Raw genomic sequence first — 56682 nt, 5'->3', positions numbered from 1 at the left:
CGGTCGCCGAAGGCGCGTTCGGCGACCTGCTGCAGCTCGATGTCCAGGGTCAGTTCCAGGTCGTTGCCCGGCAGCGCCGCCTGGCGGTCGAGCAGGCGCACCGCGCGCCCGCCGGCGTTGACCTCGACCTGCTCGAAGCCGGTGGTGCCGTGCAGTTCGGCCTCGTAGGACAGCTCCAGGCCGGACTTGCCGATGTGGTCGGTGCCGCGGTAGTTGGCGGTCTCGCCGCGCTCCTCGATACGCTGCAGGTCGCGGTCGTTGATGCGGCCGATGTAGCCAATCATGTGCGAAGCCACCGCGCCGAGCGGATAGTCGCGGAACAGGCGGGCCTGAACCTCCACGCCGGGGAAGCGGTAGCGCTCGGCGACGAAGCGCGCCACTTCCTCGTCGGTGAGCCGGGTGCGGATCGGCACGCTCTCGAAGTTGCGGCTTTCCTCGAGGATCTTGCGGAAACGGGTCCGGTCGCGCGGCTGGATGTCGATGATCGCCGACAGGGCGTCGATGGTCTCGTCCAGCCTGCGTACCTGCGAGGGATTGATCTCCAGCGTGTAGGCCGCGTAGTTGCGCGCCAGCAGCTTGCCGTTGCGGTCGGCGATGGTTCCACGGTTGGGCACCACCGGCAGCAGGGCAATGCGGTTGTCCTCCGCGCGGGTATGGAAGTACTCGTGGCGCACCACCTGCAGGTAGTAGAAACGCCCGGCGAGCACGGCGAAGCAGCTCAGGATGAACAGCAGCGCCACCACCACCCGACGGCGGAAGCGCTGCATCTCCTGGTCGGGGGAGCGGAACTCGGTCATCGGGCGAGGCGCTCAGATCGGCCGGTTGTCATCGCGGTCGACCGGCTGGTACTGCGGCAGCAGCAACAGGAAGGTGAGCGGCAGCCACAGCAGCGCACCGCTGAAGCTGGAGAGGAAGTACCACCAGCCGGGAAACTCCGCGCCGGCCAGCAGGCGCACCAGCACCATCAGTACCTGCGCGAGCAGCAGCCCCGGCAGCACGTGCAGGGCCTGCTCGAGCGGCGAGAACCACAGCACCCGGCGCGACAGCGCGGTGGCGAAGTAGGCGAGCACCACATAGGCCAGCGCGTGCTGGCCCATCGCCGCACCCAGGCCGATATCCACCAGCAGGCCGAGCACGAAGGCGGTGCCCATGCCCACCTTGAGCGGCTCGCGAATGCACCAGAAGGCCAGCACCAGGGCCACCCAGTCGGGCACGCCGGGCAGGCGCCCGGTCGGGATGTAGCGCAGGCCGAGGGCGACGATCAGGCTGAACCACACGAACCACAGACGGGCCGGCAGCAGGATGCGGCTGGAACGGTTGGTCGGCTGCATGCCTCAGGTCCTCCCCGGCTGGGCGGCGGCGTCCTGCTCGCTGGGCGGCGGCGGCGGCAGTTCGGCGCGCCCCACCACCAGCACCTGGATACTGCTCTCCACACCCGCCGACGGTTCGCAGGCGATGCTGACGAAGGCCTGGCCCGGGGTCTCGCGGTCCACGCGCGACACCGTGGCCACCGGCAAGCCCGCGGGAAACACGCCATCCAGGCCCGAGGTCACCAGTTCGTCGCCCGGCATCACGTCGGCGCCCGCCAGCACATGGCGCATCTCCAACCGCCCCTGGCCGGTACCGAACAGCACCCCGCGCAGGCCGTTGCGCACCACCTCCACGGCGATCGCCTGGTTCTTGTCGGTGAGCAGGGTGACTTCGGCCTGCACCGGGTAGACCCGGGTGACCTGGCCGATCACCCCGCGCGCGTCGACCACCGGCAGGCCGGCTTCCACGCCGTGCTGGGCGCCGCGGTCGAGGATGACCTTGCGCGCGAAGGGATCGGGGGCGTTGTAGAGGATTTCCGCGCTGACGCTGGTTAGCGGCACCCGCCGGGCCATCTCCACCAGACCGCGCAACTGCTCGTTCTCGCGCTGCAGGTGCTCGAAGCGCAACAGCAGCTGGGCCGAATCGAGCACCTCGCGGCGCAGCTCGGCGTTCTCCATCTGCACCTCGACCAGGGTGGCGAAGTAGCGCGAGGCGTTACGCACGAAGTCCGCCGGTGCCGCGGCAGCCATCTGCAGGGGGTAGGTGACCACCGAGATGCCCTGGCGCAGCACGTCGAGGTAGCGGTACTTGATGTCCGCCACCAGCATGGCCAGGCAGATCGAGACGAGCAGGATCAGGCGGACCAGCGGGGCGGGACCACGCCGGAAGATCGGGGGCGCCTGATGACCTACCAGGGACATGTCTTGCGTCTAGCTTGCGGCAGCGGAGGCAGGGCTCTCCGCCGCGCGGTGGTCTTGGGTATTACTCGGAGGCGAAGATGGACGCCAGCTTGTCCATCTTCTCCAGCGCCAGGCCGCAGCCGCGCGCCACGCAGGTCAGCGGCTCGTCGGCGACGATGACCGGCAGGCCGGTCTCTTCCATCAGCAGGCGGTCGAGGTCGCGCAGCAGCGCGCCGCCGCCGGTCAGCACCATGCCGCGGTCGGCGATGTCCGCGCCCAGTTCCGGCGGGGTCTGTTCCAGGGCGATCTTGACCGCGGAGACGATCTGGTTGAGCGGCTCGTTGAGCGCTTCGAGGATCTCGTTGGAGGAGATGGTGAAGGAGCGCGGAATGCCCTCGGCCAGGTTGCGGCCCTTGACCTCCATCTCGCGCACTTCCGAACCCGGGAAGGCGGAGCCGATTTCCTTCTTGATGTTCTCGGCGGTGGTGTCGCCGATCAGCATGCCGTAGTTGCGGCGGATGTAGTTGACGATGGAATCGTCGAACTTGTCGCCGCCCACCCGTACCGAGCCGGCATACACCATGCCGCCCAGCGAGATCACGCCCACTTCGGTGGTGCCGCCGCCGATGTCGACCACCATCGAGCCGGTGGCGTCGGAGACCGGCAGGCCGGCGCCGATCGCAGCGGCCATCGGCTCCTCGATCAGGAACACCTGGCTGGCGCCGGCCGCCAGGGCGGCGTCGCGGATCGCGCGGCGCTCGACCTGGGTGGAGCCGCAGGGCACGCAGATGATGATGCGCGGGGAGGGGGAAAACAGCCGCGAGTCGTGCACCTTCTTGATGAACTGCTTGATCATCTGTTCGGTGACCACGAAGTCGGCGATCACGCCGTCCTTCATCGGGCGGATTGCGGTGATGTTGCCCGGGGTCTTGCCGAGCATCTGCTTGGCCGCATGGCCGACCGCCTGGATGGTGCGCTTGGCATTGGGACCGCCTTCGGTGCGGATCGCCACCACCGAGGGTTCGTCCAGCACGATGCCCTTGCCGCGCACGTAGATCAGCGTGTTCGCGGTACCCAGGTCAATGGCCAGGTCGTTGGAAAAATAGGAACGCAGAAAACCGAACATGGAATGAAGTCCGAAACCGGTAGGGTGGCGTTGGGTGGCGTGAGCGGCTACGGTACAGAAAACCGATCGTGCGACGCGATAGCAAAACGGGCCGGGGGCCGCTGCACCCCGGTGCGCGGGGAGCGGGCGGCCGAGCGGGCCCAAAGGCGGTTATGATAACCTACAAACCTTTGTGGCTTAAGCAGGTTTTGTTACCTCATGTCGCTTTCCCTCGAACAGGTCCGGCAGGTCGCGCGGCTCGCCCGGATCGAACTCACCGACGCCGACGCCGAGGCCACCCAGGCCAAGCTCAACGGCATTTTCGGCCTCATCGAACAGATGCAGGCGGTCGATACCACCGGCGTCGAGCCGATGAGCCATCCGCAGGACGTCGCCACCCGGCTGCGCGACGACGCGGTCAGCGAAACCGACCGCCGCGAAGCCTTCCAGCGCGTCGCCCCGCAGACCGAGAACGGCCTCTACCTGGTGCCCAAGGTCATCGAGTAAGCCGCCCCGCGCGCCCGCCCGTTCCGAACCGCCTCCAATAATGATCAACGCCCCGCTCTCCGAACTGCGCCGTGCGCTCGACGCGCGCGAAATCTCCGCCGTCGAACTGGCCACCCTGTTCCTCGACCGCATCGACGCCGCCAATCCGACGCTCAATGCCTTCATCACCGTGGACCGCGACGGCGCGCTGGCCGCCGCCCGCGAGGCCGATGCGCGCATCGCCGCCGGCACGGCCGGTCCGCTCACCGGCATCCCGCTGGCCCACAAGGACGTGTTCTGCACCGAAGGCGTGCTCACCTCCTGCGGCTCGAAGATGCTCGCCAACTTCGTCAGCCCCTACGACGCCCACGTGGTCGCCCTGCTCAAGGCCGCCGGCGCGGTCATGCTGGGCAAGACCAACATGGACGAGTTCGCCATGGGGTCGAGCAACGAGAACTCGCACTACGGCCCGGCCCGCAACCCCTGGAATACCGACCGCATTCCCGGCGGCTCCTCGGGCGGTTCGGCGGTGGCGGTAGCCGCGCGCCTGGCGCCGATCGCCACCGGCACCGACACCGGCGGCTCGGTGCGCCAGCCCGCCGCACTCACCGGCGTCACCGGCATCAAGCCCACCTACGGCGTGTGCTCGCGCTACGGCATGGTGGCCTACGCCTCCTCGCTCGACCAGGCCGGCGCCTTCGGGGCGACTGCGGCCGACTGCGCCGCCCTGCTCACCGCAATGGCCGGCTTCGACCCGCGCGACTCCACCAGCCTGGAGCGCCCGGCCGAGGACTACACGCGTGAGCTCGACCGCCCACTGGACGGCCTGCGCATCGGCCTGCCCAAGGAATTTTTCGGCCCTGGCATGGCCGACGACGTGCGCGCCGCGGTGGATGCCGCGCTGGCCGAGTACCGCAAGCTCGGCGCCACCACCGTGGAAGTGAGCCTGCCCAACGCCCAGCTGGCCATTCCCGCCTACTACGTGATCGCCCCGGCGGAAGCCTCCAGCAACCTGTCGCGCTTCGACGGCGTGCGCTACGGCCACCGCGCCGCCGAATACGGCGACCTGGCCGACATGTACGAAAAGAGCCGTGCGCAGGGCTTTGGTGCCGAAGTGAAGCGACGCATCCTGGTAGGCACCTACGTGCTCTCGCATGGCTACTACGACGCCTACTACCTCAAGGCGCAGAAGCTGCGCCGCCTGATCGCCGAGGACTTCCGCGCCGCCTTCACCCAATGCGACGTGATCGCCGGCCCCACCAGCCCGACCACCGCCTGGGCGATCGGCGAGAAGAGCGACGATCCGGTGCAGATGTACCTGTCGGACATCTACACCATCGCGGTGAACCTCGCCGGCCTGCCCGGTCTGTCGCACCCGGCCGGCTTCGGCGCGGACGGCCTGCCGGTGGGCCTGCAACTGATCGGCGACTACTTCGCCGAGAACCGCCTGCTGAACGCGGCACACCGCTATCAGCAGGCCACCGACTGGCACGCCCGCCGGCCGGGCTGAGCGATGCGCCTCAACGGCTTCGGCCTCCGGCCCGCTCCCGCCGTTGCGCTCGCCGCGCTGCTGCTCGGCGCCTGCGCCACGCCGCGGCCAACGCCGGCACCCGCGCCGGACAGCGGCATCGTGGTGCCGGCGGAGCCCTCTGCCGCCCGCGGCCGTCTGCGGCCGATGCCGGTGCGCCCGCTCAACGTGCGGGCCGACTGCCGCTTCACCGACGAGGCCGGCTACGCCGCCAGCACGCGGCTCGACGTCGTGCAGGCCGAGGTGCGCGACTTTGCCGCCACCGTGGATGTGCCGCGCCGCGGCAGCTGCCGCTTCGACCTGAATGGTTTCCGCCAGGTACGCCATGAACCGCACGTCGAACTGCGCGCCGCCGACGGCTGCACGGTGCGCATGTGGGAACAGGGCGCGCAGGTCACCGTGGCCTTCGCCGAATGCGCCAGCCGCTGCAGCAGCGGCACCTTCGATTATGTCTGGCCGATCCTGGTGGATCGGTCTAGCGGTCGCTGCCACTGACCGCACGCAACAACGGAAACGACCATGAGCAGAACCGATTGGGAAGTCGTCATCGGGCTGGAAGTCCACGCCCAGCTCAATACCGCCAGCAAGATCTTCTCCGGCGCCAGCACCGCCTTCGGCGCGGAGGCCAACCGCCAGGCCAGCGCGGTGGATATCGCCCTGCCCGGCGTGCTGCCGGTGCTGAACCGCGGCGCGGTCGAGCGTGCCATCCGCTTCGGCCTGGCGATCGGCGCCACGGTGGCGCCCAAGAGCATCTTCGCGCGCAAGAACTACTTCTACCCGGATCTTCCCAAGGGCTACCAGATCAGCCAGTTCGAGCTGCCGGTGGTGCAGGGCGGCACGATCACCATCCGCGTCGGCGAGGGTGACAAGGCCTACGAGAAGACGGTGAATCTCACCCGCGCACACCTGGAAGAGGACGCCGGCAAGAGCCTGCACGAAGACTTCCACGGCATGAGCGGCATCGACCTCAACCGTGCCGGCACCCCGCTGCTGGAGATCGTCTCCGAGCCCGACATGCGCTCCTCGGCCGAAGCCGTGGCCTACGCGCGCGCGCTGCACGCGCTGGTGCGCTGGATAGCCATCTGCGACGGCAACATGCAGGAAGGCTCCTTCCGCTGCGACGCCAACGTCTCGGTGCGTCGCCCCGGCGGCCCGCTGGGCACGCGGCGCGAGATCAAGAACCTGAACTCCTTCCGCTTCCTGCAGCAGGCCATCGACTACGAAGTGCAGTGGCAGATCGACACCCTGGAAGATGGCGGCAAGATCCAGCAGGCCACCGTGCTGTTCGACCCGGACACCGGCGAGACCCGCATGATGCGCAGCAAGGAAGACGCGCACGACTACCGCTACTTCCCCGACCCCGACCTGCTGCCGCTGGTGATCTCGCCCGAGTGGATCGCCCGGGTGCAGGGCGAGATGCCCGAGCTGCCCGGCGCCATGAAGGCGCGCTTCGTCGATGAACTGGGCCTGTCCGCCTACGACGCCACCACGCTGACCGCCAGCAAGGAGATGGCCGAGTACTTCCAGGCCACGGTGGACGCGGCCGGCACAGCGCTCGCCAAGCCCTGCGCCAACTGGGTCATGGGCGACCTCGCCGCGCGCCTCAACAAGGCCGAGCTCGACCTCGCCGATTCGCCGGTGTCTCCCGCCCAGCTGGCCGGCCTGGTGCGCCGCATCGCCGACAACACCATCTCCAACAACATCGGCAAGAAGGTGTTCGAGGCGCTGTGGAACGGCGACGGCGGCACCGGGGCCGATGCCGCCGACCGCATCATCGACGCCCAGGGCCTCAAGCAGGTCACCGACAGCGGCGCCATCGAAGCCATCGTGGACGAGGTGCTGGCTGCCAATCCGAAGTCGGTGGAGGAATTCCGCGCCGGCAAGGAAAAGGCCTTCAACGCCCTGGTCGGCCAGGTCATGAAGGCCAGCCGCGGCAAGGCCAACCCGGCGCAGGTCAACGAGATCCTGCGCGCCAAGCTCGGCGGCTGACCCCGATTGTAGGAGCGGCCTTGGCCGCGATGCGGCGCTTGGTCTTCCCCAGGCCGCATCGCGGCCAAGGCCGCTCCTACCGCCCCCCTCCACTCCTCCGCCCTTGAGCGGCATCAATACCTTGTCGCACGTCCTGTCGCATTCTTATATTCTTGAATGCTGATCCTGTTCGCCCCGGCGAACGGATGTGGCGCAGGAGGCGGATGCGGTGGACCTGATAGCACTGATCGAATCGCTCGGCGAGGATCGCGCGCTCGCGCTCGGCGGGCTCGCCATCGGCGCGCTGTTCGGTTTCTTCGCCCAGCGCTCGCGCTTCTGCCTGCGCGCGGCGGTCATCGAGGTGGCGCGCGGCCAGCTCGGCCCCAAGCTGGCGATCTGGCTGTTCGCCTTCTCCGCCGCGGTCGTGCTCACCCAGATCCTGGTGCTCGGCGAGCAGTTCTCCACCGGCAACGTGCGCCAGCTCGCCAGCCGGGGCAGCCTGTCGGGCGCGCTGATCGGCGGCCTGCTGTTCGGCGCCGGCATGATCCTCGCCCGCGGCTGTTCCAGCCGCCTGCTGGTGCTGGCCGCCAACGGCAACCTGCGCGCCCTGCTCTCCGGGCTGATCTTCGCGGTGGCCGCGCAGGCCTCGATGGGCGGCATGCTCTCCCCGCTGCGCGAGGCGCTCGGCAATCTGTGGACCATAGACGGCGGCACCGCGCGCGACCTGCTCGCCCTGGCCGGCATCGGCAACAGCGGCGGGCTGCTCTTCGGCCTGCTGTGGCTGGCCGCCGGCGCCTTCTTCGCCGTGCGCCACCGCATCGGCGCCTGGGGCTGGGTCGGCGGCCTGGGCACCGGCGTCATGGTGGCGCTGGCCTGGTGGTTCACCTGGCGCATGGCCGGCCTCACCTTCGACCCCACCCCGGTCAAGAGCCTGTCCTTCACCGGCCCCTCGGCCGACATGCTGATGCTGGTGCTCTCCCCGCCCGGCCAGCTGCTCAACTTCGACCTCGGCATGGTGCCGGGCGTGTTCCTCGGCTCCTTCCTCGCCGCGCTGCTCTTCCGCGAGCTCAAGCTGGAAGGCTTCCAGGGCGGCCACGCGATGCGCCGCTACATCGTCGGCGCGGTGCTGATGGGCTTCGGCGGCATGCTCGCCGGCGGCTGTGCGGTGGGCGCGGGGGTGTCGGGCGCCGCGGTGTTCGCGGTCACCGCCTGGGTGACGCTGTTCGGCATGTGGGGCGGGGCGGCATTCACCGACTGGCTGGCCGACCGCTACTGGGCGACGCAGGCCGCCACCACACCGGTCTGACGACCGGGCTCAGAAGCTCAGGGTTCGCCAGCCCTCGTCCAGCGTGCGGCCGATGAAAGCGGCGGCCCCGGCCTGGCCCTGCACTTCCTCGCGCAGCGCGTCGGCCGATACACCGTGGGCCTGCATCGCGGTCGGGCAGGCATAGAGGCGGGTGCCAAAGCCGTGCGCCTCACGGAGGAAATCGGCCACCGAGCGGCGCCCGGGCGCATCCGGGGCGCCGTCGGCGTAGAGTCCTTCGGCCACGCCGCGCTCGAGCAGTTGCACCGAGCGCGCGGTGAAGTACATCTCGACTTCGGCGTCCATCGCCGCCGCCGCCGCGGCGAAATAGAAGGGCGTGGCGCACAGGTGGGGTACGGACGGGTCCGCCGCCCACACCAGGATGGCGAGGCGCTCGGCCATCACAGCCCCTTGGCGCCTTCGCCGACGAGCGGCGCCTGGAAGGCCGCCAGGTCGTCGAAGCGCCACAGATCCATCTGCGCCTCGATGCCGGCACGCGCATCCGCCCACGGCAGCAGCGCGGCGGCGGCGGCCGGGTCGAGCTGCAGCTTCACCAGCCAGGCAGCGTAGGCATCCGCGTTCATCGCCCGCGCCGAGACGGCAAGTGCCGGGTTGGCGTCGACGATCTCGGCCGCCACCGGGCTTTTCACCGGAAACACCGTCTTGCCGGCCTCCAGCAGGCCGAAGGCCCGCCCCGGCTCCAGCTTCAGGCCGGTGCGCTTGGGCGTGAACAGCAGGATCTCGCCGGCGATCGCCACCCCGAAGGGGGTGACGCCGACGCGGTACACGCCCTCGCCCTCGGCGGCGAACCACAGGTGGGTGTCGGGGTGGTAGAGCAGATCGTCGGGGAAGGGGCAGCCGCGCAGTTCGGCCATGGTGTCGGCAAGATGCAGTGGCGGGGCGGTGGCGGAAGAGAATGGGAGTCGAACCCACCTGGGGCCGGCTGACGGCCCCACCCGGTTTTGAAGACCGGTCGCCCCACCGGGGAACGCCTCTCTTCCGTGACACCTGCGCCGGATTGTAACCGCTTCCCCATGTGTAGGAGCGGCCTTGGCCGCGATTGCGGCGGTGGTTTCCCGGAGGCTGCATCGCGGCCAAGGCCGCTCCTACGAGGGGTCGTTGCGGGCTCTATTGCCCCAGGTTCAGATTCACCCCGTTCTGGCCCTTGGCCACGAACTCGCCGGGCTTGAGGTTCTTGCAGGGCGCCAGCCGGCGGGCCTCCACCTGCAGCACGCGGTCGCCCTGCGCACCGACGGCACGCACATGCAGCTCGCCCTGGTAGTTGTAATGGAAGTCGCCACCGAAACGGCCGCTGCGCATCGTTTCACCGCCAGCGCCCTTGCAGCTCTGCGCCACGTGCCGGTAGTGGCCCTCGCGCCGCCAGGTGGCCGGGCCGCAGTCGCCGGCAGCCGGGTCGACCTGGGCGAACACCTGGTCGTCCGCGCCGACGCAGATATGGAAGCTGCGCGCCGACACGCCGGCTTCGGCAACGCTGACCTCCCACAGCCCGTGCATACGCTGCGGCGCATCGGCGAGCGCCGGCAGCGGCAGTTGAAGGAGGGTCAGCAGGGCAAGGGCGGAGACGGGGCGCATGATCGGCGATCCAGTTGGTGAAATGGGGCGATTCGAGCACGCTGCGCGCCCGGGCGGTATGCTCTGGATCAATTCAGCCGCCGGGAGCCTGCCGCCATGATCGAAGCCCTGCTGCTCACCACCGTGCCGGTCGGCACCTATGCCGGCGAGCAGCCGCTGACCAACGCCAGCGGCTTTTTCTTCGAGCGCGACGGGCGCCTCTTCCTGGTCACCAGCCGGCATGTGCTGCACGACGAGGCCACCGCGCACCACCCCGACCGCGTGGTCATCGACCTGCACGACGACGCCGGCAACATCGCCAGCGCCACCGGCTTCTCGCTGCCGCTCTATCGCGACGGCACGCCGCTGTGGCGCCAGGGCGTGGATGCCGCCGGCGAGATCGACGTGGCGGTGCTGGAAGTGGAGCGCGCCGCCCTGCCGCCGACCACGCTCTATCGCGCCTTCAGCCCGCAGCACCTGCTCGGCCGCCTGGACCAGGTCGAGGTCGGCAGTTCGCTGCTGGTGGTCGGTTTTCCGCTCGGCTTTCGCGACACCCTGCACCACCTGCCGGTGGTACGCCAGGCGGTGATCGCATCGTCCTTCGGCCTGCGCTTCCAGGGCCAGGGCTACTTCCTCACCGATGCCCGCACCCATCGCGGCACCAGCGGCGCGCCGGTGGTGATGCGCAGGGCGGGGCCGGACGCGGACGGCGGCGACCTGCCCTGGCTGCTGCTCGGCGTGCATTCGGCCCGGCTGGACGTGGGCGGGCGCGACCTGGTTGCCGACGAGGCGCTGGGGCTGAACTGCGCCTGGTACGCCGACATCCTGCTCACGCTGACCGGGGCCTGAGCACCTGTTCCGCGCTGGCGGCGACCGCCCACAGGTGGGCGGCCACCAGCGCGCGCCAGGGCGAGAAGGGTTCCAGCCACTGGCGCGCCGCATTCGCGCCGAGCGCCTCCGCGCTGCCCAGCAGGCGCTGCAGGCCGCGGCGCACCGCCACGTCGCCGTGCAGCGAGCCGTCCAGGTGGCCGAAGCCGCGCAGCAGCGCGTAGTCGATGGTCCACGGGCCGATGCCGCGCACTTCCAGCAGGCGGGCACGGATCTCATCGGCCGGCGCGGGGCCGGCCAGCCACTCGTCCAGCGGCAGCGCCCCCGCCTCCACCGCATGCGCCAGGGCCAGCAAGGTCTCGGCCTTGCCGCGCGACAAACCGGCGGCGCGCAGCGCGTCCGCATCCATCGTCGCCAGCCGGTGGGCGTCCGGGTAGCAGAACAGCCCGCTGCTGTGCTGCACGCCGGCCGCGCGGATCAGCCGCCCGCGCACCGCCACCGCCGCACGCACGCTGATCTGCTGCCCGGTCACCGCCCAGCTCAGCGCCTCGAAGGGCGTGGCCGTCTGCGGCACCCGCAGGCCCGGCTGCGCGGCGATCAGCGCGCCCAGTTGCGCATGGTGGCGATGGCGGCGCTCGAAGTCCTCCACCAGCTGGTCCAGGCCGAGCATGCGGCGCGCCATGGCCGCGAGCGCTGCCGGGTCGTCGGCCTCGGCGGTGCCGTCCAGCGCCAGTTCGGCCACCGCATGGCCGGTATGGAAATGGATCGCCAGGCAGGCGGGCCGTCCACGCCAGGCGATGCCCTTGCGCAGCCCGGCGCCTTCGACACATTCCGCGGTCTGCAACGGGTCGCGGCCATGCAGGGCGAGCACGTCGGCGCGGCGGAAACCCGCCGGCAGCGCAAGACGGCAGGCCAGCGCGGGGCCGTCCGCGGTGCTCACCCGGCGCCCTCGCGTTCCAGCAAGGCACGCTTGCGCGCCACCCCCCAGCGGTAGCCGGCCAGGCCGCCGTCGCTGCGCACCACACGATGGCAGGGGATGGCCACCGCCAGGGTATTGGCCGCACAGGCGCCGGCCACCGCGCGCACCGCGGCCGGGGCGCCGATGCGTCGCGCCAGTTCCGCGTAGCTCACCGTCTGCCCGGCGGGAATCTCGCGCAGCGCCTGCCAGACGCGCTGCTGGAAGGCGGTGCCGCGCAGATCCAGCGGCAGCTCCGCGCCAGTGCCCGGCGCCTCCACCAGCCCGACCACCTGCGCCACCAGCACTTCAAAGTCCGCGTCGCCGCCGATCAGCGTGGCCGCGGGAAAACGGTCCTGCAGCTCGCGCAGCAACGCCTCCGGGTCGTCGCCCAGCGAGATCGCACACACCCCGCGCGCGCTCTGCGCCACCAGGATGCTGCCCAGCGAGCATTCGCCCAAGGCGAAGCGGATCTCGGCCTGCGCGCCGCCAGCGCGGTAGGCGCCGGGGGTCATGCCGAGGCGCTGGTCGGCATCGGCGTAAAAACGCCCCCCGGAGTTGTAGCCGGCCTCATAGATCGCCTCGCTCACGCTGGGCGTCCCTCGCAAGGCAGCACGCATCCGCTCGGCGCGTCGGGCGGCGGCCCAGGCTCGCGGGGTAAGGCCGGTCGCGGCCTTGAACACGCGGTGCAGGTGCCATGGACTCAGACCCGCACGCGCGGCCAGTTCGTCCAGCGTGGGGGGCGTTTCGGCCGCATCGATGTAGCGGCACAGCTCGGCCACCAGCGCCGCCTGCTGCGCGGCCGCCGACGGCTGGCGCGGGCGGCAGCGCCGGCAGGCGCGGAAACCCGCGCGCTCGGCCTCGTCGGCGGAATCGAAGAAACGCACGTGCTCGGGCCGCGCGCGGCGCGAGGGGCAGCTCGGCCGGCAATACACGCCGGTGGTGCTCACCGCGTAGAAGAACCGCCCGTCGGCCGCCGGGTCGCGCGCCAGCACCGCGGCCCAGCGCGGGTCGGTTGCTTGGTCGGCAAGGGTCGGGGAAATCTGTTGGGTCATGGCCGTCTCGGGAGGGCTTGGCGTTGACCGAACTCTAGCCCGCCAGTGCCGCGCCGGCACCCCGGCGCTTGCGGTCGAATTCAGGACCCCGCCCGGCATGCGCTCCGGCACCCGGGTAGGAGCGGCCTTGGCCGCGATACCGCCTACAAGAAACCGGAAGCCGCATCGCGGCCAAGGCCGCTCCTACAGCGCCGCGGCTTCAAGGAGCACCGGCGCCTCGCCGCGGATCAGGTGAGCGCGGCGGGCGCCCTCGCCCACCCGGCGGGTGTAGCCCACTCGGTCGAAGAACTCGAGGATCTGGATCGCGCGCTTGCGCCCGCCGCCGATGCGGTCGCGGAAGGCCGCGGCGCGGATGCGCCCCCCCTCGTCCTGCGCCGCCAATTCGCCGGCGATGCCCGCCAGCTCGGCCACCACGGCGGCCGGATAGAACAGGTCGCGCACCACCTGGAAGGCTTCGCCGCGCGCGGCGAGCTGGCGCAGCAGGCGGCGCACATCGGCGTCGGCAAAGCCGGTGGCGGTGGCCAGGTCGCGCACCCAGGGCGGATCGAAGCGCCCGTCGGCCAGCAGGGCAAGCAGGCGGTCGGCGCGCTCGCGCTCGGCGGGCGAGAGTTCCACGGTGTGCCCGGGCAGGTGCCAGGCAGAGCCGGCACGCGCCAACCGGCCCTCGGCCAGCAGGGCTTCGAGCAGGGCAAGGAAGGCCGGCGAGGCGAGCTGTGGCAGCGCCATGCGGCGCAGGCGCTCGCGCTCCACGCCGGGCTCGTCGGCAAACTGCTCGTGGTGGGCGACGAGGCGCATCAGCACACGCTCGCACAGACCGGCCCACACCGCCGGGTCGAAGAGCTGCGCGCCGCGCGCGGTGTCCACCCGCAACGCCGCACCGGCGGGCAGGGCGGCGAGCCAGGCATCGGCGTCCAGGTTGTGCGCCGCGGCCAGCTCCGCCGCATCCAGCCCGTAGGGTGCGGCGGCCAGCAGCGCGGCCAGGCGGGCGGCCGGGTCGGCGTGTTCCAGGGCGCCGAGCAGGGCCAGGCGTGCCGGACGGCGGCGATGGCGCGCGGGCGGGAAGGGGTCCAGCACACGCCCGCCGCCCAGGGTCAGGCGGCCAGCAGCGTCGCGGATCACCACGCGGTCGCCCCAGCAGGCGAGGATGGGGCGGTCCAGCACCGCCTGCACCAGGGCGCTGCCGCCCGGCGCGAGGCCACCGGCTTCCAGCGCGTCGTCCAGCAGCGCGAGGCGCGCCTGCGCCTGGCCTGCCGCGTGGTGCAAAGTGACGGCGCTCCACTGCCCCAGCGTGCGCGGGGCATCCGCCAGCAGGCTGAGGCGCAGGTCCAGGCGGTCAGTGGGGCGGGCCAGCGCCGGCACGCACAACCAGTCGCCGCGCTCGACCTCGCGGTGCTCGACACCGACCAGATTCACCGCGCAACGCTGGCCCGCGCGGCCCTCGTCCGCGGCGCGGTTGTTCACATGCAGGCCGCGCACCCGCACTTCGCGCAGAAAACCATCGCCGCGCGCCAGCAGCACCCGGTCGCCCACCCGCAGCCGGCCGGCGTAGGCGGTGCCGGTCACCACCGTGCCCGCGCCGGCCACCGCGAAGTGGCGGTCCACCGCCAGGCGGAAACCCGCGCCGGGTGGCAGCTGCGCCGGCTCGGCACGCGCCGCGGCGACCAGATGGTCGCGCAGCGCATCGAGCTGGAAGCGCTCGGCGCCGGCCGCAGCCACCGGAAAGACCGGCACCCCGGCCAGCGGGGTGCGCGCCAGCAGCGCGCGCACCTCGGCTTCCACCGCCGCAATGCGCGCCGCATCGACCCGGTCGCACTTGGTGATCGCCACCGCCCCGCGCGCCACCCCGAGAATCTGCAGGATGGCCAGATGCTCGCGGGTCTGCGGCATCACCCCGTCGTCGGCCGCCACCACCAGCAGCGCAAAGTCGACGCCCGCCGCGCCGGTGAGCATGGTGGGCACGAACTTCTCATGCCCCGGCACATCGATGAAGGCCAGCCCCCCCGCCGGCTCACCCGCCGCCGCCGGCAGCGGCGCATAGGCATAGCCCAGCTCGATGGTGATCCCGCGCTTCTTCTCCTCCGGCAGGCGGTCGGTATCGACGCCGGTGAGCGCGCGTACCAGGGTGGTCTTGCCGTGGTCGATGTGGCCGGCGGTGCCGATAAGCATGGAGGAGTCCTGGGAACGCGGTCGGAGCAGTTTACCCCGTGCTCAATCTGATCGGACCGGAGGGATGGCAGCCGACTGGTCGTCAGCCTACTCCGCCAATCCGCCGCTCGCCCAATCCCCCGCCGCAAACTCCAACACCTCGTCCTCCCGCCGGCACACCACCGCATCCCGCTGCACCGCGATCCACCAGGTCTGGCGCCTCGGTTCCGGACGCGGGGCGGCGAAGCCGGTGGGGGTGAGCAGGGCCACGCACCAGGCGGGGCGGGGGTCGCGTACCGAGCGGTAGACGATGGCACCGATGCCCGCCTGGCGCGCCACGGCGGCGAAGGCCTGGGTGGCGCGGTAGTCGAGCGGGTCGGTCCACGCGGCGGCGTCGCGGTCGAAGGGCGGGCGGCGCAGGTCGACCGCCTTGGTGGCGATGCGCACGCGGAAGGCGGTGTGGGCCACCGGCTCCAGGCGCTCGAGGTCGACCGCGTCGATCAGGAAGCGCCAGCGCCAGTAGGCGAGTTCGGCACAGGCGGTGCGCACGTGCTGGGCGGCGTAGAACACGCCGGGGTCGGTGGCGGCGCGGAAGCGCGAGCCGGGGCGCGGCGGGTCATAGCGGAAGGGAGTGGCGAGCAGGTAGTCCAGGCCGGCGGCTTCCGGCGGCAGCGGCGGTTTGCCTTCTTCCAGCAGGGCTTCGAGGAGGTCCTGCTCGGCCGCGTCGTCGACCAGCTTCATGGTGGAGGCGACGTGCTGGGCCTCGACGATGCGCCAGGCGGCCTGGGCCCAGGGGCGGGCCTCAGACGCGACCGCGGGAGGCGTCCAGGTAGTGGACGACACGGACCAGGCCTTCGGTATCACGGATGAGTTCGATGGGGCGGGCGTTGAGGCCGAGGTTGGTGCTGTTGAGCCAGGCGCGCGCGGCGCTCTCCTCGCCGACGATGGAGTCGAGCGAGCGGAACAGGCGTACCAGCAGCACGGCGAACTCCCATTCCTTGCGGCTGCGCTCCAGGCGGTAGCTGCCGGCGTAGAGCCGGGTGACGGTGGCCGGGCTGACGCCGAGCACGCGGGCGAGCAGGGCGCGCGACAGGCCGAGGCGTTCGGCGGCGCGGGCCACGGCCTTGCTGAGCACCGCGGCGGCAGTGGCGGGATCGGCGGTGGGGTGGGTGATGGCGGACATGGACGCTCCTGCTGTCTGAGGAAAGATTACTACTCATACCTTTCTCACGCAAACCGGACGGCAGGTGCCGAACGTGCCATCGTTTCGCGCACCACGCACTAGACTGGAAGCGGGTGCGGCCGCGACGGCGGACGCCGGTCGAGGGGGCCGACGCCCCGGGGAGGAAACATGATCAACACACAGATCGAGCGCGTCGATGCGGAGACGGTGGCCGCCTACCGGGCGCTGCTCGCCAACGATTCGATCACCTGCCTGCTGTCGGACTGCATGGGACGCCTCAACGCGATGAGCGCCGACATGCGGCCGCTGTTCGACGGCATCCGCCTGGTGGGCAGCGCGGTCACGGTGAAGACCCTGGCCGCCGACCTGGCCGCGGCCTTCAAGGCGATCGACCTCTGCCAGCCGGGCGACGTGGTGGTGATCGACGCCCACGGCTCGGTCAATACCGCGTTCTGGGGCGAGAACATGACCCTGTCGGCGCTCAACCGTGGCGTGCTCGGCGCGGTGATCGACGGCGCCTGTCGCGACGTGGAGGAGATCCGCAAGCTGCGCTTCCCGGTACTGTGCCGCGGCATCGTGCCGAACGTCGGCGCGGTGGCCGGCTACGGCGAGGTGAACGTGCCGGTGCAGTGCGCCGGCGTGCCGGTGTCGCCCGGGGATCTGGTGGCGATCGACGGCAATGGCGTGGTCGTGGTGCCGCGCCCCGAAGCCGGCGCGGTGCTGGCACGCGCGCAGCGCTTGCTGGAGACGGAACAGGCGGTACAGGCGCGCCTCAAGGCCGGTGCCACCATCGGCGAGTTGGTCGACATCGACGCGGTGCTGCGTAGCGGCTTTTCGTACCAGGAACGGGCCGCAGGCACGCCCGACTGACCGGGCCGGCGGTGCCGATGCGCATGGGGCGGTCTTCGTAAAGGACTCGCTGGCGCTTGACGCACAGCCCGACGCTGCGAACCCGCTTTCAGGAGCCCGGCGCCACACTTCATGCGGACCCACCCAGCCCCGGCCAACATCTCGGAAACCTTTGCCCGCCTTCAGCTTCCTTTCAGCTTGCTCCTGTGTACTTGCCGTCCCGCGTCGGACCGACGCTTTCCATGAGCATAGGAGTTTCGCATGAACCGCATTCTCGCCGCCCTGAGCATCGCCATTCTCTCCACCTCCGCGTTCGCCGGCCCGAGCTGCAATGCGCCGAAGGAGAAGTGGATGGATCAGGACAAGTTCAAGGCCGGCCTCGAGACCCAGGGCTACAAGATCAAGAACTTCAAGGTCACCAAGGGCAACTGCTACGAGATCTACGGCTTCGACAAGGATGGCAAGAAGGTGGAGATCTACTTCGACCCGGAAACCGGCGCCGAGCTCGAGCGCAAGTAATGATTCGACGCCTGCTGGCGGCCACCGGCGATACGCCCGGCCGCCGGCGCCACCGGAGCCCGACCGATGTCTTCGAACCTGACGCCCCAGGCTGTCCGCGTATGGGACCCCTTCGTCCGCATCTTCCACTGGACGCTGGTGAGCTGCGTGCTCATCAACTACTTCATGCTCAACGACGGGGAAACCCTGCACCAGTGGCTGGGTTACCTCGCCGGCGCGCTGGTTGCCGCCCGCATCGTCTGGGGTTTCATCGGCAGCGAGCACGCCCGCTTCGCCAGCTTCATGCCCACCCCGTCACGGTTGTCGGCCCATCTCTCCCGCCTGCGCGCGGGCGGGCACGATCACCATCTTGGCCATAACCCGCTTGGCGCGGTCATGATGCTGGCGCTGCTGGCGCTGGTCGCAGCCGTGGGCGTGAGCGGGTTCCTGCAGACCACCGACGCCTTCTGGGGCGAGGACTGGGTGCAGGAACTGCACGAAGTGCTGGCCAGCGTGCTGATCGGCTTTGCCGCCATCCACGGCGCAGCCGCCATCGTGATGAGCCGGCTGGAGGGCGTGAACCTCGTCGGCGCGATGATCACCGGCGTCAAACGTACCCGCGCCCCGTCTCCATTGCGGGGCCGGCGATCCGCGCCCTGAAAGAACGCCCGGCGCTCTACGGTCTGCCGTCGAGCGCCGGGCGAGGTGGAGCGGAGAAGCCTCAGACGATCTCGCGCGAGGTCAGCACATAGCGGAAAGCGGCCGGGTCCAGGCTGTCCAGGCGGCCGGCGGCGCTCTCGCCCTGCGGGTACATCAGGTAGGGCACCGGGCCGTTCTGGCTGCCGGGCAGGGCGAGGTCGTGGGCGTCGTTGTAAGCCATCCAGTTCATCTCCCAGGCGCCGAACAGCTGCTTGCGGGCGGCGAGCACCTTGGGGTCGTCCAGGGCGAGCTTGCCGGGGGGCTCTTCCAGCACCACCTTGCGCACGTCAGCCGGGTCCACCGGCACCCAGCCGAAGCGCTCCAGGAAGACTTCGGCGCGGCAGTGCTGGCCCTTGCTGATGTCGCCGCTCTTGCCCAGGCTCTTGTAGCCAAAGCGCGAGTCGGCCACGCGCACACCGTACACGTCGCGTGCCGGCAGGCCGGCGGCGCGCGCCAGGCCGACGTAGAGGGCGTTGAGGTCGGCGCACTTGCCGGAGAGGTTGCCGGATTCCAGCATGGCGGCAATGTCGCCGATGCCGCAGCCGCGGGTGGCGGGGTTGCGGAAGGTGTTGTCCACGACCCATTCGTAGATCGCGCGGGCCTTATCCTCGTCGCCCTTGAGGCCGCGGGTGATGTCCTGCGCGGTGTCGCCGACGATGCCGTCGGTGGGCAGCAGCTCGGTGGCACGGGTGTAGAGCGCCTGCTGGGCGGCGGGCAGGGCCAGCGGTTGGGCGGCCGGGCGGGCGAAGTCGGTGGCGCGGTCGCGCGCGGCGAAGCGGCTCACCACTTCCAGCGCCGGGGCGGCGCTGGCGGGCGCCCATTCGGCGACCAGCATCTCGGCACCGTAGACCGGATCGCGCATCAGCTGCATGGACGCGGCGTTGCCCTGCCACAGGTTGCCCATCGGGCGGAACCATGCGGCTTCGTGCATGGAGGGCAGCGGCACCCAGGCGCGCAGCACGCCGTCGGCGGCCTGCGGCTCGATGCGGGTGGTGACTTCGAACACCCGCCAGCCGGCCTCCGGCGAGGGGGCGAAGGGCGCGGCAGCGGCGGGCGCAGCGGCGCGGGCGAGCAAGGGCGAGGCCAGGGTGGCGGCGAGCGCCGAGGTCTTGAAGAAGTTGCGACGGTTCATTGCGGGTTTCCTTTCGATTCGTTTGGCAGCAGGGCACGCACCCGCGCGCGCAGCGCGGGGTCGTGCCAGTCGGCCTCGCCGACCAGGCGCAGTTGCGGCCGGTGGCGGGCGTCGAGCACATAGGTGGTGGGCAGCATGCGGGCGCGCCAGGCGCGGGCGATGGACTGGTCCGGGTCGGCGACCACGGTAAGGCCATCGAGCAGGTGATCCTCGACGAAGCGCCGGATGTCGGCCGCGCGGTCGGCGACCGCGACGGTGACCAGGGCGATGCCCGGTTCGGCTTCGTCGAAGGCGACCAGGCCGGGCATCTCCACCCGGCAGGGTTCGCACCAGCTGGCCCAGAAGTTCACCACCACCACCTGGCCGGGCAGGCCGTCGAGCACGCGCTGCAGCGCCGACGGCGCGGCGGGCAGGCTGTCGACCGGCTGCGGCCGGGCATCGGCGGCGAACACTGCGGCCGGCATGGCGGCCCAGCAGGCGAGCGCCAGGACGGCGCGGCGCAGCCTCAGCACCGTGGTCGCGTGGGCGGAATCGTTGGCAGACGCGAAAGGATGGTGAAGCGAGTCATGGTGTGTCTCCCGATGGGTGAGCCACCCCGGTGCGGAAGCCGCCGGGGTTTAAGTGTGGCCCGCTCGCGCGGGCCGTCTGGGTGGCGGCCGCAAGGCCGCCGGCCGGGCAGCCGATACGCGGATCGGCCGGATGTGCCCGGTGTGCCCGCCTGCCACAAGGGCAGCCGGGCGCATGCTGTGCTCTGCGCCGCACGCCGCGGATGCGGCGATGCGAGGGCAGGGAGCGAATGGTAACGCCGCCGGGCGCGCGCGGCACGGGCCGCAGCCCCTTGCCGCTGCGGGACAATCCGGGCTATATGGACCGGACCATGACACAAGGGCAGGCGATGAAATACTGGGCGCAATACTGGTTCGGCGTTCTGCGGACGGCCGTGCAGCGCTGGCTGGGCGCGCAGGTGTTCATCCACGCGGCGGCGCTGGCCTTCTTCACGGTGTTTTCGGTGGCGCCGGTAGTGATCATCGCGGTGAGCATCGTCGGCCTGGTGCTGGGCGAAAGTGCCGCCCACGGCGAGATCGTTCGCCAGCTGGAGTCGGCCATCGGGCCGGAAGCGGCGGCGGCGGTGCAAACCGCGGTGGCCGGCAGCCGCCTGAACGACGGCGGCCTGCTGCCCACGCTGATGGGCATCGGCGCGATGCTGTTCGGCGCCACCACGGTGTTCGCGCAGATGCAGAACTCGCTCAACGCGATCTGGAGCGTGGCGCCGCGCCCCACCCGCAGCAGCCTGCTGATCTACCTGAAGGGGCGGCTGCTGTCGCTCACCGTGGTGCTGGCCATCGGCTTCGTGCTGCTGGTGTCGCTGCTGCTCAACGTGGTGCTGCGCGCGGTGGTGGTGTTCGCCCAGGACTGGCTCCCCCTGCCGGGCGTGGTGCTGCTGGCGCTGGACGGGGTGGTGTCCCTGGTGATGGTCACCCTGTTGTTCGCCACCATCTTCCGCGTGCTGCCGGACGTGGTGCTGGCCTGGCGCGACGTGTGGCTGGGCGCCTTCGTCACCGCGCTGCTGTTCGTCGGCGGGCGCTCGCTGATTGCGCTCTACCTGTCGACCACCGGCGCGGCCTCGGCCTACGGCGCGGCGGCCTCGCTGGTGCTGCTCTTGCTGTGGGTGAATTATTCGGCGCTGATCCTGCTGTTCGGCGCCGCCTTCACCCGCGCCAACGTGGAAGCGCGCGGGCTGCGCATACAGCCGCGCGCCACCGCGGTGTGCGTGCATCGCGAACTGGTCGAGGAGACGCCGCCGCAGGACTGAGGCGGCGCCCCCGCGCGCGTTCAGCCGAACATGTCTTCGTAGATGCCGCGCGCCCATTCGAAGTCTTCGCCCACGGTCTCGGGCTTGCGTTCGTTGAAGTCGGTCTGGGTCTGCTCGATGATGCCCATCGCGTTGACCCGGTATTCGAACTTGACCGAGATCGCCTCCTGCGGCGCGTTGTTCACCATCATGAAGCACAGGTTGTCCGGCAGACGGTAGGACGGTTCGCGCCCGGCCTCGCGTTCGCCGATGTACCAGGCCACGCTGCGCGCATGGCGGTTGGCCACGTGCCCGGCCTTCGGGTAGAAGGAGAACTGCGGCGAGACGTAGCCCACCGCGTCGCCGATGACGTAGACGTCCTTGTCGTTCTCGGCGTGCAAGAAGAGCGGATCGACCGCCGCCCAGCCGTCCGGCCCACCCTGGAAGGCCTGGCCGACCACGCCGGCCTTCCATGCCAGGTCACCGGCCTGGTGCGGCGCCATCAGGATGGCGTGGTCGAAGTCGAAGTCGCCGGCGGCGGTCTTGATGCGCTTGTTGAAGGGGTCGACCTCCTTCACATGGGCGTTGGGCACGTAGGTGATGATGTCCTTGTACAGCTCCTCGAAGGCCGCGCGGAAACCGGGGCCGATCGGGCGCACGCCGTCCTTGTGGTCGAGGATGATGATCCGCGCCTTGAGCTTCTTGGCCTTGAACAGCGCGGCGATCAGGCAGGCGCGCTCGTAGGGGCTGGGCGGGCAGCGCTGCGGCGGGGGCGGCAGCGTCATCACCAGGTCGCCGCCCTTGAAGTCGTGGATGGCCTGCTTGAGATGGAAATGTTCCGCGCTGGGGATGTAGGCCGCCGGGAAGCGCGCCCGCGTGGCATCGGCCGCGCGGCGGTCGTTGCCGAACCAGGCTTCGTAGTTGTAGCGGATGCCGGGCGAGAGGATGAGGTAGTCGTAGTCGATGGCGCCGGACGAGGTGATGACGCGCTTGCGGTCGCGCTCGATCTCGAGGATCTCGGTCTGGATGAAGCGGTAGCCGCGCGCCTCCGAGACCTTGAGGTAGTCCTTGGTGAGGAACTGGGTGTCCACCACGTCCACCAGCCACTTGTTGCTCATCGGGCAGGAGAAGAACACCGGGTTGCGCTCCAGCATCACCACTTCGAGCTCGGGGGCAAACTGGCGCAGGTGATGCGCGGCGCTGACACCGCCCCAGCCACCGCCGCAGATCACCGCGCGGCGCTTGGCCCCGCGCGGCAACAGGACGTCGGTGGCGCGCCCGATCAGCGGCGGCAGCGGGCGGTCGGGGCCGGCGCGATGCGGTGCCTGGGCCAGGCCGGGCAGGGAAAGACTGGCGGCCGCAAGGCCGCCTCCCGCGGCCAGGAAGCGCCGGCGGGCGGAATTGTGTTGCTCGGTCATCTGTAACTTCTCCCGATGAGTACATCAGCCACCCCGGTGCGGAAGCCGCCGGGGTTTAAATCGACCCGCCAGGGCGGGTCGCGCAGGGTGGCGGCACGCGGGCCGCCGTCCGGGCAGCCGATACGCAGATCGGCCGGATATGCCCGGCGCCCCGGCCGCCGCAAGGGCGACCGGACGCATTCAGGGGTATTACTTTGCGCAGCGGGCGAGCACGGCACACTGGGCGGCGAAGTCCGCCTCGTCCGCGGCGCGCAGGCAGCGCAGGTCCAGCCACAGGGCGTTGTCGGCAATGCGGCCGATAACCGGCACCGGCAAGGCACGCAGCGCCTTCTCCAGACGGTTGAGGGTACCGCCCTTCTTGAGCGGGCGGCACACCAGGCCGGCCGAAGGCAGGCGGTCCACCGGCAGGCTGCCGGAGCCGATCTGCGAGCGCATCGGCTCCACGGTCAGGATCAGCGGCCAGCCGGCGAGCGCCTGAGTGATGGCCGGCTGCAGGCGCTCGGCCTGGGCGAGGATCTCGGCCTGCGGGCGGGTGAGCAGGCGCAGGGTTTCCAGGCGCTCGGGCAGGCGCTCCGGGTCGCGGTACAGGCGCAGCACCGCTTCCAGCCCGGCCAGGGTGATCTTGCCCACGCGCAGCGCGCGCTTGAGCGGGTTCTTCTTGATCTTGGCAATCAGCTCGCGACGGCCGACCAGGATGCCGGCCTGCGGGCCGCCGAGCAGCTTGTCGCCGGAGAAGGTGACGATGTCGGCGCCGGCGGCGATGGCCTCGCGCGGGGTGGGCTCGTGCGGCAGGCCCCAGGCGTCCAGGTCGGTGAGGGTGCCGGAGCCGAGGTCCTCGACGAAGGGCAGGCCGCGGGCGTGGGCGATGGCGGCCAGTTCCGCCTGCGGCACCGCCTTGGTGAAGCCGTGCACCGCGTAGTTGCTGGTATGCACCTTCATCAGCATGGCGGTGCGCGCGGTGATGGCTTCTTCGAAGTCGCGCGCGTGGCTGCGGTTGGTGCAGCCGACTTCCACCAGCTTGGCGCCGGCGCGCTTCATGATGTCCGGCACGCGGAAGGCGCCGCCGATCTCCACCAGCTCGCCGCGCGAGACGATGACCTCCTTGCGCTGGGCCAGGGTGTTGAGCAGCAGGAAGACCGCGGCGGCGTTGTTGTTCACCACGGTGGCGGCCTCGCCGCCGGTGAGCTCGGCGAGCAGTTCACTGACCAGGTCGTCGCGGTCGCCGCGCCCGCCGGAGTCGATGTCGTACTCCAGCGCGCAGGGATGGCGCGCGGCCTCGACCATGGCGGAGATGGCCTCTTCCGGCAGGGTGGCACGGCCGAGGTTGGTGTGCAGCACGGTGCCGGTGAGGTTGAACACGCGGCGCAGCCTGGCGCGGGTGTCGGCGGCGATGCGGCCTTCGATGGCGGCCAGCAGGGCCGGTACGTCCGGCAGCGCCGCGCCGGCCAGCATGGCCTCGCGGGCGGCGGCGAGTTCGGCGCGCACGCAGTCGGTGACCAGGCGGCGGCCGTGGGTGGCCGCCTGCACGGCGAGCGGGGGCTCGGCGAGCAGGCGGTCCACGGCGGGGAGGGAGGCGAGGGAGGGTGTCGTCATGGCCTACGCCCGGACCGGGCAGCAAGGTCGATCGGAAGGAGGGCCGCGCTAGTCGCCGGCGCCTCCCGGAACGAACAGCGGATTGGGGCCGGCACGCAGGTAGCCGGCTTCGTCCACCAGGATGTCGAGCGCCAGCGTGGCGAGGTCGTCGGCCACCGGGTCGGCGGTGGCTTCCTTGTCGCGATGCACGATCTTCAGGTAGCTGTGGCAGTCGTCGCAGACTTCGGCGCGCACCAGGTCCTGCTGGCCGGCCTCGCCTTCCAGCACCCGGTAGGAGACCTTGTCGCCCTCGCCGCAGGTACTGCACTTGACCCGCACCAGATTCCATTCGGTGTTGCACAACGAGCAATGCAGGTACCGCGCGCCGGTGTATTGCCCGGTCTGCACCACGCTGGCTACCGGCAGGCTGCCGCAGCACGGGCACAGGCCGGGCACGTCCAGCCGTTCGAGGCCGGTCAGCGCCGGCTGGGCGGCCATCCAGGTCCAGTACACCTGCAGCGCGGCGGCGACGAAGGGCAGGCGCGCGGCGTCCGCCGGGTCGTACTCGGCGCGCAACACGCTGTCGGCAAGGCGGTCCAGCTCGCCCGCCTCGGCCGAGGCCAGCGCGATCAGGGTGGGCTGCAGCACCGCCGGCACATCCGGCATCAGGCGGTCGGCGAGGATGGCGAGATGGCGTTGCCAAGCGGGATCGCGCCGCCAGCCGTTGGCGGGCAGCGGCGGCATGGCGTGGCGGCGGGCCTGTTCGAGCGCCGCCGCATCGGGCAGCGCCACCGCGGGGTGACGCTGCAGGAGTTCATGCTGCACCCGGGTGAGGCGGGCGAGGAAGGCAAGCCAGTCGCCCGAGGGGTGACCGGCGGCCAGGCGTTCGAAGCGAGCCGCGCGGTCGGCGAAGACGCTGGCGGGTTGCGGGCCAATCACCGCCGGCGGTTCGAGGCCGGGGTTGAGGGTGCTGGCGGGGCTGGATGGAGTGGTGATGTTCATGCGGTCTCTGCGGTGGTGCTGGTAAAAACCACTCCCTCCCCTTCAAGGGGAGGGATGGGGTGGGGATGGGTTTCAGTGAGGCGGTAGAACGTCTGTTGCTGCCCGATGGAAACCCATCCCCCCTCCCGGCCTCCCCCCTTGAAGGGGGGAGGAGTAGTCGGCTTCCCCTTGCGGGGAAGGCCACACGGTGGCGTCAGTTCTTGCCGGTCATCTGGCGGTACCAGCCGCGGTGGTGCTGCTTTGCCCATGCGCGGGTGACCGTGCCATAGAGCATGGCGCGGATGGTGCCGCGGGTCCAGATGGCGGCGTACACATGCACGAAGATCAGGCCGATCATGAAGGCTGCGGCGGCGGCATGGACGACCACGGCGAGGCGTACCAGGCCGACCGGGAAGTCGAACCAGCTGCGCCACATGACCACGCCGGAGGCGATGATCAGCACCATGCACAGGGTGAGCGCCCAGAACATCAGCTTCTGCCCGCCGTTGTACTTGCCCTGCTCCGGCATGTCGTGGTCGTTGCCGTCCACCATCTTGCCGACCTTGGACAGCCAGTCCCAGTCCGCTCCCCCCATCAGGTTCTTGCCGGCGAAGCGGAAGAACATGATGAGGAAGAACAGCGCCATGACCACGCCGATCCACGGATGCAGGATGCGGGCCCAGACGCCGCCGCCGAACAGGTTCACCAGCGGGAAGAAGGCCGGATGGAAGAAGGCCAGGCCGGACAGACCCAGCAGGATGAAGCAGATGCCCACCACCCAGTGGTTGGCCCGCTCGGACGCCGTATAGCGTTGCAGGTCGCGCGGATTGCGGATCATTTGGCGTCCTCCTTCTCCATTTCCTCTTCGAGCTCCTTGGAGACCTCGTTCGGACCCTTCATCACGTAGTGGAACAGGCCGCCGAGTGCGGTGGCGCCGAGAGCGACCATGGCCAGCGGCTTGGCGATGCCCTTCCACAGCGACACCATCGGGCTGATCTGCGGATCGGCCGGCAGGTCAGCGTACAGCGACGGCCTGTCGGCGTGCTGCAGCACGTACATGACGTGCGTGCCGCCCACCCCCTGCGGGTCGTACAGGCCGGCGTTCTGGTAGCCGCGTTCCTTGAGGTCGGTGATCCGTCCCTCGGCGTAATGCACCATGTCCTCCTTGGCGCCGAACTTGATGGCGCCGGTGGGACAGGCCTTGGCGCAGGCGGGGGCCTGGCCCACCGCCACCCGGTCGGAGCACAGCGAGCACTTGTAGGCCTTGCTGTCCGCCTTGGAGATGCGCGGCACGTTGAACGGACAGCCGGTCACGCAGTAGCCGCAGCCGATGCAGTTCTCCTGGTGGAAATCCACGATGCCGTTGCTGTACTGGATGATGGCGCCGGGCGCGGGGCAGGCCTTCAGGCAGCCGGGGTCGGCGCAGTGCATGCAGCCGTCCTTGCGGATGAGCCATTCGAGCTTGCCGTTTTCCTCCACCTCGGTGAAGCGCATCAGCGTCCAGGTCTTGTCGTCCAGGTCCTGGGGGTTGTCGTAGATGCCGACGTTGCTGCCCAGTTCGGGCCGGATGTCGTTCCACTCCATGCACGCCGCCTGGCAGGCCTTGCAGCCGATGCAGGCGGACACGTCGATGAGCTTCGCGACCGGTGTGGTGTCACGCGCCTGTGGCGTCTCGGTGGTGGTCGCCGAGCGCCGCGCGATGTCGAGCGATTGCAGTGCCATGCGAGCCTCCCCTTATGCCTTCTCGATGTCGACCAGGAACGCCTTGTATTCCGGCGTCTGGCTGTTGGCGTCGCCCACGAACGGCGTCAAGGTATTGGTGATGTAACCGGGTTTGGTCTCACCCTTGAAGCCGTAGTGCAGCGGGATGCCCACGGTGTGGACCTTGCGGCCGTCCACGTTCAGCACCGGGATGCGCTTGGTGACCACCGCCACGGCCTTGATCTGCCCGCGGTTGGAGCTCACCTTCACCATGTCGCCCTTGCGGATGCCCTTCTCCGCGGCCAGTTCCTCGGAGATCTCGACGAAGTGCTCCGGCTGGAGGATCGCGTTGATCTTCGAAGTCTTGGTCCAGAAGTGGAAGTGCTCCGCGAGGCGGTAGGTGGTCGCCACGTAGGGGAACTCGTCGGCCTTGCCGAACAGCTCCATGTCGCCCTTGTACACCCGCGCCACCGGGTTGCTGGTGACTTCCGGCCTGTCCGGGTGCATCGGGTTCTTGCCCAGCGGGCTCTCGAAGGGCTCGTAGTGCTCGGGGAAGGGGCCTTCGGCCATGGCCGGGGCGAACAGGCGGGCGACGCCTTCGCCGGTCATGATGAAGGCGCCCACGCCCTCTTCCGGCGCGGCGTTGGGCCGCATGTCGGGCACGTCGTTGCCGCCCCACACCTTGCCGTTCCAGCTGACCACGTTGCGGCTCGGATCCCAGGGCTTGCCGCTCGGATCACAGGATGCGCGGTTGTACAGGATGCGCCGGTTGGCCGGCCACGCGTAGCCCCAGTTGAGCGTCTGGCCGAGGCCGGACGGGTCGGAGTTGTCGCGCCGCGCGGTGAGGTTGCCGGCCTGCGACCACATGCCGGAATACAGCCAGTTGCCACAGGCGGTGGAGCCGTCGTTGCGCAGCACACCGAAGCCCGCCACCTGCTCGCCGGCCTTGACCGTGACGTTGCCGCTGGCATCGGCCAGGTCGCTGACCGCGTAGCCGCTGATCTCGCGCGCCAGTTCCTGGGCGGACGGGTGCGTGGGAATGCGGTAGGGCCAGTGCAGGTTGAGGATGGGGGCCGGGTTGGCGCCGCCGTCCTTGGCGTACATCGCGCGCAGGCGGGTGAACAGCTGGCCGAGGATCTCGGTGTCCTCGCGCGTCTCGCCCGGACCGTCGGCCGCCTTCCAGTGCCACATGATGACGCGGCCGGAGTTGGTGAAAGTGCCTTCGTGCTCGGCGAACAGCGCCGCGGGCAGGCGGAACACCTCGGTCTGGATCTGCTTCGGATCGACGTTGTTGAACTCGCCGTAGTTCTTCCAGAACTCCGAGGTGTCGGTGGCCAGCGGGTCGATGATCACCAGGTACTTGAGCTTGGCCAGCGCGGCGGACACCTTGTCCTTGTGCGCCACCGAGGCCAGCGGGTTGAAACCCTGGCAGACGAAGCCGTTCATGCGCCCCTGGTGCATGCGCTCGAACATCGCCAGGGTGTCGTAGGCGGTGTCCTGCTTGGGCAGCCAGTCGTAGCCGAAGTCGTTGGCCGCGGTGGCGTTGGGGCCGTAGAAGGCCTTCATCAGGCTGACGAAGAACTTGGAGTAGTTGCCCCAGTAGTTCATCGACCCGGGGCGCAGCGGCTTGGGCGTGCGCTTTTCGATGAAGGTGGCCAGATCCGGCTCGGCGTCGGTGGGCTCGTGCATGTAGCCCGGCAGGCTGGCGCCGAACAGGCACATGTCGGTGATGCCCTGCACGTTGGCGTGTCCGCGCAGCGCGTTGATGCCGCCGCCGGCCATGCCCATGTTGCCGAGCAGGAGCTGGATCATCGCCATGGTGCGGATGTTCTGCGACCCCACCGAGTGCTGCGTCCAGCCCAGCGCGTACATGATGGTCATGGTGCGATTGGGCACCGAGCACTCGCCCACCATCTCGCACACCTTCAGGAAGGCATCCTTGGGCGTGCCGGTGATGCGGCTCACGGTATCGGCGTCGTAGCGCGCGAAGTGCTTCTTCATCAGCTGGAAGACGCAGTTCGGGTCCTGCAGGGTCGGATCGACCTTGGCGTAGCCGTCCTCGCCCATCTGGTAGCGCCAGGAGGACTTGTCGTAGTTGCGCTTTTCCGGGTTGTAGCCGGTGAATACGCCGTTCTCGAAGCCGAATTCCGGATCGATCAGGAAGGGCGCGTTGGTGTGCGCCTTGACGTACTCGTGCTGGATCTTGTCGTTCTCCAGCAGGTAATTGATGATGCCCGACAGGAAGGCGATGTCCGAACCGGCGCGGATCGGCGCGTAGTAGTCGGAGACGGCGGCCGAGCGCGTGAAGCGCGGGTCGACGACCACCAGCCTGGCCTTGCGGCCCTGCTTGGCCTCCTGCACCCACTTGAAGCCGCAAATGTGCGCCTCGGCGGCATTGCCGCCCATGATCAGCACGAGATCAGCGTTCTTGATGTCCACCCAGTGGTTGGTCATCGCGCCACGCCCAAAGGTCGGAGCCAGACTGGCTACCGTGGGGGCGTGTCAGATGCGGGCCTGGGTGTCGAACGCAACCGCACCAAGGCCGCGCAGGACCTTGTGGGTGAGATATCCCGGTTCGTTGGAAGCGGCGGAACTGGCGAGGAAGCCGAAGGTGTTCCAGCGGTTCACCGTCAGGCCGGCGTCGTTCTTCTCGATGAAGTTGGCGTCGCGGTCGGCCTTCATGTGCTTGGCGATGCGCTCGAAGGCCTCGTCCCAGGAGATGCGCTTCCACTCGTTGGAGCCGGGCTCGCGCACTTCCGGGTGGGTCAGGCGCTGCGGGCTCTGGACCATGTCCAGCAGACCGGCGCCCTTGGGACAGAGGCTGCCGCGGTTGACCGGATTGTCCGGGTCGCCCTCGATGTGGAAGATCCGCGCCTTGGCGTTCTTGGACTTGTCGCCCATCGAGTAGATCAGCGTGCCGCAGCTCACCGAGCAGTACGGACAGATGCTGCGCGTTTCGGTCGCGTGCGCGAGCTTGTACTGGCGGACTTCGGCCAAGGCCGCGGTGGGCGCGAAGCCCATCGTGGCGAGGCTGGAGCCCGTCATGCCCGCGGCGCAGACCTTGAAGAATCCGCGTCTGGAGACGTGCATGGTCTCTCTCCCCCTTGTGGTTATTGGGACAAAAAATCACCCTATACCTGCAAGGGGCATACCAGCCCTGAAAACCCTGCTGCAACAGTATGTTAATGGCCATTCCCAGGCCGGAAAGCGGGACATTCTGTCTGCAGGTGAGACATTTTGTCCCACTTCTCAGGCGCTGGCGATGTCCCAGCGCCGGGCGAAGCGCGGCGCCTCCGGGGCGGCGTCGTAGAGCGGCTCGCGACGCAGGCGGACGACGAACTCCGCCCCCTCCCCCGGCCGGCTGCTCACCTCGATGCGCCCGCCGTAGCGTTCGACGATGGTGTAGCTGATCGACAGGCCCAGCCCGGTGCCGCTGCCCTTCTTGGTGGTGAAGAAGGGGTCGAAGATGTTGGAGAGGTTCTCCGGGGCGATGCCCTGGCCGGTGTCGCGCACCCGCAGCACGGCGCCCATGGGCTGGTCGTGCTCCAGCCAGTTCTCGCTGGCCAGCGTGAGGGTGCCGCCTTCGGGCATGGCCTGGATGGCGTTGACGATGAGGTTGATCAACACCTGCTGCAGTTCGCTGCGGTTGATCTCCACCGGCACGGTGGCCGCTTCGCGCAGGTCGACGTCGATGCGCCCCTTCTCCAGGTTGTGGCGGGTGAGCAGCAGGCAGTCGGCGAGCACCGCGTTGACGTCGACCTCCTCGACGTAGCCGGCAAACTCGCCCGGGCGGGCGAACTGCAGCAGCTTGGTGACGATCTGGCGGATGCGGTCGGCCTGCTGGTGGATCAGGCGGATCTCCTCGCGCACCGGTCCGGCCGCGTCGCCGAGCACGTCGCGCAGCACGTCGAGGTTGCCCTGGATCACCGCCACCGGGTTGTTGATCTCGTGCGCCACGCCGGCGGTCAGTTCGCCGATGGCGGCGAGCTTCTCGCTCATCACCAACTGCTGCTGGGCGCGGCGCAGGTGCTCGTTGGCCTCGGACAGCTCGCGGGTGCGCTCGGCCACCTTGGCGTCGAGCTCCTCGGCCCAGCGCTGCAACTCCTCGCGCTTGGCGGCCAGTGTGTCGAGCAGGTGGTCGAACTCGCCGGCCAGCCGGCCCAGCTCGTCGCGGCTGGCGACCTCGCCCACGCGCGCGCCGGCCTCGCCCTGTTCGGCGCGCTGGATCACCGCGTTCATGCGCTCGATGGGCTGGAACACGCTGCGCGCCCAGCGCAGCGAGAGCACCGTGCCCAGCCCGGAGAGCACGATGAAGAGCAGGAACAGCGCCCCCATGGCCAGGCGCATCGCGTTGCGGAAGGGCTCTTCCAGGAAGCCGACATAGAGCATGCCGACCCGCTCGCCGTGGCCGTCCACCACCGGCTCGTAGCCCGAGACGTAGTCGTCGCTGACCACGAAGGCGGTGCCCAGCCAGGTCTCGCCGCGGCCGAGCACACGCTCGCGCACCGCCGCGGACACCCGCGTGCCCAGCGCGCGCTGGCCTTCGAACAGGCGCACATTGGTGGCGATGCGCACGTCGTCCAGAAACAGCGTGGCGGTGCCGCGGCTACCCAGCGGCAGCGAACCGTCGCGATAGACGATGGCGTTGATGCGGTCGACCATCTCCAGGTTGCCGTTGAGCAGCACCCCGCCTTCCAGCGCGCCGAGCGGCCGCCCGCCCACATCCACCACCGGCGCGGCGGCGTGGATGATCAGCCCGCGGTCCTCGAAGCTGCGCGGGTCGGGCGCGGCCGCGCGGGTCGGCACCAGGTCGAGGCGTGCGCGGCGGCGCAGCGCGGGGTCGATGCCCGCCAGCTGCTCCGCGCTCAGGCGCTCCACCGTGGTGTGCGCCTGCCCGGCCAGGGCCGCGGCCACCACCGGCCAGGCGGCGCGCGCCTCGCCCGAGGAGAACTCGTTGTGCGCGCTGGCGACGATGCGCCCGTCGCGATCGAGGAAATGCAGAAAATCCAGCCCGCGCGCCACCGCCAGGTTGGCCAGCAGGGCGGAGAGTTCCATCTGCGCGCGCGGGTCGTGCGCCAGGCGCAGCGCCAGGCGGTGCGACTCCGCGGCGGCCGCCACCTCGTGGCCCACGCCGATGCGCACGCGGTCGAAGTACTCGTGCGCGGTGACCATGTCGGAGCTGATCTTGTAGGTCAGCAGGCGCTGGTAGGACTCGCTGCCCCAGGTCCACACCAGGCCAAGCAGGATGGGCACGCCCACCGCCAGCGGCGCGAGCACCAGCGCCAGCAGCTTGGCACGCACCGAGCGGCGGAAGCGCTCGGCCAGGCGCGGCAGCACGCCCGCTCCGCTCACCGGCGCGCCCCTGCGCGCCTCATTCGGCCGCCAGGCCCCACTCGACGCACTTGCGCTCGACGGTCTTGCGCGACACGCCGAGCAGCTCCGCGGCCCGGCTCTTGTTGCCGTGGCAGGCGTTGAGCACCGCGAGAATGTGGCGCTTCTCGACCTCGGCCAGGCTCACCGGCAGTTCCTCGCCGGCCGCAGGCGCGGCACTGTCCGGGCCCAGCGGCAGGTGGCCGAGGATCAGCGAACGCTCGATGAGGTTGCGCAGTTCGCGCACGTTGCCCGGCCAGGCATAGGCGGCCAGGCGGCGCAGGGCCTCGTCGCCGAGCGCCAGCGGCGGCAGGCCGAGGCGCTGGGCGAGCTGGGTGTTGAAGTGGGCGACCAGCGGCGGTACGTCCTCGGGGCGCTCGCGCAGCGGCGGGATGGTCAGGGTCATGACCTCCAGCCGGTAGTAGAGATCCTGGCGGAAGCGCCCGGCGGCCACCTCGGTGCGCAGGTCGCGGTTGGTGGCGGCCACCACGCGCACGTCCACCGGCACCTCCTTGGCCGAACCGACCGGACGGATGCGCTTTTCCTCCAGCACGCGCAGCAGCTTGGTCTGCAGCGCGAGCGGCAGTTCGCCCAGTTCGTCGAGGAACAGCGTGCCGCCGTTGGCGTAGTAGAACAGGCCGTGGCGGTTGTCGGTGGCGCCGGTGAACGCGCCCTTCACATGGCCGAAGAGTTCGCTCTCGATCAGCTCGGGGGTCACCGCGGCGCAATTGACCGGCACGAAGGGACGCTCGGCGCGCGGGCTCATCTGGTGCAGGGCGCGCGCGGCGATCTCCTTACCGACCCCGGATTCGCCCAGGATCAGCACCGTGGCCGGGGTGGGCGCCACGCGCTTGAGCAGCGCGCAGAGCTGCTGCATGGCTGGCGAGCGGCCCACCACGCCGTCCACCTCGCCGGACAGGCCGGCCAGCTCCCGGCGCAGCACGAAGTTCTCGCGCGCCAGGCGGGCACGCTCGAAGCAGCGCCGCAGGGAATTGACGATCTGGTCGACGCGGAAGGGCTTGAGGATGAAGTCCGAGGCGCCGGCGCGCAACGCGTCGATGGCGGTCTCCATGTCGGCGAAGGCGGTGATCAACACCACGTCGCCGGTGAAGCCGCTGGCGCGCAGCTCGTGCAGCCAGGCGATGCCCGGCTTGCCGGGCAGGGCGATGTCGAGGACGACGGCGTCGAAGTGCTGGCGGGCGAGCAGCGCGGCACCGGCTTCGGCCGAGTCGGCCACCGCCACGGTACAACCACGGGCCGACAGGGCGCGCTCCAGGAAGCTGCGCATGCCGGCCTCGTCATCGACCACCAGCACCGCGTAGTCGTGCCAGCGCGGCTCGCCCGGTGCGGGGAGCGGTGACGTGGCGGGACGGTCTGATTCGGACATGACGCTCCTCGCAATAGCGGATGGCTGCGGTGCATTTAACCATGTCACCGTGCACGCAAGAAGGTCGGCGGCCTCCCGCAGGAATGCCGCCGACCTTCGGTGTCGCGACGCCGGGTATCAGCGCGCCATCGCGTTCAGACGGGCGATGCGCTCCTCGGTGGACGGGTGGGTGGAGAACAGGCCACGCAGGCCGCCACCGGACAGCGGGTTCATGATCATCATCTGCGCGGTCTCCGGGTGCGCCTCGGCGGTGAGCATCGGGATGCCGCGGGCGTAGGCGTCGATCTTGGCGAGCGCGCTGGCGAGCGATTGCGGGTCGCCGGAGATCTCCGCACCGCCGCGGTCCGCGCCGAACTCGCGGGTGCGCGAGATGGCCATCTGGATGATCATCGCGGCCAGCGGGGCAAGGATCATCACCAGGATCTGGAAGGCCGGGTGCGGACGGTCCTCGCCGCGGCCGCCGAAGAACATGCCGAACTGGGCGAGCATGGAGATGGCGCCGGCCACCGTGGCCGACATGGTGGAGATCAGGATGTCGCGGTTCTTCACGTGCGCCAGCTCGTGCGCCATCACGCCGCGCAGCTCGCGCTCGGAGAGCATGCGCATGATGCCGGTGGTGGCCGCCACCGCGGCGTTCTCCGGGTTGCGCCCGGTGGCGAAGGCGTTGGGCTGGGCCTCGTCGATGATGTACACCTTGGGCATCGGCAGGTTGGCGCGGTGGGCGAGCTCGCGCACCATGTTGTACAGGTAGGGCGAGGTGGTGGCATCGACCTGGCGCGCGTTGTACATCTTCAGCACCATCTTGTCGGAGAACCAGTAGGCCCAGACATTCATCGCGCCGCCGAACAGCAGCGCGATCAGCATGCCCTGCTGCCCGCCGATCGTCGCGCCGACCGCGCCGAACAGGGCGACGATGCCCGCCATGAGGATGGAGGTCTTCATCCAGTTGCCGAACATTTGCGTGTTTCCTTCCTTTTGCGGGTTACTGTGCCGTCCGACCGATGTGGGGTCGCAACGGGTGGATTTCAATCCGCTGCGATTGCGAAGCGGTCGCCCACAGAGACCGGAAATCCGGCCAGAAATTCCCGCGCCGCCATGCGTTTCGCACCGGGACGCTGCAGTTCGGCGAGCCGCAGGGCACCGCTCCCGCAGGCCACCACGATGCCCTCCGGTCCGCTGGCCAGCACCTCGCCGGGCGCGCCCCGCAGGTCGGCCGGCTGCGCGCGCCAGATCTTGACCGCAGTGCCCCCCAGGCTGCCGTGCGCGCCGGGGAAGGGATTGAAGGCACGCACCGCGCGGGCGAGTTCGACCGCCGGGCGGCGCCAGTCGAGCGCGGCTTCAACCTTGGCGATCTTGGCCGCGTAGGTGACGCCTTCGAGCGGCTGCGGGGTGGCCGGCAGGCCGTCGGGCAGGCGGCGCAGCGCCTCGACCACCAGGTCCGCGCCAAGCGCGGCGAGGCGGTCATGCAGGCTGCCGGTGGTGTCCTCGGGCAGGATGGGGATGCTGCGGGCGAGCAGCATGGGCCCGGTATCCAGGCCCTCGTCCATCTGCATGATGGTGATCCCGCTCTGCGCGTCGCCGGCCTCGATCGCCCGGTGGATGGGCGCGGCGCCCCGCCAGCGCGGCAGCAGCGAGGCGTGGATGTTGATGCAGCCCAGGCGCGGCAGGGCGAGCACCTCGGGCGGCAGCAGCAGGCCATAGGCCGCCACCACCAGCACATCGGGGGTCACCGCCGCCAGCGCGGCGCGCTGCTCGGGCGTGCGCAGGCGCTCGGGCTGGTCCACAGGAATGCCGTGCGCCAGGGCCACTTCCTTGACCGGACTGGGGGTGAGCTTCATGCCGCGCCCGGCCGGACGGTCGGGCTGGGTCAGCACCAGCGGCACGGCAAAGCCGGCGTCGATGATGGCCTTCAGGGCCTGGGCGGCGAAGTCGGGGGTGCCGGCGAAGGCGACCTTGAGTGCGGACATCGGGGTTCTCGTCGGATGGATGGCGGCATGCCGCGGCGCGCGGATCGGCAATCGCGGCCAGGGCCGCTCCCGCCGCCGCGCTCCGGTCGCTCAGGCGGTGATGCGCGCCTTCTTGGCCAGCTTGGTCTTGATGCGGTTGAGCTTGAGGGGCGAGAGGTATTCGACGAAGACCTTGCCGTCGAGGTGGTCGATCTCGTGCTGGATGCACACGGCCAGCAGGCCGTCGGCCTCGAGCTCGAAGGGTTCGCCGTCGCCGTTGAGGGCGCGCACCTTGACGTGTTCGGCACGGGTCACCTTCTCGTAGATGCCCGGCACCGACAGGCAGCCTTCCTCGCATACCTGCTCGCCATCGCGCTCGAGGATCTCGGGGTTGATGAAGGCCATCAGCGCCGAACGGTCTTCCGACACGTCGATGACCACCACCCGCTTGTGCACATTCACCTGGGTGGCGGCCAGGCCGATACCCGGGGCCTCGTACATGGTTTCGGCCATGTCGCGCACCAGCGTGCGGATCTCGTCGTCGACCGTGGTCACCGGGGCGGCCCGGGTGTGCAAGCGGGGATCGGGATAGCGAAGGATAGGTAGTAGGGCCATAAATGCTTGCCGGGTTAAGACATTACGTGCAGAATTTCAAGCGCTTTGGCATGCCCATGTGCTGGGTCGGACATGCGAGGCGGAACGGTTGTCGAATCAGCCGCTTCGACTTGCTCACGGCCTCAAGCGTTCCGGACCGGTTATCCCCGGCCCGCACCAACCGGAAGCGAGCAATGATCCGCATTATATTCCCTCTCCTTCTCAGCGCAGCGGCCCTGCTGGCCGGCAACGCGGCAGCCCAGGCGCCGGTCGAGATCGCGGACGACGCCCCAGACACCTACACCGTGGTGCGCGGCGACACCTTGTGGGACATCTCCGGGCGCTTCCTCAAGCAGCCGTGGCGCTGGCCCGAGGTCTGGCGGCTCAACCGCGAACAGATCCGCAACCCGCACCTGATCTATCCCGGCCAGGTGATCTTCCTCGACCGCAACGGCCCCTGGCTGAGCATCGGCCGCCGCCTCGGCACGCAGGACCAGAAGCTCCACCCGCAGGTCTACTCCGAACCGGCCGCGCAACCCATCCCCAGCATTCCGCTGGACGTGATCCAGCCCTTCCTCGTCGCGCCGCTGGTGGTCGATGACGAGGATATCGCCAACTCCGCGACCATCATCGCCAACGACGGCAGCCGGGTCTATGCCGGCGGCGGCGACACGGTGTTCGCCAAGGACGTGACCGCAGACCAGGACAGCTGGGAGGTCTATCGCAAGGCCGAAGCCCTGGTCGACCCGATGACCAAGGAAGTGCTCGCCTACCAGGCGGTCCATCTCGGCTCCGCGCGGGTCACCGAACACGGCCAGCCCGCCACCCTGCAGCTGGTGCGCGCCCTCGAGGAGATCGGCCAGGGCGACCGGATGCTGCCCAGCGAGGTGCCCACCGTGTTCTCCTATGCGCCGCACGCGCCGGAAACCGAGGTCAATGGCCGTATCGTCGCCATCCACCGCGGGGTCGAGGTCACCGGGATGCACCACGTCGTGGTGCTCGGCGCCGGCGAGCGCGAGGGCCTGGAAAGCGGCCACGTGGTCGCCCTGTGGCGCAACCGCGGCAGCGTCAAGTACGAGGGCGAAACCATCGCCCTGCCGGAGCAGCGCTACGGCCTGGCCTTCGTGTTCCGCGTCTTCGACCGCGTCTCCTACGCCCTGGTGATGAACACCGACGGCCAGGTCACCGTGGGCGACAGCATCCGCAAACCCTGAGTCTTGACGCCGCAGCCGGACCTTGCCGCCTGGCTGCGGCTTACCCTCACCCCCGGCGTCGGCCCTGAACGCCAGCGCCGCCTGCTCGCCGCCTTCGGCCTGCCCGATTCCATCTTTGCCGCCGGGCGCAGCGCGCTGATTGCGGTGGTCGGCCGCGATATCGCCGACGCCCTGCTGGCCCCGCCCGACCAGGCCGCCATCGACGCCACGCTGGCCTGGGCGCTGGAGCCCGGCAACCACGTCCTCACCCTGGCCGATGCGGCCTACCCCCGCAGCCTGCTGGACACCGCCGACCCACCGGTGCTGCTCTACGCCAAGGGCGAGCCGGCGCTGCTCACCCGTCCGGCCCTGGCCCTGGTCGGGGCGCGCTCGGCGACCGCACAGGGCCAGGACAATGCCCGCGCCTTTGCCCGCGCTCTGGCCGAGGCCGGCTTCGCCATCGTCAGCGGACTCGCCCTGGGCATAGACGCGGCCGCCCACCGCGGTGCGCTCGAAGCCGCGGACGGCGCAACGGTCGCGGTCATCGGCACCGGCGCCGACCGCATCTACCCGGCCCGCAACCAGGCGCTGGCGCGCGCCATTGCCGAGCGCGGCCTGATCCTCAGCGAGTTCCCGCTCGGCACCCCGCCGCTGCCGCACAATTTCCCGCGCCGCAACCGCCTGATCGCCGGCCTCGCGCGCGGCGTGCTGGTGGTCGAGGCGGCGCTGGGCAGCGGCTCGCTGATCACCGCGCGGCTGGCCGCCGAGGGCGGGCGCGAGGTGTTCGCCATTCCCGGCTCCATCCACTCGCCCCTGTCGCGCGGCTGCCACCGGCTGATCCGCGACGGCGCCAAACTGGTGGAAACCGCCGCCGACATCCTGGAAGAACTGCACTGGGGTACACCCACGAACCCAGCGCCCGGCGAACCGCCGCCGGCAGCGGAAACCCCCGCCGCTGCGGCCGACGATCCCGCTGCCGCCCTGCTGGTCCACCTGGGCCACGACCCGGTCGACCTCGACACCCTCGCCGCGCGCAGCGGCTTGACGGTGGATGCGCTGTACGCCATCCTGCTGCCCATGGAACTGGATGGTCGCATCGCCCGCCTGCCCGGCGGCCGGTTCCAGCGCCGCTGAACCTGCCGGCAGCGCGCCGCCCCGCCCGCAGCGGGGCCCGTGTCCGCAGCATCGCAACAATCATCACCCGTCGCCGCCCAGCAGGAGGTCATCTTGTTCGACATACTGGTTTACCTCTTCGAGAGCTACGTCCATGCGGGCGCCTGCCCGGCATCCGACCAGTTGGCGCGCAAGCTGTCCGCCGCCGGCTTCGAGGACGAGGAGATCAGCGAGGCGCTCGAATGGCTGTCCGGGCTGCGCGAGATGGCTCATACCGCCCGCCCGGAGATTTCTCCCGAGAGCGACTCGGTACGCATCTACGCCGAAGCCGAGATGGCCCGCCTGAATGCGGAATGCCGCGGCTTCATCGCCTTTCTGGAGAACGCCGGGGTGCTCGACGCGCTGACCCGCGAACTGATCATCGAGCGGGCCATGGCGCTGGATCGCTTCAGCGTGAATCTCCACCGGCTCAAGGTCATCGTCCTGATGGTCCTCTGGCAGCAGGAACAGCCAATGGACAGCCTGATCCTGGACGAACTGCTCAACGGCGACGACGAGGACATGCTGGCCGTACAGTGATCCCTTCCCGTGGCGCCGCTTGCAAGCGCCACGGCCGGCTGCTTATCATCCGCCGCTCCACATCCACCCGCCGGCGTCGTTCCTGACGCGTCCGGCCAACATCCCAACGGCATGAGCAAGCAACTGATCATCGCGGAGAAGCCTTCGGTCGCAGCGGACATCGCCCGCGCGCTGGGCGGCTTTACCAAGGAAAAGGACCACTACGAGTCCGACGAATACGTGCTCTCCTCGGCCGTGGGCCACCTGCTCGAGCTGGTGGTGCCGGAAGAATACGAGGTCAAGCGCGGCAAATGGACCTTCGCCCACCTGCCGGTGATCCCGCCGCGCTTCGCGCTGAAACCGGTGGAGAAAACCGACGACCGCCTCAAGCTGCTCACCCGGCTGATCAAGCGCAAGGACGTCGGCGGCCTGATCAACGCCTGCGACGCGGGGCGCGAGGGCGAGCTGATCTTCAACTACATCGTGCAGCACGCCAAGAGCGACAAGCCGGTGCGCCGGCTGTGGCTGCAGTCGATGACCGCGCAGGCCATCCGCGACGGCTTCGCCCACCTGCGCGCCGCCGAGGAGGTCGAAGGCCTGCGCTCGGCGGCCATCTGCCGCGCCGAGAGCGACTGGCTGATCGGCATCAACGGCACCCGCGCGATGACCGCCTTCAACTCCAAGACCGGCGGCTTCCACCTCACCACCGTGGGGCGGGTGCAGACGCCGACGCTGGCCATCGTGGTCGAGCGCGAGGAGCGCATCCGCAAGTTCAAGCCGCGCGACTACTGGGAGCTGGAAGCCGATTTCGCCTGCGCCGCCGGGCACTATCCGGGGCGCTGGTTCGACGAGAAGTTCAAGAAGCCCGAAGGCGACGAGCACGCCACCGCCTTCCGCCTGTGGGACAAAGCCCAGGCCGAGGCCATCCGCGCCAAGTGCGAGGGCAAGTCCGGTACGGTGAGCGAGGAGGCCAAGCCTTCCACCCAGCTGTCGCCGCTGCTCTTCGACCTCACCAGCCTGCAGCGCGAGGCCAACGGCCGCTTCGGCTTCTCGGCGCGGGTCACCCTGCAGCTGGCCCAGGCGCTGTACGAGAAGCACAAGGTGCTGACCTACCCGCGTACCGATTCGCGCGCCCTGCCGGAAGACTACCTGCCGACGGTCAAGGACGTGCTGCGCACGCTGCCGGACAACTACGCGCCCTTCGCCAACGAAATCGCCCGCCAGGGCTGGGTGCGGCCCAACAAGCGCATCTTCAACAACGCCAAGATCTCCGACCACTTCGCCATCATCCCCACCGGGACGCTGCCGAAGAGCCTGTCGGAAGCCGAGCAGAAGATCTACGACCTGGTCACCCGCCGCTTCCTGGCGGTGTTCTACCCGGCCGCCGAGTACCGCATCACCACCCGCATCACCCGGGTCGCGGGCGAAGCCTTCAAGACCGAGGGCAAGGTGCTGGTGAACCCCGGCTGGCTGGCGGTGTACGGCAAGGCCGCGGCCAGCGAGGACGACAAGGACGGCGGCCCGCAGCTGGTGCCGATCAGCGCCGGCGAGACGGTGAATGCCGACGAGGTGCTGGTCAAGGCGTTGGTCACCAAGCCGCCGGCACGCTTCAACGAAGCCACCCTTCTGTCCGCCATGGAAGGCGCCGGCAAGATGGTGGACGACGAGGAGCTGCGCGCGGCGATGGCCGAACGCGGCCTCGGCACCCCGGCCACCCGCGCACAGATCATCGAAGGCCTGATCACCGAGCAGTATTTGCACCGCGAGGGGCGCGAGCTGATCCCCAGCGCCAAGGCCTTCTCGCTGATCACCCTGCTCAAGGGCCTGGGCGTAACCGCGCTGACCTCACCGGAACTGACCGGCGGCTGGGAGTACAAGCTCTCGCGCATGGAGCGCGGCGAGCTGTCGCGCGAAGCCTTCATGAACGAGATCGCGGAGATGACCCGCGAGGTGGTCGAGCGCGCCAAACGCTTCGAGTCCGACACCGTACCGGGCGACTTTGCCACCCTGAAGACGCCCTGCCCGAAGTGCGGCGGCACGGTGAAGGAGAACTACAAGAAGTTCGCCTGCCAGGCCTGCGAGTGGAGCACCTGGAAGATCGTCGCCGGTCGGCAGTTCGAGTACGAGGAGATCGAGACCCTGCTGCGCACCGGCAAGGTCGGCCCGCTGACGGGCTTCCGCAACAAGATGGGCCGGTTGTTCAACGCCGAGATCGTGCTCAACGACGACAAGCAGCCGACCTTCGACTTCGGCCAGCCCAAGGACGACGAATCCGCCGAGCCGGTGGATTTCTCCGACCAGCAGTCACTCGGCCCCTGCCCCAAGTGCGGCGGCGGGGTGTTCGAGCACGGCATGGCCTATGTGTGCGAGAAATCGGTGGGGCCGCAGAAAAGCTGCGACTTCCGCTCCGGCAAGATCATCCTGCAGCAGCCCATCGAGCGCGAACAGATGGCCAGGCTGCTTGCCGAAGGCCGCACCGAACTGCTCAAGGGCTTCGTCTCGGCACGCACCCGCCGCAAGTTCTCGGCCTTCCTGGTGCGTGGCGCGGATGGCAAGGTCGGCTTCGAGTTCGAGACCAAGACGCCCAAGGCCGGTGCCGCCGACAAGGGCACCAAGGCGGCGGCGACGCGCAAGCGCGCCACCAAGGCGGGCTGAGCGGCCGCGCCACCTCCAAAAGCAGAACGGGCCCACACGGGCCCGTTCTGCTTCATGCCTGCCGCCGGCTCAGCTCTCGAGCAGGCTGCGCAGCATCCACGCGGTCTTCTCATGCACCTGCATGCGCTGGGTCAGCAGGTCCAGGGTCGGCTCGTCGCTCGCCTTGTCGGCAAGCGGGGCCACGCTGCGCGCGGTCTTGATCACCGCCTCCTGGCCAAGTACGAGCTGGCGGATCATCTCCTGGGCGTTCGGCACGCCGTCCGGCTCGCTCATGCTGGTGAGCTTCTGGAATTCCTTGTAGGTCCCCGGGGCCGGGAAGCCGAGCGCGCGGATGCGCTCGGCAATCTGGTCGACCGCCAGCGCGAGCTCGTTGTACTGCGCCTCGAACATCAGGTGCAGGGTATTGAACATCGGTCCGGTCACGTTCCAGTGGAAGTTGTGGGTGGTCAGGTACAGGGTGTAGCTGTCGGCCAGCAGGCGCGACAGGCCGTCCGCGATCTTGGCCCGATCCTTCTTGTTGATGCCGATGTCAATGTCCATCGTCGTTCTCCTTGCTGTCGGATTGTGCGGCCGCGCTGGCCAGTCGGTTTCATGCTATTCGATTCACGCCGCCCCGGCCAATTGATTCCGGGGATGGGCGGCATGCCGAAAAACTATGAGGCTGGCAGGGTCATGCGCCGGCCTGCCTCAGGCCGGTTCCGGCAAGTGGGCGCGCCCCACCGGCCGTACGCCGGGCAGCCCGCATTCGAGGATCGCGGTACGCAACACGTCGATCGCTCCGCTGCGCGGGTAGGTGACCCGCCAGGCCAGCGCCACACGGCGCGCCGGCTCCGGTTCGGCGAAGGGTCGCACCGCGATCAGGTTGTTCTGCGCCTCCAGCTCGTCGGCGGCCGAGCTGGGCAGCACGGTCACCCCCAGGCCGGTGGCCACCATGTGGCGGATGGTCTCCAGCGAACTGCCCTCCAGCGTGCGCTGCAGCCCGCCGACATTGCGGCACTGCGGACAGACCTCGAGCACCTGATCGCGGAAGCAATTGCCCGCGCCGAGCAGCAGCAACTGGTCGTCCGCCAGCTGTTCCGCGCTGACTTCGGTAGTCTGCGCCCACGGGTGGGCGCTGGGCATCAGCACACGGAAGGGTTCGTCATACACCGGCTGCGCGACCACGCCCGGTTCGTCGAAGGGCAGTGAGATGATGATCACGTCGAGCTCGCCGCGCTTGAGCGCATCGGCGAGACGGGCGGTGTAGTTCTCCTGGATGATCAGCGGCATGCGCGGTGCCAGCTGGTGCACCCGGGGGATCAGGCGCGGCAGCAGGTAGGGGCCGATGGTGTAGATCACCCCGAGGCGCAGCGGGCCGGACAGCGGGTCCTTGCCGGCGGCGGCGATCTCGTGAATCTGGGTGGCCTCGACCAGCACTTTCTCGGCCTGGGCGACGATGCGCCGGCCGGTTTCGGTGATCTTCACCTCGGTGGCGCTGCGCTCGAACAACTGCACACCGAGCTCTTCCTCGACCTTCTTGATCGCCACCGACAGCGTGGGCTGGCTGACATGGCATTTTTCGGCCGCCCGCCCGAAGTGGCGTTCGCGGGCCAGTGCGACGAGATAGCGGAGATCGGTGAGCGTCATGGCGGCTCCTGCCGCGCCGAGGCAGGCCGGTTGTTGCGGATGCCTGATGTTACCCCCTCCGCAGGTTTCTGCGCAGGCCGTGACAAGGCGATATACTCGGGACCCGGGCGGTATGCGTCGAATGGCATACCCTGGATGACGTACGCACGAAGCGCAGAGTTCACTAACGGCATGTCGCGGCAACACCTACTTGGCACCCTTTGCGGGCTCGGGCTCACCGCCGTTGCTGCGGCGTCCGATGGCGTGCATCACGCAGGCGACGAGGCCTTCTTCTTCGAAGCCCTGCCCGTGGTGCTCACCGTGTCGCGCCTGCCGCAGCCGCTGCAGGACACGCCCGGCGCGGTCACGGTGATCGACGCCGAGCAGATCGCCGCCACCGGCTACCGCGATCTGGCCCGCCTGCTGCGCCTGGTGCCCGGCATGCAGGTCGGCCAGGAGCGCGGCAACGACCAGTGGGTGACCTACCACGGGCTGGGCTCCGATTATCCCAACCAGATGCAGGTGCTGATCGACGGGCGTTCGGTGTATTCGCCCTACTACTTCGGCGGCGCCGACTGGGGCGCGCTGCCGATCGCCATCGAGGACATCGAACGCATCGAGGTGGTGCGCGGCTCGGACTCGGCCGCCTACGGCTCCAACGCCTTTCTCGGCGTGGTGAACATCATCACCCGCCATACCGCTGCGGAGGCCGGCAGTTCGGCGCACGTGAATCTCGGCAGCAACGGCATCGCCGATGCCGGCGGGCGCCTGGTGATGCAGGACGGCCCGCTGGGCCTGCGCCTCAGCGTGCATCGCCAGCACGACCATGGCATGCCCGGCACCCACGACGGACGCGACATCCGGGTGCTCAACCTGCGCGGCGACCTGCGCCTGGGCGAGCACGACGAGCTCACCCTGAGCGCGGGCCTGAGCGAAGGCGAGCGCGACATGGGCTACCCCGACGTGCTGTTCGACAGCAGCGGCACGCGCACCGCCCGCCACCTCGACCGCAGCCTGCACCTGCGCTGGCGGCACAGCCCGGGACCGGACGAGGAGTGGTCGCTGGCCTATTACCACAACCGCGAGCGCACCCGGGACGAATGGTTCGTCGATTCAAGCCGCAACATCGACGCCATCACCGATCCGGCCGCACGCGCCTACCTGCTCGATGCCAAGCGCATCCCGGTCAACAACAACCGCAACAGCCGGCGCGACAACCTCGAGCTGCAGCACCGCTTCCGCGCCAGCGACAGCATGCAGGTCCTGTGGGGTGCCGAATGGCGCCGCGACTGGCTGGATGCACCCTTCCTGTTCTATGGCAAGAGTGCGCAGAGCCAGCACGAGTGGCGGCTGTTCACCAACCTGGAATGGCGCCTGGCGCCGGCATGGCTGCTCAACGCGGGGGCGATGGCCGAACGCATCGACGAGGACCGCGTCCGCCTCGCGCCGCGCCTGTTCCTCAACTGGCAAGCGGGCGGCACCCAGACCTGGCGGGCCGGCTGGTCGCGCGCCTGGCGCCAGCCCACCCTGTTCGAACGCGAAGCCGACGTGCGCATCGTGCACAAGGGCGAGGTGCTGAACTACCGCTTCCGGCCGAATCCGGACATCAAGCCGCAGCGCATCGACGCCTTCGAGATCGGCTTCCTCGACGTGCTGCAGGACGGCGCCGGTCTGTTCGACCTGCGGATCTTCCACGAGCGCATCCAGGACCTCGTGCTGCGCAGCGCGGTGACCCAGACCGATCCGCTGTCGGTGGACGGCCTGCCGGTGGCCAACCCGCCGGTCGTCCAGCAGGTCCTCGGTTCCTCGCGCTGGCAAAACCACCCGCACGAGGTACAGCTCAACGGCCTGGAGTACCAGTTGCGCTTCCGCCCATGGACCGACGGCGAGCTGATCTTCAACCACACGCTGATCCACGTATCGAGCGGCGAGCGCGCGGTACGCGACAGCGTGGCGCCCTACACCGCCGGCCTGACCTGGCTGCAGCGCTTCGGCGCTTGGCAGGGGTCGCTGAGCGTGCTGCGCATGGGGCCGATCGAGGCCGGATCGGGCTACGTGCAGGGTTTCCGCTATCAGGTCCCGGCCTACACCACGCTGGACCTCAGCGTGGCGCGTAGCCTGCGGGTGGGCAATACGCCGGTGGAACTGCGCCTGTCGGGGATCAACCTGCTCGGCCGCCACCAGGAGCTGGTCCACCGCCCGCTGCAGTTCGCCCGCGGCGACCGGCCGGCCACCGAGGTCGGCCGGCAGATCCATCTCAGCCTGCGCGCGAGCTTCTGAGCGCTGCGCACGGAGGGCTTGAAGCACGCCGCGGCGACCCCAGCTTCCTTCCGGGGAACGGCATCCGCCGTTTCGCGTCCACAGCCCTGTCATCAACCAACGCGGAAAACGATCACGATGCGAAACCTGATCCTTGCCAGTAGCCTGGCCCTGGCGCTCGCCGCCTGCCTGCCCGAGGGCTTCACGGTATCGTCCTCCCATGCCAGCGACACCGCCGGCGCGCCGGCGACCGCGGTCGCTCCCGGGCGCTACGGCCTGCCCGATTTCGGCGACCTGGTCGAAGAGGTCGGCGCAGCGGTGGTGAACATCAGCGTGGTCAAGGAGACGAGCGCGCCGATGGCCGACGGCAATCCGTTCGCCGACGACCCGTTCTACGATTTCCTCCGTCGTTTCGGCGTACCGCTGCCGGGTATGCCCGGCCAGCCCGGCGCCGGCCCGCGTATCAGCCGCGGCATCGGCTCGGGCTTCATCGTCAGCCCGGACGGCTACGTGCTGACCAATGCCCATGTGGTCGGCGAAGGCGAGACCGAAGTCACCGTGCGCATGATCGACAAGCGGGAGTTCAAGGCCAAGGTGGTGGGCACCGACCGGCGCACCGACATCGCCCTGCTGAAGATCGACGCCACCGGCCTGCCGACCGTGAAGATCGGTGACCCGGAACGCTCGCGCGTGGGCGAATGGGTGGTGGCGGTCGGTTCGCCCTTCGGCTTCGACAACACCGTGACCGCCGGCATCATCTCCGCCAAGGCGCGCCGCCTGCCGGACGAGAACTACGTGCCCTTCATCCAGACCGACGTGGCGATCAACCCCGGCAACTCGGGCGGACCGCTGTTCAACCTGGCGGGCGAGGTGGTCGGCATCAACTCGCAGATCTACTCGCGTTCCGGCGGCTTCATGGGCATCTCCTTCGCCATCCCGATCGACGTGGCGATGAACGTCAAGGACCAGCTGGTCGAGTTCGGCCGGGTACAGCGCGGCAAGCTGGGGGTGACCATCCAGGGGGTGAGCACCGAGCTGGCGGAATCCTTCGGCCTCGACAAGGCGAAGGGCGCGCTGGTGTCCAGCGTCGAGCCCGGCAGCGCAGCCGAGAAAGCCGACATCCGCCCGGGCGACGTGGTACTCGGGGTAGATGGCGTCGAGGTGGCCGACTCGGCCGACCTGCCGCGCATCATTGGCGAGAAGCGTCCGGGCAGCAAGGTGCGCCTGCAACTGTGGCGCGACGGGCGCAAGCGCGAGGTGAGCGCGGTGCTGGGCGAGATGGGCGGCGAGACCCTGGCCGGCACCGAATCGGCAGGCAGCGAAAGCACCGGCGGCCGGCTCGGCCTGGCGGCGCGCCCGCTGACTTCCCAGGAGGCCGGCCAGCTCGGCGTCGCCGGCGGCCTGGTGGTCGAGCAGGCTACCGGCCCCTCGGCACGCGCCGGCCTACAGCCGGGCGACGTGATACTCGCGCTCAACAATCAGCCGGTGCGCACCGTGGATGATTTCCGCAAGCTGCTCGCCGCCGCCGGCAACCGTTTCGCCCTGCTGATCCAGCGCGGCGACGCGCGCCTGTTCGTGCCGGTACGCATCGGCTGAGCGGCAAAACGGACAGCCTGAAAAACAAAACCCCCGGCCGTGTGGCCGGGGGTTTTTTCTTGTGCGGACGGACCCGCGCTAGACGCGGAAGCGCGACACCGATTCCTGCAGCCCGGCAGCCAGGCGCTCGAGCTCCTGGGCGGCCTGCACGGTGTCCTCGATGGCGTGGTTGTTCTCCTTGGCCATCGAGGCGATCGCCTCGATGTTTGAGGTGACCTGCTCGCTGGCGCGGCGCTGCTCCTCGGTGGCGCTGGCAATGCGGTCCAGGCCGTCGCCCACCTCGGTGACCGAGGCGTTGGCGGCATCGAGCACGTCGGACACCACGTCGGCGGCCTTGCGGCTCGAATCCAGGTGCTCCATGCCGCGCTGGATGGATTTCTGCACCGACTGCGACTGGCGGGTGATCTCCTGGGTGATCTCGTCGATCTCGCTGGCCGAACGCGCCGACTTCTCGGCCAGCTTGCGCACCTCGTCGGCCACCACTGCGAAGCCGCGGCCCTGCTCGCCGGCGCGCGCCGCCTCGATCGCCGCATTGAGGGCCAGCAGGTTGGTCTGCTCGGCGATCTCGCGCACTTCCTGGGTCATGGTGGTGATCGACTGGGTGGACTCGACGAAGGCGGTCACCGACTCGGCCATGTGGCGCACCGCCTCCTGCACATGGCTAACCTCGCCGATTAGCTGCGACAGGCTGCTCTTGCCTTCCTGCGAGCGCACCAGGCTCTCCCGCGAACGGTCGCGCACGCTCTCGGTGCTGGAAGCGATGTGGGTGATGTTGCCGAGCATCTCCTCGACCGCACCGGCCGCACTCACCGACTGGTCGTTCTGCAGGTGGGAGCTCTCCGCCACCCGCGCGGCACTCTGCGACAGGCTGCGCGCCGACTGGGCCACCGCTTCGGCCGACTGGCTGACCTGCTTCACCAGGCCGCCGATGGTGCTCATCATCTGGTTGAAGGTGTTGGCGGTGTGGCCGATCTCGTCCTTGCCGCGCACTTCCAGCCTGCGGGTCAGGTCGCCTTCGCCGCGGGCGATGTCGGACAGGCTGTCGGTCAGGTGCGACAGCGGCCGGGTGACGAAGGAGCGCACGAACAGCACGACGAAGCCGAGCAGCGGCACCGACACCAGCACCGCAAAGAGGAAGATCTTGTTGCGGAAGCTCTCGACCGCGGCATTCACCTTGTCGAGCGAGATGCGCATGCTCACCGCGCCCAGCACCGTGCCCTCGGGCACCTGGTGGCAGACCAGGCAGTCCTTGCCCAGGTAGTTTGCGGACGCCCGCGCCGGCACCACCACGCGCAGGTGTTCGCCGTACTGGTCGTCGCGCTCGACGCGCATCACCGTCTCGCCGCTGGCCAGTGCGGCGTTCTCGGCCGCATCGGTGGCCCGCTCCGCGGCGTGGCCCGGCCCGTACAGGCGGGAGGTCGCTTCGCCGCGCAGCACCTTCAGGTCGCGCACCGCGGAGAGCTCCTTGATCTGGTCGAGGAAGACATCGCGCTGATCGACCGTGCCGGTGATCATCATGCCGGTCAGGCCGGCCATGGTCATCTCGTTGACGGTGGCGGCGAAATCCTCCGCCTGCTCGATCGCGGTTTCGCGATTCACCTGGGTTTCCCAGATGATCATCGTGGACCACGCCAGGATCAGCATCAGCCAGATCACGGCTGTCAGGCGGAACCAGATCGGCATGTCGGCCAGGCGACGCATGATGTACTCCTGTTGCCGGCCCAATGGCCGGCTGGTTTTCGGTTGCAGGTCGCCATTATCTACGACCTTCGCACGAGTTCCTTTAATAGTTTCCCGCCATGCGTCGCTCGCCGCCGGGTACCGACGTCTACGGCATATTCAGGAACGCTGATAAACTCGGATGAACCATTTTGCATCGCCGGCGTCGGAGTTCCGTCCGGTCCGCCGTTTCCTGCAGTGCAGCAATCTCCCTACAACAAACACATCGAGAGGTCATCCATGAAGAAACTCCTCGCTGGCGCCGTGCTCGGCGTTGCCACCCTGTCCGTCGCCACCGTGTCCCTCGCGCAGATGAAGACCGAGGACGCGATCAAGTTCCGCCAGGCCGGTTACGCCTTCATGAGCTGGAACATGGGCAAGATCAAGGCCCAGGTGGTCGACGGCGCGGTGCCGTACAACAAGGACCAGATCGTCGCAGCCGCCAACGTCATCGCCGCCGTGGCCAACTCCGGCATGGGCGCGCTCTACCCGGCCGGCAGCGACAAGGGCAGCGGCTTCCACGAGACCAAGGTGAAGCCCGAGTTCTTCCAGAACATGCCGGAAGTCGGCAAGCTGGCCGGCAACTTCAACACTGCTGCCAACGAGCTGGCCGCCGCCGCCGCCACCGGCGACCAGGGCGCGATCAAGGCCGCCTTCGGCAAGGTCGGCGAAAGCTGCAAGGCCTGTCACGACCAGTTCCGCGCCAAGTAAGCCTGGCCGGACGCACCGGACGACGAAACGGCCACCCGAGGGTGGCCGTTTTTCTTGGAGCGTCTTACCAGGCCGGCAGCGTGGCCGGGTCGGGCGGCGGCGGAGGCGGCGGCAGCAGGCCGCCAGCCGCGACCCAGGCTGCCGCCACACCGATGACCAGCGCCACCACGAAGGCCGCCAGCCCGCCCTTGCCCGCCGGCTCGTGAACGGGTTCGTCCACCTCCTTCCAGCCGGTGAGCATCGGCCGCACCAGGTTCTCCTTCTTCGCATGCAGGTAGAACAGCACCGCACCGACATGCAGCGCTACCAGCGCCGCCAGCCACCACAGCATGCTGCCGTGGATGCCGGTGATCCAGTCGCTGGTGGCCTTGTCCACCAGATCGCGCAGGGGTCCCTCGAAGGCGATGTCATCGTTGGTGAACAGGCCGCTCACCGCCTGGAAGCCGAACACCGCGAGCAGGGCCAGCACCGACAGTGCGCCGACCGGATTGTGGCCGATACCCCGCCACTGGCCGCGCAGGTAGGCGGCGATGGCGCCCGGGCCGCGCACGAAGCTGCTGAAGCGCGCGGTGTGCGAGCCGAGGAAACCCCAGGCCAGGCGGAAGGCGATCAGGCCGACCAGGATCACCCCCAGGCGCTGGTGGTGGATCATCATGTTGCCGCCGTTCAGCCCGGTCACGATCGCCCCGGTGACGACCACGACCATGGACCAGTGGAACAGGCGCGTCGGCAGGTCCCAGACGCGGATGCGCTTGCGATTCATCGATCTCATTCCGTTGTGCGTTGCGATAAATGCCTGATGGATCACCGTCCGGCGATTCGGTTCCCGGCACGCGCGGCGAGGAACTCGCCCAGGTGGCGTCCGGTATGCGAGCCCTTGGTGGCAACGATCGCCTCCGGCGGGCCCTCGGCCACCACCCGGCCGCCGCCGTCGCCGCCTTCCGGGCCCATGTCCACGATCCAGTCGGCCTCGGCCATCAGGTCGAGGTCATGCTCGATGACCAGCACGGTGTGGCCGGCATCGGCCAGGCGCTGCAGCACGTGGATGAGCTTCTCCACGTCGGCCATGTGCAGGCCTACGGTGGGCTCGTCGAGCACGTACAGGGTGTGCTTCTCCGCCGGCAGCGGGCGACCGCCGGTGGACGCGGATTCCCCGGCGCGGCCACGCACCTTGGCCAGCTCGGTGACCAGCTTGATGCGCTGCGCCTCGCCGCCGGACAGCGTTGGGCTGGGCTGGCCCAGGGTCAGGTAGCCGAGACCGACGTCCTGCAGCAGCTGCAGCGGGTGGGCGATGGACGGGTGGGCGGCGAAGAAGTCCACCGCCTCGTCCACCGGCATCGCCAGCACCTCGGCCACCGTCTTGTCGCGCCAGCGCACCGCCAGCGTCTCCGGGTTGAAGCGCGCCCCGCCACAGACCTCGCAGGGGGTCTTCACGTCGGGCAGGAAGTTCATCTCCACGGTGATCTGCCCCTGCCCTTCGCAGGCCGGGCAGCGCCCGGCGCCGGTGTTGAAGGAGAAGCGCGAGGCGTTCCAGCCGCGGGTGCGGGCGTCGAAGGTGTCGGCGAAGAGCTTGCGGATGGCGTCCCAGAAGCCGACATAGGTGGCCGGGCAGGAGCGCGGGGTCTTGCCGATCGGGGTCTGGTCCACTTCCAGCACGCGGCCGACCTGTTGCCAGCCGCGGATCTCGCGGCAACCGGCGAGCGCCGCTGCAGGCGCCGGCGCTGCGTCCTTGCCGGCCTTCTTCGCCTTGGCCCGGCCCGCCGGGCTGGCGTCGCCCAGCAGGCGCACCAGATTGGCATGCACCACGTCGCGCGCCAGTGAGGACTTGCCCGAGCCGGACACCCCGGTGACCACCACCAGGCGGCCGAGCGGCAGGCGCACCGCCACCTCGTGCAGGTTGTGGAGCGTGGCGCCGATCACCTCGATGGCCGGATGGTCGGCGGCCACTTCGCGGCGCGTGCCCATCGGATGCGCCAGCGGCGCGCGCAGGTAGCGTCCGGTGGCCGACTCGGGGGCGGCCATCAGCTCCGCCAGCCGCCCTTCGGCCACCACCCGGCCGCCGCGCACGCCGGCGCCGGGGCCGAGGTCGATGACGTGGTCGGCGCGACGGATGGTGTCCTCGTCGTGCTCGACCACCAGCAGGGTGTTGCCGCGGTCGCGCAGCGCCTCCAGGGTGTCGAGCAGCATCTGGTTGTCGCGCGGGTGCAGGCCGATGGTGGGCTCGTCGAGGATGTAGCACACCCCGCGCAGGTTGGAACCGAGCTGGGCGGCCAGGCGGATGCGCTGCGCCTCGCCGCCGGACAGCGTGGGCGCGGCGCGGTCGAGCGCCAGGTAGCCGAGCCCGACTTGGCGCAGGAAGTCCAGCCGGCCGCGGATCTCGGCCACCAGATCGCGGGCGATCTCGGCCTCGCGGTTGGCGAGTTCCAGCCCGCCGAAGACCTCGGCCGCCGCATCCACCGACAGGGCGGCGAGCTGGTGCAGACCGCGATCGCGAAAGCGTACCGCGCGCGCCACCGGGTTCAGGCGGGCGCCGCTGCAGGTCGGGCAGGGTTCGTCGGTGGCAGCGTCTGCTTCACCCAGATCCAGCGCATCCGGGTCGTCCACCTTGGCCGCCAGCTTCAGCCCGGTGCCGTAGCAGTCCGGGCACCAGCCGTGCTTGGCGTTGTAGGAGAACAGCCGCGGGTCGGGCTCCGGGAAGCTGGTGCCGCAGCACGGGCAGGCGCGCAGGGTGGAGAAGGTGACCGGCGTGGCGCCCACCTTGCCGAGTTCCAGCACCTTCATGACCCCCTTGCCGTGCTCGAGCGCTTCGGCGAGCTGGGTGCGCAGCACCGCTTCCTGCGTGGCACCGACCACCACCATGCCCACCGGCAGGTCGATGTCGTGCTCCTTGTAGCGGTCCAGGCGGGGCCACTTGGTGGTGGGCAGATAGTCGCCGTCCACCCGCAGCTGGGTGTAACCCTTGCCCTTGGCCCAGCGCGCGAGCTCGGTGTACAGGCCCTTGCGGTTCACCACCAGCGGGGCGAGCAGCTCCACCGAGCGGCCGTCGAAGTCGCGCAGGATCTGCGCGGCGATGGCCTCGAAGCTCTGCGGGGTGACCGGCACCTCGCAGGTGGGGCAGTACTGGGTGCCGAGCTTGGTGTACAGCAGGCGCAGGAAGGGGTGGATCTCGGTGAGCGTAGCCACCGTGCTCTTGCGCCCGCCGCGGCTCGTGCGCTGTTCGATGGCCACCGTTGGCGGGATGCCGAACAGGCCGTCCACATCCGGCCGGCTGGAGGGCTGGACGAACTGGCGGGCGTAGGCGTTGAGCGATTCCAGGTAGCGGCGCTGGCCTTCGCCGAAGACGATGTCGAAGGCCAGCGTGGACTTGCCCGAGCCGGACAGGCCGGTGACCACGGTGAAGCGGTCGCGCGGGATCTGCAGGCTGATGTTCTTGAGGTTGTGCTCGCGCGCGTGGCGGATGTCGATGGCCGGCGCGGCCACCGCGCGGTAGCGCGCCGGCGCCTCGGCCACGCCGGGTTGGGCGCGCGCGCGGGTGTCGACCAGCGCCGCGGCGTAGTCGCGCAAGGCGGCGGCGGTGTGCGAGGACGGATGCGCGCGCAGCGCGTCCGGCGCGCCTTCGGCGACGATGTGACCACCGCCTTCGCCGCCTTCCGGGCCGAGGTCGATCAGCCAGTCGGCGGCGGCGATCACGTCGAGGTTGTGCTCGATGACCACCAGCGAATGGCCGGCTTCGAGCAAGGTGTCGAAGGCGCCGAGCAGGGTGGCGACATCCTCGAAGTGCAGGCCGGTGGTGGGTTCGTCGAACAGGAAGAGCAGGCCGGGGGCGCCGGCCTCGGCGGCCTTGCGCCTGGCGCCCTTCTTCTGCGCCGCCGCGGCCAGGTGGCCGGCGAGCTTCAGGCGCTGGGCCTCGCCCCCGGACAGGGTGGGCACCGGCTGGCCGAGGCGCAAGTAGTCGAGGCCGACCTCGACCAGCGGGGCGAGCGCGGCATGCACCTTGGGCTGGTCGGCGAAGAAGGCCAGCGCCTCGCGCACGGTCATCTCCAGCACGTCGGCCACCGAGCGGCCGCGCCATTGCAGCTCCAGCACCTGCGGGCGGTAGCGCTTGCCGTCGCAGTCCGGGCAGCGCAGCCAGACGTCGGAGAGGAACTGCATCTCCACATGCTCGAAGCCGGAGCCGGTGCAGGTCGGGCAGCGCCCGTTGCCGGAATTGAAGCTGAAGGTGCCGGGCGAGTAGCCGCGCTGTTTCGCCTCCGGCAGCGCGGCGAACAGGTTGCGGATCGGGTCCCAGGCGCCGACATAGCTCACCGGGTTGGAGCGCGAGCTCTTGCCGATCGGCGATTGGTCGACCATCACCACCCCGGCGATGTGCTGCAGGCCGTCGATGGCATCAAAGGCGCCGGGCGCCTCGGTGCCCTCTCCGAAATGCTTGGCCAGCGCCGGATGAAGGATGTCCTGGATCAGCGTGGACTTGCCCGAACCGGACACCCCGGTGAGGCAGACCAGGCGCTGCAGCGGAAAGGCCACATCGATGCCGGCCAGGTTGTGCTGGCGTGCACCGCGCAGGGTGAGGCGCGGGGTGGCGCTGTCGACCGGCCGGGTGGCACGGCTACCCAGGTGCTTGTGGCCGGCCAGCCACGGGCCGGTGACCGAGGCCGGGTCGGCGGCGATCGCCGCCGGGGTGCCGCGCGCGACGATGTTGCCGCCGCGCTCGCCGGGGCCGGGGCCGATCTCCAGCAACTCGTCGGCGGCCAGCATGACCTGCGGGTCGTGCTCGACCACCACCAGGGTGTTGCCGGCGTCTCGCAGCCGGTTCATCACCCCGAGGATGCGGCCGATGTCGCGCGGGTGCAGGCCGATGGAGGGTTCATCCAGCACGAACAGGGTGTTCACCAGCGAGGTGCCGAGCGCGGTGGTGAGGTTGATGCGCTGCACCTCGCCGCCGGACAGCGTGCGCGACTGGCGGTCCAGGGTGAGGTAGCCGAGGCCGACGTCGGCCAGGTACTGCAGGCGGCTGCGGATCTCGCCGAGCACCAGCTCGGTGGCCTCGTCCGCGCCGCTGCGCACCGCGCGGCCGGGCTGGGCGAGTTCCTCCACTGCGTCGCGCACGCGGTCGATGGGCAGCGCGAACAGCTCGTGGATGGGCAGCCCGCCGCCCTCGCCCAGCGGCAATCGCCACAGCAGGGCTTCCGGCTTGAGGCGGGCGCCGTGGCAGGCCGGGCATTCGGTGTAGCTGCGGTAGCGCGACAGCAGCACCCGGATGTGCATCTTGTAGGCCTTGCTCTCCAGCCAGTCGAAGAAGTGGCGCACCCCGTACCACTTGCGCGGCCAGGAGGATTCCCAGCTCTTCCAGCCGGCGTCGCCTTCCAGCACCCACTGCCGGTGTTCTTCCGGGAGCTCGCGGAAAGGCACGTCCATGGCCACCCCGTACTTCTTGGCCATCTTCGCCATGTCGTCCTGGCATTCGCGGAAGGACGGGCTCTGCCACGGCTTGACCGCGCCTTCGGCCAGGGTCTTGGATTCGTCCGGGATCACCAGGCTGAAATCCACCCCGATCACCCGGCCGAAGCCGCGGCAGGTGTCGCAGGCGCCGATCGGCGAGTTGAAGGAGAACAGGCCGGGGGTCGGTTCGGAGTAATGGATGTCGCAATCGGCGCAGTGCAGGTCGGCCGAATAACGCCATTCGGCTTCGCCAGATTCCGCCAGCGCATGCACCGACAGGCGCCCGTGGCCGTGGCGCAGCGCGGTTTCCAGTGCCTCGACCAGACGGCTGCGTTCGGCGCTGGAGGCGCGCAGGCGGTCCTGCACCACCCGCAGGGTGTTGCCTTCGCGGGCGTGGATGCGGGTGTAGCCCTGCTGTTCGAGCAGGGCGGTGATCTCCGCCTCGCTGTAGTTGTCCGGCACCCTCACCGGGAAGCTGATCACCAGGCGCGGGTCGCCGGCCACTGCGGCGCGCGCGGCCAGGCTGTCGGCAATGCTCTCCGGGGTGTCGCGCGCCACCCGCGCGCCGCAGCCGCGACAGTGCAGGTGGGCGGCACGGGCATAGAGCAGCTTGAAGTGGTCGGCCAGCTCGGTCATGGTGCCGACCGTGGAGCGCGAGGTGCGCACCGGGTTGGTCTGGTCGATGGCGATGGCCGGCGGCACGCCTTCGATGCGGTCCACCCGCGGGCGGTCCTGGCGGTCGAGGAACTGGCGCGCGTAGGGCGAGAAGGTCTCGACGTAGCGGCGCTGGCCCTCGGCGTAGAGGGTGTCGAAGACCAGCGAGGACTTGCCCGAGCCCGACACCCCGGTGACCACCAGCAGCTGGTTGAGCGGGATGTCGAGGTCGAGCCGGCGCAGGTTGTTCTGGCTGGCGCCGCGGATGCGGATGCGGTCTGACGGCGGGGTGGGCATGTTCTTGTAATCGACGGGCGTTGGGGTCAGGCGTCGATTATAGGGGCCGGGCCACGCGCCGCTTACTGTGTTGCGGGCTCCGTCGCGGATGCTTCGTCCGCCGGGGGATTGCCCGACTCGCGCACCGCCTTGACCGCCTCGCGTCCGGCATCGCGCAGGCGCTGGGCGGCGTCGAAGATGCGCCGGGCCGCTTCCTCGGTGGCCTGCTTGGCGTCGCGGTCGCGCGAGACGCGGGCCGCTTCGTCATCCGCCTTGTCGGCCGCCGGGTCGGGCATCGCGCTCACGCGCGGCGGGCGCTCGGCCGCGGGTTCCTCGGGTTCCACCATCGCCGGCGGCAGTTCGCGTTCGACCACCGGCGCCGGGGGCTGGGTCTCGATCGGAACGGGCGGCGCCGGCGGTTCGGGCGGACTGGTGTCGGAACAGGCTGCGTGGCCGAGGGCGAGGACGGCCACGAAGCTCGCCGCGAGGGGTTTCATGCAGGACTCCTGGACTGGGTGGCAAAGCCTTGGTGTATTGGTTCGAAACTACAGGCTTCAGTTTCGATTACAAGCGCGGAAATCCCTGATCCGCGTCGCAAAAACAACAAGGCCCGCGATTGCGGGCCCT

Annotated in this window: 48 protein-coding genes and 1 tRNA gene (1 of these 49 running past the window's edge); 17 read left to right on the top strand and 32 right to left on the bottom strand. The window is 69.7% G+C overall.

Going from position 1 to position 56682, the window contains the following annotated elements:
• The 4 genes from mrdA to IAI53_RS13150 all read right to left on the bottom strand — a co-directional run.
• A protein-coding gene (mrdA, locus tag IAI53_RS13165) for a penicillin-binding protein 2 (RefSeq protein WP_187718639.1) crosses the window boundary here: on the bottom strand, positions 1 to 797 show its 5' portion. The gene continues 1087 nt to the left of window position 1, outside the view; the window shows 797 of its 1884 coding nt (coding positions 1-797); its start codon is at positions 795 to 797; the stop codon falls past the left edge of the window.
• Between the two features lie 12 nt (positions 798 to 809).
• Positions 810 to 1331: a rod shape-determining protein MreD gene (gene mreD / locus IAI53_RS13160; protein ID WP_187718638.1), complete on the bottom strand. Its 522-nt coding sequence runs from the start codon at positions 1329 to 1331 to the stop codon at positions 810 to 812.
• A 3-nt stretch (positions 1332 to 1334) separates the two neighbouring features.
• The gene (gene mreC, locus IAI53_RS13155; RefSeq protein WP_187718637.1) at positions 1335 to 2231 is read right to left on the bottom strand and encodes a rod shape-determining protein MreC; all 897 of its coding nucleotides are present in this window, start codon (positions 2229 to 2231) and stop codon (positions 1335 to 1337) included.
• A gap of 61 nt (positions 2232 to 2292) precedes the next feature.
• The gene (locus tag IAI53_RS13150) at positions 2293 to 3336 is read right to left on the bottom strand and encodes a rod shape-determining protein (RefSeq protein WP_187718636.1); all 1044 of its coding nucleotides are present in this window, start codon (positions 3334 to 3336) and stop codon (positions 2293 to 2295) included.
• A 198-nt stretch (positions 3337 to 3534) separates the two neighbouring features.
• Here IAI53_RS13150 and gatC point away from each other — a divergent pair, with 198 nt between their 5' ends.
• The 5 genes from gatC (at position 3535) to IAI53_RS13125 (ending at position 8603) form a co-directional block, all read left to right on the top strand.
• Positions 3535 to 3822, top strand: a complete 288-nt coding sequence (gene gatC, locus IAI53_RS13145; protein ID WP_187718635.1) for an Asp-tRNA(Asn)/Glu-tRNA(Gln) amidotransferase subunit GatC — start codon at positions 3535 to 3537, stop codon at positions 3820 to 3822.
• Positions 3823 to 3862: 40 nt separating this feature from the next.
• Positions 3863 to 5311, top strand: a complete 1449-nt coding sequence (gene gatA / locus IAI53_RS13140) for an Asp-tRNA(Asn)/Glu-tRNA(Gln) amidotransferase subunit GatA (protein WP_187718634.1) — start codon at positions 3863 to 3865, stop codon at positions 5309 to 5311.
• A 3-nt stretch (positions 5312 to 5314) separates the two neighbouring features.
• A complete protein-coding gene (locus tag IAI53_RS13135) occupies positions 5315 to 5824 on the top strand; it encodes a hypothetical protein (RefSeq protein ID WP_187718633.1) in 510 nt (169 codons plus the stop codon).
• 24 nt (positions 5825 to 5848) lie between these two features.
• Entirely contained in the window at positions 5849 to 7318 is a 1470-nt protein-coding gene (gene gatB, locus IAI53_RS13130; protein ID WP_187718632.1) for an Asp-tRNA(Asn)/Glu-tRNA(Gln) amidotransferase subunit GatB, read from the top strand.
• A gap of 208 nt (positions 7319 to 7526) precedes the next feature.
• Complete coding sequence (locus IAI53_RS13125; RefSeq protein WP_187718631.1) at positions 7527 to 8603, top strand: YeeE/YedE family protein; 1077 nt, start codon at positions 7527 to 7529, stop codon at positions 8601 to 8603.
• Positions 8604 to 8612: 9 nt separating this feature from the next.
• Here the strand turns inward: IAI53_RS13125 and IAI53_RS13120 are convergent, their stop codons facing one another.
• The 4 genes from IAI53_RS13120 to IAI53_RS13105 all read right to left on the bottom strand — a co-directional run bounded on the left by IAI53_RS13120 (position 8613) and on the right by IAI53_RS13105 (position 10193).
• Positions 8613 to 9002 carry a DsrE family protein gene (locus tag IAI53_RS13120; protein WP_187718630.1) on the bottom strand — a complete coding sequence of 130 codons (390 nt, stop codon included), beginning with the start codon at positions 9000 to 9002 and terminating at the stop codon, positions 8613 to 8615.
• Entirely contained in the window at positions 9002 to 9475 is a 474-nt protein-coding gene (locus IAI53_RS13115) for a glycine cleavage system protein H (RefSeq protein WP_187718629.1), read from the bottom strand. The genes IAI53_RS13120 and IAI53_RS13115 overlap by 1 nt, the downstream gene beginning before the upstream one ends.
• Positions 9476 to 9504: 29 nt before the next feature.
• Positions 9505 to 9601: transfer RNA gene (locus IAI53_RS13110), tRNA-Sec, on the bottom strand.
• A 127-nt stretch (positions 9602 to 9728) separates the two neighbouring features.
• The gene (locus IAI53_RS13105; protein WP_187718628.1) at positions 9729 to 10193 is read right to left on the bottom strand and encodes a DUF3617 domain-containing protein; all 465 of its coding nucleotides are present in this window, start codon (positions 10191 to 10193) and stop codon (positions 9729 to 9731) included.
• A 96-nt stretch (positions 10194 to 10289) separates the two neighbouring features.
• On the opposite strand from IAI53_RS13105, the gene IAI53_RS13100 reads away from it, so the two are divergent.
• The gene (locus tag IAI53_RS13100) at positions 10290 to 11021 is read left to right on the top strand and encodes a S1 family peptidase (RefSeq protein ID WP_187718627.1); all 732 of its coding nucleotides are present in this window, start codon (positions 10290 to 10292) and stop codon (positions 11019 to 11021) included.
• On the opposite strand, the gene IAI53_RS13095 is transcribed toward IAI53_RS13100, so the two are convergent.
• The 5 genes from IAI53_RS13095 to IAI53_RS13075 all read right to left on the bottom strand — a co-directional run bounded on the left by IAI53_RS13095 (position 11002) and on the right by IAI53_RS13075 (position 16338).
• Positions 11002 to 11940 (bottom strand): DNA-3-methyladenine glycosylase family protein, encoded by a 939-nt coding sequence (locus tag IAI53_RS13095; protein ID WP_187718626.1) that lies wholly within the window; start codon positions 11938 to 11940, stop codon positions 11002 to 11004. The genes IAI53_RS13100 and IAI53_RS13095 overlap by 20 nt on opposite strands.
• On the bottom strand, positions 11937 to 13010 hold the full coding sequence (gene ada / locus IAI53_RS13090; RefSeq protein WP_187718625.1) for a bifunctional DNA-binding transcriptional regulator/O6-methylguanine-DNA methyltransferase Ada: 1074 nt from the start codon (positions 13008 to 13010) through the stop codon (positions 11937 to 11939). Before ada ends, IAI53_RS13095 begins: the two co-directional genes overlap by 4 nt.
• A gap of 183 nt (positions 13011 to 13193) precedes the next feature.
• Positions 13194 to 15176, bottom strand: a complete 1983-nt coding sequence (gene selB, locus IAI53_RS13085) for a selenocysteine-specific translation elongation factor (RefSeq protein ID WP_187718624.1) — start codon at positions 15174 to 15176, stop codon at positions 13194 to 13196.
• 87 nt (positions 15177 to 15263) lie between these two features.
• Complete coding sequence (locus IAI53_RS13080; protein ID WP_222948298.1) at positions 15264 to 15998, bottom strand: RES family NAD+ phosphorylase; 735 nt, start codon at positions 15996 to 15998, stop codon at positions 15264 to 15266.
• Positions 15958 to 16338 (bottom strand): MbcA/ParS/Xre antitoxin family protein, encoded by a 381-nt coding sequence (locus IAI53_RS13075; RefSeq protein WP_187718623.1) that lies wholly within the window; start codon positions 16336 to 16338, stop codon positions 15958 to 15960. Before IAI53_RS13075 ends, IAI53_RS13080 begins: the two co-directional genes overlap by 41 nt.
• Before the next feature lie 168 nt (positions 16339 to 16506).
• On the opposite strand from IAI53_RS13075, the gene IAI53_RS13070 reads away from it, so the two are divergent.
• From IAI53_RS13070 to IAI53_RS13060, 3 genes are all read left to right on the top strand, one after another.
• Positions 16507 to 17208, top strand: a complete 702-nt coding sequence (locus IAI53_RS13070) for an RraA family protein (protein ID WP_187718622.1) — start codon at positions 16507 to 16509, stop codon at positions 17206 to 17208.
• Between the two features lie 240 nt (positions 17209 to 17448).
• Complete coding sequence (locus IAI53_RS13065) at positions 17449 to 17706, top strand: PepSY domain-containing protein (protein ID WP_187718621.1); 258 nt, start codon at positions 17449 to 17451, stop codon at positions 17704 to 17706.
• 66 nt (positions 17707 to 17772) lie between these two features.
• Positions 17773 to 18345, top strand: a complete 573-nt coding sequence (locus IAI53_RS13060; RefSeq protein WP_187718620.1) for a cytochrome b/b6 domain-containing protein — start codon at positions 17773 to 17775, stop codon at positions 18343 to 18345.
• Positions 18346 to 18406: 61 nt separating this feature from the next.
• Here IAI53_RS13060 and IAI53_RS13055 read toward each other — a convergent pair whose 3' ends face one another.
• Both IAI53_RS13055 and IAI53_RS13050 read right to left on the bottom strand, forming a co-directional pair.
• Positions 18407 to 19516: a transglutaminase-like domain-containing protein gene (locus IAI53_RS13055; RefSeq protein WP_187718619.1), complete on the bottom strand. Its 1110-nt coding sequence runs from the start codon at positions 19514 to 19516 to the stop codon at positions 18407 to 18409.
• The gene (locus IAI53_RS13050) at positions 19513 to 20028 is read right to left on the bottom strand and encodes a TlpA family protein disulfide reductase (RefSeq protein ID WP_349771929.1); all 516 of its coding nucleotides are present in this window, start codon (positions 20026 to 20028) and stop codon (positions 19513 to 19515) included. Before IAI53_RS13050 ends, IAI53_RS13055 begins: the two co-directional genes overlap by 4 nt.
• A 383-nt stretch (positions 20029 to 20411) precedes the next feature.
• Here IAI53_RS13050 and IAI53_RS13045 point away from each other — a divergent pair, with 383 nt between their 5' ends.
• Positions 20412 to 21329, top strand: a complete 918-nt coding sequence (locus tag IAI53_RS13045; RefSeq protein ID WP_187719434.1) for a YihY/virulence factor BrkB family protein — start codon at positions 20412 to 20414, stop codon at positions 21327 to 21329.
• Between the two features lie 20 nt (positions 21330 to 21349).
• Here IAI53_RS13045 and IAI53_RS13040 read toward each other — a convergent pair whose 3' ends face one another.
• From IAI53_RS13040 to def, 11 genes are all read right to left on the bottom strand, one after another.
• Positions 21350 to 22726 carry an FAD-dependent oxidoreductase gene (locus IAI53_RS13040; RefSeq protein WP_187718618.1) on the bottom strand — a complete coding sequence of 459 codons (1377 nt, stop codon included), beginning with the start codon at positions 22724 to 22726 and terminating at the stop codon, positions 21350 to 21352.
• A gap of 189 nt (positions 22727 to 22915) precedes the next feature.
• Positions 22916 to 24319: an L-seryl-tRNA(Sec) selenium transferase gene (gene selA, locus IAI53_RS13035; RefSeq protein WP_187718617.1), complete on the bottom strand. Its 1404-nt coding sequence runs from the start codon at positions 24317 to 24319 to the stop codon at positions 22916 to 22918.
• A gap of 48 nt (positions 24320 to 24367) precedes the next feature.
• Positions 24368 to 25300, bottom strand: coding sequence for a formate dehydrogenase accessory protein FdhE (gene fdhE, locus IAI53_RS13030; protein ID WP_187718616.1), 933 nt, complete (start codon positions 25298 to 25300; stop codon positions 24368 to 24370).
• Positions 25301 to 25493: 193 nt separating this feature from the next.
• Positions 25494 to 26117 carry a formate dehydrogenase subunit gamma gene (locus IAI53_RS13025; protein WP_187718615.1) on the bottom strand — a complete coding sequence of 208 codons (624 nt, stop codon included), beginning with the start codon at positions 26115 to 26117 and terminating at the stop codon, positions 25494 to 25496.
• On the bottom strand, positions 26114 to 27001 hold the full coding sequence (gene fdxH / locus IAI53_RS13020) for a formate dehydrogenase subunit beta (protein ID WP_187718614.1): 888 nt from the start codon (positions 26999 to 27001) through the stop codon (positions 26114 to 26116). Before fdxH ends, IAI53_RS13025 begins: the two co-directional genes overlap by 4 nt.
• A 12-nt stretch (positions 27002 to 27013) precedes the next feature.
• Positions 27014 to 30070: a formate dehydrogenase-N subunit alpha gene (gene fdnG / locus IAI53_RS13015; RefSeq protein ID WP_187718613.1), complete on the bottom strand. Its 3057-nt coding sequence runs from the start codon at positions 30068 to 30070 to the stop codon at positions 27014 to 27016.
• Positions 30071 to 30229: 159 nt separating this feature from the next.
• On the bottom strand, positions 30230 to 32332 hold the full coding sequence (locus IAI53_RS13010) for a sensor histidine kinase (RefSeq protein WP_349771928.1): 2103 nt from the start codon (positions 32330 to 32332) through the stop codon (positions 30230 to 30232).
• A gap of 19 nt (positions 32333 to 32351) precedes the next feature.
• Positions 32352 to 33737 (bottom strand): sigma-54-dependent transcriptional regulator, encoded by a 1386-nt coding sequence (locus IAI53_RS13005; RefSeq protein WP_187718612.1) that lies wholly within the window; start codon positions 33735 to 33737, stop codon positions 32352 to 32354.
• Positions 33738 to 33854: 117 nt separating this feature from the next.
• On the bottom strand, positions 33855 to 34694 hold the full coding sequence (gene htpX / locus IAI53_RS13000; RefSeq protein ID WP_187718611.1) for a zinc metalloprotease HtpX: 840 nt from the start codon (positions 34692 to 34694) through the stop codon (positions 33855 to 33857).
• A gap of 68 nt (positions 34695 to 34762) precedes the next feature.
• A complete protein-coding gene (gene fmt, locus IAI53_RS12995; protein ID WP_187718610.1) occupies positions 34763 to 35704 on the bottom strand; it encodes a methionyl-tRNA formyltransferase in 942 nt (313 codons plus the stop codon).
• A gap of 90 nt (positions 35705 to 35794) precedes the next feature.
• Entirely contained in the window at positions 35795 to 36298 is a 504-nt protein-coding gene (def, locus tag IAI53_RS12990; RefSeq protein WP_187718609.1) for a peptide deformylase, read from the bottom strand.
• 173 nt (positions 36299 to 36471) lie between these two features.
• Between def and IAI53_RS12985 the strand changes: the two genes are divergently transcribed.
• From IAI53_RS12985 to IAI53_RS12970, 4 genes are all read left to right on the top strand, one after another.
• Positions 36472 to 37491 carry a LysM peptidoglycan-binding domain-containing protein gene (locus tag IAI53_RS12985; RefSeq protein WP_187718608.1) on the top strand — a complete coding sequence of 340 codons (1020 nt, stop codon included), beginning with the start codon at positions 36472 to 36474 and terminating at the stop codon, positions 37489 to 37491.
• Positions 37492 to 37494: 3 nt separating this feature from the next.
• Complete coding sequence (gene dprA / locus IAI53_RS12980; protein ID WP_187718607.1) at positions 37495 to 38604, top strand: DNA-processing protein DprA; 1110 nt, start codon at positions 37495 to 37497, stop codon at positions 38602 to 38604.
• Between the two features lie 93 nt (positions 38605 to 38697).
• Positions 38698 to 39162 carry a Smg family protein gene (locus IAI53_RS12975; RefSeq protein WP_187718606.1) on the top strand — a complete coding sequence of 155 codons (465 nt, stop codon included), beginning with the start codon at positions 38698 to 38700 and terminating at the stop codon, positions 39160 to 39162.
• Between the two features lie 111 nt (positions 39163 to 39273).
• Positions 39274 to 41796 (top strand): DNA topoisomerase III, encoded by a 2523-nt coding sequence (locus IAI53_RS12970; protein ID WP_187718605.1) that lies wholly within the window; start codon positions 39274 to 39276, stop codon positions 41794 to 41796.
• A 69-nt stretch (positions 41797 to 41865) separates the two neighbouring features.
• Here IAI53_RS12970 and IAI53_RS12965 read toward each other — a convergent pair whose 3' ends face one another.
• Positions 41866 to 42336: a Dps family protein gene (locus tag IAI53_RS12965; protein ID WP_187718604.1), complete on the bottom strand. Its 471-nt coding sequence runs from the start codon at positions 42334 to 42336 to the stop codon at positions 41866 to 41868.
• Positions 42337 to 42483: 147 nt separating this feature from the next.
• The gene (locus tag IAI53_RS12960; protein ID WP_187718603.1) at positions 42484 to 43422 is read right to left on the bottom strand and encodes a hydrogen peroxide-inducible genes activator; all 939 of its coding nucleotides are present in this window, start codon (positions 43420 to 43422) and stop codon (positions 42484 to 42486) included.
• Between the two features lie 243 nt (positions 43423 to 43665).
• Here IAI53_RS12960 and IAI53_RS12955 point away from each other — a divergent pair, with 243 nt between their 5' ends.
• Both IAI53_RS12955 and IAI53_RS12950 read left to right on the top strand, forming a co-directional pair.
• Positions 43666 to 45681 (top strand): TonB-dependent receptor plug domain-containing protein, encoded by a 2016-nt coding sequence (locus IAI53_RS12955; RefSeq protein ID WP_349771927.1) that lies wholly within the window; start codon positions 43666 to 43668, stop codon positions 45679 to 45681.
• Positions 45682 to 45798: 117 nt separating this feature from the next.
• Positions 45799 to 47256: a DegQ family serine endoprotease gene (locus IAI53_RS12950; RefSeq protein WP_187718601.1), complete on the top strand. Its 1458-nt coding sequence runs from the start codon at positions 45799 to 45801 to the stop codon at positions 47254 to 47256.
• A 78-nt stretch (positions 47257 to 47334) separates the two neighbouring features.
• On the opposite strand, the gene IAI53_RS12945 is transcribed toward IAI53_RS12950, so the two are convergent.
• Positions 47335 to 48957, bottom strand: coding sequence for a methyl-accepting chemotaxis protein (locus IAI53_RS12945; RefSeq protein ID WP_187718600.1), 1623 nt, complete (start codon positions 48955 to 48957; stop codon positions 47335 to 47337).
• A gap of 258 nt (positions 48958 to 49215) precedes the next feature.
• Here IAI53_RS12945 and IAI53_RS12940 point away from each other — a divergent pair, with 258 nt between their 5' ends.
• A complete protein-coding gene (locus tag IAI53_RS12940) occupies positions 49216 to 49686 on the top strand; it encodes a c-type cytochrome (protein ID WP_187718599.1) in 471 nt (156 codons plus the stop codon).
• Between the two features lie 64 nt (positions 49687 to 49750).
• Here IAI53_RS12940 and IAI53_RS12935 read toward each other — a convergent pair whose 3' ends face one another.
• The 3 genes from IAI53_RS12935 to IAI53_RS12925 form a co-directional block, all read right to left on the bottom strand.
• Complete coding sequence (locus tag IAI53_RS12935; protein WP_187718598.1) at positions 49751 to 50449, bottom strand: cytochrome b/b6 domain-containing protein; 699 nt, start codon at positions 50447 to 50449, stop codon at positions 49751 to 49753.
• A 41-nt stretch (positions 50450 to 50490) separates the two neighbouring features.
• Complete coding sequence (uvrA, locus tag IAI53_RS12930) at positions 50491 to 56076, bottom strand: excinuclease ABC subunit UvrA (protein ID WP_187718597.1); 5586 nt, start codon at positions 56074 to 56076, stop codon at positions 50491 to 50493.
• Positions 56077 to 56138: 62 nt separating this feature from the next.
• Complete coding sequence (locus IAI53_RS12925) at positions 56139 to 56552, bottom strand: hypothetical protein (RefSeq protein ID WP_187718596.1); 414 nt, start codon at positions 56550 to 56552, stop codon at positions 56139 to 56141.
• Between the last annotated feature and the right edge of the window lie 130 nt (positions 56553 to 56682).

The organism is Thauera sedimentorum (assembly GCF_014489115.1).
Classification (GTDB): Bacteria; Pseudomonadota; Gammaproteobacteria; order Burkholderiales; family Rhodocyclaceae; genus Pseudothauera; species Pseudothauera sedimentorum.
This window is presented reverse-complemented; position numbering and strand designations above follow the sequence as displayed.

Bases quoted from the DNA above. Each gene is read 5' to 3' on its own strand.
- mreD (WP_187718638.1), bottom strand. From the start codon at position 1,331: ATGCAGCCGACCAACCGTTCCAGCCGCATCCTGCTGCCGGCCCGTCTG.
- mreC (WP_187718637.1), bottom strand. From the start codon at position 2,231: ATGTCCCTGGTAGGTCATCAGGCGCCCCCGATCTTCCGGCGTGGTCCC.
- IAI53_RS13150 (WP_187718636.1), bottom strand. From the start codon at position 3,336: ATGTTCGGTTTTCTGCGTTCCTATTTTTCCAACGACCTGGCCATTGAC.
- gatC (WP_187718635.1), top strand. From the start codon at position 3,535: ATGTCGCTTTCCCTCGAACAGGTCCGGCAGGTCGCGCGGCTCGCCCGG.
- gatA (WP_187718634.1), top strand. From the start codon at position 3,863: ATGATCAACGCCCCGCTCTCCGAACTGCGCCGTGCGCTCGACGCGCGC.
- IAI53_RS13135 (WP_187718633.1), top strand. From the start codon at position 5,315: ATGCGCCTCAACGGCTTCGGCCTCCGGCCCGCTCCCGCCGTTGCGCTC.
- gatB (WP_187718632.1), top strand. From the start codon at position 5,849: ATGAGCAGAACCGATTGGGAAGTCGTCATCGGGCTGGAAGTCCACGCC.
- IAI53_RS13120 (WP_187718630.1), bottom strand. From the start codon at position 9,002: ATGGCCGAGCGCCTCGCCATCCTGGTGTGGGCGGCGGACCCGTCCGTA.
- IAI53_RS13115 (WP_187718629.1), bottom strand. From the start codon at position 9,475: ATGGCCGAACTGCGCGGCTGCCCCTTCCCCGACGATCTGCTCTACCAC.
- IAI53_RS13105 (WP_187718628.1), bottom strand. From the start codon at position 10,193: ATGCGCCCCGTCTCCGCCCTTGCCCTGCTGACCCTCCTTCAACTGCCG.
- IAI53_RS13100 (WP_187718627.1), top strand. From the start codon at position 10,290: ATGATCGAAGCCCTGCTGCTCACCACCGTGCCGGTCGGCACCTATGCC.
- ada (WP_187718625.1), bottom strand. From the start codon at position 13,010: ATGACCCAACAGATTTCCCCGACCCTTGCCGACCAAGCAACCGACCCG.
- selB (WP_187718624.1), bottom strand. From the start codon at position 15,176: ATGCTTATCGGCACCGCCGGCCACATCGACCACGGCAAGACCACCCTG.
- IAI53_RS13075 (WP_187718623.1), bottom strand. From the start codon at position 16,338: ATGTCCGCCATCACCCACCCCACCGCCGATCCCGCCACTGCCGCCGCG.
- IAI53_RS13070 (WP_187718622.1), top strand. From the start codon at position 16,507: ATGATCAACACACAGATCGAGCGCGTCGATGCGGAGACGGTGGCCGCC.
- IAI53_RS13065 (WP_187718621.1), top strand. From the start codon at position 17,449: ATGAACCGCATTCTCGCCGCCCTGAGCATCGCCATTCTCTCCACCTCC.
- IAI53_RS13060 (WP_187718620.1), top strand. From the start codon at position 17,773: ATGTCTTCGAACCTGACGCCCCAGGCTGTCCGCGTATGGGACCCCTTC.
- IAI53_RS13055 (WP_187718619.1), bottom strand. From the start codon at position 19,516: ATGAACCGTCGCAACTTCTTCAAGACCTCGGCGCTCGCCGCCACCCTG.
- IAI53_RS13045 (WP_187719434.1), top strand. From the start codon at position 20,412: ATGAAATACTGGGCGCAATACTGGTTCGGCGTTCTGCGGACGGCCGTG.
- IAI53_RS13040 (WP_187718618.1), bottom strand. From the start codon at position 22,726: ATGACCGAGCAACACAATTCCGCCCGCCGGCGCTTCCTGGCCGCGGGA.
- selA (WP_187718617.1), bottom strand. From the start codon at position 24,319: ATGACGACACCCTCCCTCGCCTCCCTCCCCGCCGTGGACCGCCTGCTC.
- fdhE (WP_187718616.1), bottom strand. From the start codon at position 25,300: ATGAACATCACCACTCCATCCAGCCCCGCCAGCACCCTCAACCCCGGC.
- IAI53_RS13025 (WP_187718615.1), bottom strand. From the start codon at position 26,117: ATGATCCGCAATCCGCGCGACCTGCAACGCTATACGGCGTCCGAGCGG.
- fdxH (WP_187718614.1), bottom strand. From the start codon at position 27,001: ATGGCACTGCAATCGCTCGACATCGCGCGGCGCTCGGCGACCACCACC.
- IAI53_RS13005 (WP_187718612.1), bottom strand. From the start codon at position 33,737: ATGTCCGAATCAGACCGTCCCGCCACGTCACCGCTCCCCGCACCGGGC.
- htpX (WP_187718611.1), bottom strand. From the start codon at position 34,694: ATGTTCGGCAACTGGATGAAGACCTCCATCCTCATGGCGGGCATCGTC.
- fmt (WP_187718610.1), bottom strand. From the start codon at position 35,704: ATGTCCGCACTCAAGGTCGCCTTCGCCGGCACCCCCGACTTCGCCGCC.
- def (WP_187718609.1), bottom strand. From the start codon at position 36,298: ATGGCCCTACTACCTATCCTTCGCTATCCCGATCCCCGCTTGCACACC.
- IAI53_RS12985 (WP_187718608.1), top strand. From the start codon at position 36,472: ATGATCCGCATTATATTCCCTCTCCTTCTCAGCGCAGCGGCCCTGCTG.
- IAI53_RS12970 (WP_187718605.1), top strand. From the start codon at position 39,274: ATGAGCAAGCAACTGATCATCGCGGAGAAGCCTTCGGTCGCAGCGGAC.
- IAI53_RS12965 (WP_187718604.1), bottom strand. From the start codon at position 42,336: ATGGACATTGACATCGGCATCAACAAGAAGGATCGGGCCAAGATCGCG.
- IAI53_RS12960 (WP_187718603.1), bottom strand. From the start codon at position 43,422: ATGACGCTCACCGATCTCCGCTATCTCGTCGCACTGGCCCGCGAACGC.
- IAI53_RS12950 (WP_187718601.1), top strand. From the start codon at position 45,799: ATGCGAAACCTGATCCTTGCCAGTAGCCTGGCCCTGGCGCTCGCCGCC.
- IAI53_RS12945 (WP_187718600.1), bottom strand. From the start codon at position 48,957: ATGCGTCGCCTGGCCGACATGCCGATCTGGTTCCGCCTGACAGCCGTG.
- IAI53_RS12940 (WP_187718599.1), top strand. From the start codon at position 49,216: ATGAAGAAACTCCTCGCTGGCGCCGTGCTCGGCGTTGCCACCCTGTCC.
- IAI53_RS12935 (WP_187718598.1), bottom strand. From the start codon at position 50,449: ATGAATCGCAAGCGCATCCGCGTCTGGGACCTGCCGACGCGCCTGTTC.
- uvrA (WP_187718597.1), bottom strand. From the start codon at position 56,076: ATGCCCACCCCGCCGTCAGACCGCATCCGCATCCGCGGCGCCAGCCAG.
- IAI53_RS12925 (WP_187718596.1), bottom strand. From the start codon at position 56,552: ATGAAACCCCTCGCGGCGAGCTTCGTGGCCGTCCTCGCCCTCGGCCAC.